A 57,671-nucleotide genomic window follows, 5' to 3' on the forward strand; every position below is an offset into this window, starting at 1 on the left:
TATTGGTTTCTTTTAAATGAGGTTTAACTCCCTCCAAAATATCCTCGCAACTGCGGTAGTGGTACTTTCCAAAACTATTGAATTGCCCTTTCGGTGCTTTTAAATTTGATTGGATATAGTTCAATGCACTATAGATACTTGTTGTTCCCATCTATTTCTCATCCTTTCCAATTGTGACCTTTAAACTTGTTGTATCAACTAATCTAGCTCCAGTAACTTCAATGCCCTCTTGTAATGCTTTCTTGATGGCTGTTTTATCTGCCTCTACCTTAGTTTTGATAAACTCGATAGGTAGTGCATTCATATCTGTTACCTCTGTAGATACACCTTTTCTAAACGTTAGCTTGTGCGGACCATATAACATAGTACTTTTGAGGTTGCCCGTTTTCTCTAATTGTTCTTGTAAATATGATTCCAACCATTGAGCCTTATTGTCATAACCTCGTGCGACCTCATCAAGCCGTTTCTTTTCGGCCTTGACGGTCTCAACGTTATACTTATATTCTTTTACCAATGCACAGATATTCTGCACCTTGATGTCGAACTCACCATCAATGGCCTCTAATGTATCTTGGATCATTTGCCAATCTTCCGAACCCATCTCGACCTGCTCCAACATTGTGGCAACTTCTTTGTAATTTTCTGCTAACTCGTATAACTTCATCCTGTCTGTTCCTCCTAGTGCTTTAATTTAAAGTGTGGTATAATTTAATTGTTCATATTTCTGCTCCTTATTTCGGAGCGGTGACCCTCAGTTTTGAGGGTCTTTTTTTATTCCTCTGTTACATAGTCGATTCTGCAATTTTCGGCATCACAATCATATTTGCGTGTCAATTCCTCGATTGCGTTCTCTTGGATTTCTTCAAGGTTTCGACCTCGTACTGCGATATTAAACGGAATCTTGACATACCCCTCCACTGCGTACCACTGTTTCATATACTCACCCCCTTTCGCTGCTAATCTAATTTGCCTAGAGTCCGAAATGCTATTTTGTCGATTTCCATATCTAATTTCTTATGTACTTTCGCCCTAATCTTTTCTATCGCCTCTTCTGTATCGTCTGCCCTCACCTTGACCAACAAAGGAACGCAGGCAATCACGTTGGCCACATATTTGTGTTTTCCTTTCAATGTTTCACCGCCTTTACTTTTAATGTCATACCTGGATGAATAACCCCATCCTTTAAATTATTGTTTAAAATCATGTGGCGAACTACATCTCGTACATCTACTTCCTCGCCTACGGCGTCTTTAGCAATACCCCATAGGGTGTCACCCTCTTGTACTAACACCGTAGTATCGTAATATTCAATTGGTTCTTCTACTGCCTTAAAATATATGCATGCTAGAACTAGTGGAATCATAGCTACTGCTATTACCCTATCCCATCGGATATGGGTTCTTTTTTTTGCCTTTTTCACTTCATCAACTCCTTTATCTTTTCTAAGTACACCCTTGCGATAGGGCATTGATGTGTTAGGTGATATACTGCCATCGAATGAATGTTGAACTCTTCAATGGCCTTGGCGATTACATCACATGGTGGATATAACTCGCCATATAGATATTTCAGAAACGCTCGCTTACTAATGCATAGCCTTTCAGCGAACTGGTCTTGCGTTAATATTATTCCTCGTAGCGAACTTTCAAATTCACTGCGTGGGTTTCTTGCACTTCCGTTCATTTCTGCCACCTCATTTATTTGATATTATGTTGTTAGTAGGCAAGTTGTTCTATTAGATCACCTGCCTCGACCGTGATAACATTCTGAACTTTGAAGAACTTCGCTTTCAATCGGCGGTTCTCTTCTCGTAATCGATTGTTCTCACGTTTTAAATTTTCAAATTCCCAAGGGGTGAACTCTTCACCACCATCAATGAAAGCTTGTACATTCTTGGCACTGTATACCATAGGTTTTACACCCTTGATTGGTACTAGTACCCCTCTATATTTGTAATTCATCAAAGTACTTTTGGAGCAATGGAGCATGTCCATAACTTCCTCGGCTGTGTATGTACGCTTATCACTCATCATCTTCCTCCTCCCATTCAGCCCACTTTTCTATCTCTTCCTTTTTGGCTAACATATCTTCCTCAGCCACATCCCAAAAGTGCCATGCCACCTCATCAGGGACATCGTCAATATGAAGAATGTCACCAACAAAACTTCCATCAAATGGATAGAAAATTCGGCAAGTACTCCATTTATATCCCCAATCCCAATTATTGATTTGTGTAAATGGATACGCATACACCATCACCAGTTCACCAGTAGGGGAGAACTCTCCCCACCAGTCTTTTTGAAATGCAAACCCTTGTTCTACAGTTCTTTCTTCATACTTGACTAATTTGTTGTTCATATTTCTGCTCCTTATTTCAATGTTTCCCATTCCTCTTGCATTTCTAAATATCTTGAGTCGGGTTCGATTCCATAAAATTTAATATATAACTTTGCCTGCATCATGTTTAACTCAAATCCAGTTTTATAAACCTCATCATGTGTTTTTTTGTATTGCTTTAACCATTTTTCAGCATAATGCATATTGTAATCATATTCTTGTTTTACTTTTTCTAAATCAATCATATTTCTACTCCTTATTCACGAAATCTTGAGTCTCGTTCAAAATCACCCAATTCGTAATATACTTTAGCTCTGACAAAAGCAATCAAGCCTAATTGGTCTGCCAATTTATCACCCATTTTAATCGCCTTTTTTAATTCTTCTAAAACATCCATTGCCTCGACATGCATTTCTCTTAATTCTTCATTTTGTTCTTTTGTAAGATTGGTTAATGCCATGTTATTCCTCCTTATTCATTTCCACATATCTCGGATCAGGCTCGAATTGCCCTACCTCAAAATTCATTTCGGCATCTAGCATTGCTAGTGTATATAAAGATTTATAAAATTCATCTTTTGTTTCCATATAAAATCTAAAACAAGTTTCAGCATTATCTACTGCCGATTTATGTCGCTCTTTTAATACTCTTCGCTGTGCTTTTGTTAGTAGGGGGAGTTTAACCCCCTCCCATTTGCTGTGGTCTCCTACTTTCATATTTCTGCTCCTAATTTTTACGCTCCATGAATCAATCTTCTTGCAGCTTGTGCCATCCCATCTATTGCCTTTTCATAAAATCCATCCCACTCATTTTTACTGTAAACTTCTCTCAACACTTGTAATACAAATGAGATATGAGTGCTTTTACAACTAAATGTTTCAAAATCTTCTGCATTAATCAGTAAATTTAATGTGTTGTAAAACTCTTCTGTGTATATAGCTTTTTTGGTTTCCATGTTTGTCATGTTTCTGCTCCTTATTACATCTCACGATAACGTGGGTCTTCTTCAAAATTTCCTAATTCCCAATATGCTTTAGCTTTTGCCAATTCACATTCAACCAATTCAGAATCTTTGCGACTTCTTGTAATTACATAGCTTTTTAAATATGCTTGTGCATCATCGATTGCCTTAATGTGTAAGGCTTTCAATTGTTCATTTTGTTTTTTTGTTAGATTAATTAATTCCATATTTCTGCTCCTTATTATCAGTCTGCTTTATGTAGATTTTTTGATTAAAAAAATATATCCTGCATGTTCAATTTTGGGTTACTTCTTTTCAAAACTTTATATACTTTATTCATCTCTGCTGGAGTAAACTTCCGTATTCCATTTTCTTTATGGTTATAAGTTTGAATGGATAACCCTAGTTTTTCTGCGAACTCTGTTTGAGTTAGCCCTGCTTGCATTCGCAACTTCGCAAGCCTTTTTAATTTCATTGAATCACTCCTTTCTTTGATTCTACCTTTTGTAGATTTATCTTATGTGCTTATTATAAACTACATTTCGTAGAACGTCAAGCATTATTTCTACAAATTGTAGTTTTATTTTTTATTCTACATTATGGTAAATTATCTATATCAATTATTATTGTATGGAGGTCGCCATGAGTTCATTCGGTGCTAGATTGAAAGCACTCCGATTAAGTAAAGGCTTAACTGGTCTTGAATTAGGAGAAATATTAAATGTATCAAATAAAACAATATCAACTTGGGAGAATAACACTCGTGAGCCCAATCAAGAAATGACTTCTGCAATAGCTAAGTTTTTCAACGTATCCACGGACTACCTAATTAACGGTACTACCTCCCCTGCATTCAAGCCTACTCTGTCCGAACGTGATGAAAGGGACATCCAAAAACGGCTCGAACTGCTTATGAATGATTTGGATTCTGAAACGGGTCTTGCTTTCTACAACGGCGATGGTGAGATGGACGATGAAACTAGGGAATTGCTCCGTGCGTCTTTAGAATCTGCACTGCGGATTACTAAATTGAAAGCGAAAGAAAAATTCACACCTAACAAGTATAAGGGATAATATGGATACTTCTGCATATATCAATGAACGGCTAAACGACCAAATTGCATGGTACAGCAAAAAAAGCTCTATAAACAAGAAATATTTCAATAGGTATAAATGGATAGAATTAAGCATTGGGTGTTGTATCACGATTGCTACCTACTATAGTGGACAATATGACTGTTTGCGTATCCTTACAATATTTCTATCCTCTATTCTCGTTGTGATTGTAGCTTTACATGGATTACATAACTTTCATGAGAATTGGATCGAGTACAGAAAAACAGCTGAACTACTGAAAAATGAAAAATACACCTACTTATATAAAGCAGGTGTATATAAAAATCTATCAGATGAAGATAAGTTTATTCTGTTAGTTGAACGTTGCGAATCGATTATTTCCCATGAAAATATAAATTGGGCTAACATCAATAGCGGTTCTAAATGTAAGCAGTAAGTTCTGTATCTTGTGGAACTTCCTCATACGTTCTATCGAACACATCAGGCTTACATGGGTATTCTTCCCCTCGGATTCCTGTAATAATCCAATCCCCAACACTAGCTTGCATTGGTCCCTCTAATGTTTGAATAACCATTTCCTTATCTGTTTGATACGCCTCAATTACTACTGGCTTTTTAACAAACTTCTTTTTCATATATTCACCTCCGATGAAAGGAATTTACATGATTAATATTTTTATTAGCCATGCATGGAAGTATAGCAAAGATTACTATACTATTAAAATTTGGTTAGATGCATCATATTTAGTATACCACAACTATAGTGTACCAGAACATGACCCACTAGACGCAAACAACACAAAAAAATTGAAAGAACAACTTACAGAACAAATACGTCATGCAAGTGTAGTAATTATCATTGCTGGTATGTACACTAATCACAGTTATTGGATTCAACACGAAATTGATGAAGCTGTAAGAATGGGCAAGAAAATTATTGCCATTAAACCTCGTGGAAATACCAATATGCCTACGAATTTGCAAAATGTAGCCCATGAAATAATTAATTGGAATAGCCAATCGTTGCTGTCAGCTATTTATCGATGTACACAATAACAACTAAAGATGTGCCGAAAATAGCCCATTCTTACGAATTTGTTGACCTCAACAAAATGGGCTTTTTAAAGGGGGCGAAATCGACCCCTTTTAAACCCATCGAAATCGACGGGTTTAGAATCTACACATTAAAACTTTAAGGAAGATGTCGTTTGATTAAAGATACAATAAAAAAGCTAGTCAAGAGATACGGTACTCGTGACCCTATCCGACTAGCTAGAGAGATGGATATTCAAATTTTATATTGTGAGTTAGGTAACATAGGCGGTTATTGCATTTACAGTAACCGCATACGGTGTATTTGCGTCAATTCATCTACACCAGATCACCATGTGCCATTTATAGTCGCCCACGAATTAGGGCATATATTCCTACACCCTAACCGCAATACCCCTTATCTACACCATTACACCCATACCAACGTGGATAGGATAGAACGTGAGGCAAATACATTTGCAGTAGAATTACTAATACCCGATGAGTGTATCAACTTCTGTGAATGTCTCACCAGTACCGCCCTTGCAACTGAATATGGAGTACCGTTAGAGTTTACGGATCTAAAGACTTTCAGCCAGTAGGCTTTTATTTTTTACCACTATAAAGAACATATGTTTCATAAATTCAACTATTGGAATATTTCCAATACATGGTATTTGCATTTACTGCAATACCCACTGAAAGGAGCAATCATGGCTAGTTATTCTATATCAACACGTCAAAAAGATAAAGGGTGGCAGGTTATCGTTAGCTACAAAGACCGCTACGGCAAATGGCGTCAAAAAAGCAAGCAGGGTTTCGCCACCAAACGACAGGCGAAAGACTACGGCGATGTGATTGTGAAAGACATCAAAGAGAATTTACTGCTTACTAATAATGAAGAATTGGCCAATATGACGTTCATTGAGTTTACTCGTTTGTACTTTGACGATGTGAAAGATTCGTTGCGACCTAATACAATACTAGCCTATCAAAACTCAATAAAACATCTGCACAAACTCCATTACATCAAGATGAAAGATATAACACCTCAAATGGTGCGTTCTGTGGCTCGTGAAAGCACATTATCTGATAGCACTAAGCATATTATGTATTCGGACAACTTAAAGCGATGTTTACACACGCAATTACGCAATATAATCTTGTTTCAAAAAATCCTGTGTCTTTAACAATAAAAAAAACTCCAGTGCGTAAAAAACTTAAAATTATTACACCTGCGGAATTATCGTCCTATTATTCCTGCGTGGATCCCACATCCATTTATTGCTTAGCCGTCAAAATTTTACAATATACAGGAATGCGTATAGGTGAACTGCTAGGCTTAACATGGGAAGATATAGATTTCGAACAATCCTCGATTTCCATCAATAAGCAATGGGTGCTATTGTCTCAAAAACGAAATTACGGTTTTGGGGAGCTAAAAACTAAAAATAGTACTAGGATCATTCCAATTCCGAACCAATTATTAGAGTTATTAAAAGAATGTAAAGCTACTGTGACTACAGATAGAATTATACCAATTCGTTCACCATCCACTTTACAAACTCATATCGCCTATTATATTAGCGGTCACAGTCCACATGATTTTAGGCACACATACGCCACCACTTTATTGGCAAATGGTGTTGACATTAAAACAGTAGCCACATTATTAGGTGATACTGTAACTACAATCATAAATACATATATACATTATTCGGATGAAATGAGAGATAATGCTCGCTCAGATATTCAAAGAATTTTCGGCTAATTTTATTTTTTTTGCCGTTTCTCTGACGAATAAAAAAAGAACCGCATAAGAATACGGTTTCTTTCACTATCTGACATTTCACTATATTATACCGTATTTTAGGGGATAATGACAATAATTTAAACCCATAATTGGCTTAATTATCCGTTTCTCATAATAAAAAACCACCTACTTATGCAGGTGGTTTTGATACTTCTCGGTGGGTGTCGCTTACCCCACATCTCAATCCTATTTCTAGTTGTGTAGAGGCCACAAATTTTCTACCTCGAGAAGTTCTTTTAAATATTATATCAAAAGTATCACTATGTAGTAAAGACTTCTACTAATCATATAGAAAGTAAATATTCTACCCTCTATGTTTTAATATCTCTTCAGCAGCCCCCAAGATACCTAGCATGGAGTGTTCAAATACGAGTCCGCCTTGCATAAAGATGGTATACGGTGGTCGCACTGGTCCATCTGCGCTGAGTTCGATGGAGGATCCTTGTACAAAGGTTCCACCTGCCATGATGATTTTATCTTCGTAGCCAGGCATATCTCCTGGGATGGGGTGAACATGGGCATCTACAGGGCTATAGGCTTGCATGCCACGGCAGAAGTATTCCATTTCTTCTGGTCCATGTAGATTGATAGCTTGGATTAAGTCAAAGCGTGGTGCATCGACTTTTGGAAATACTTCATATCCCAATAAGGTTCCCACCGCTGCTGTATAGACCGCCCCTTTTAAAGCTTGTAATACTACATGTGGTGCTAAGAATAGTCCTTGGAAGAATAAGCGATATCCCGGTGCGTAGGATCCCATATGGTCTCCTAAGCCTGGAGCTGTTAACTGATACCCCACTTGTTCCACTAGGTCATCTCGACCTACCACGTAGCCACCGGTAGGCGCAATACCGCCACCAGCATTTTTAATGAGAGAGCCTGCCATAATATCGGCTCCTACTTCTAGAGGCTCTCTAGTTTCTGTAAATTCACCATAACAATTATCCACAAAGGTTATAGTTGCAGGATTTACTTCTTTTACAGCTTTCACAATGATACCAATGTCTTCTACAGATAAAGGTTCTCGTGTGCTATACCCTCTAGACCGTTGGATGACCACTACTCGAGTGTCTTTTGTAACAGCTTGGCGAATGCCCTCTAAATCGTAGGTATTATTCACCAAAGGAACTTCTTTATAGATGAAACCTTGCTCTGTTAATGATCCTGGCACATGGCGTGATGCACCAATGACGGATTGCATCGTATCGTATGGTTGTCCTACGGCATAGACGAACTCTTTCCCTTTCGATCCATTGCCCAAGATGGCTTGCAAGGTTGTGGCTAATGCATGAGTACCGGACACGAAATGAGGACGCACGATGGCACGCTCTCCTTTAAATACGTGAGCAAATACTTCGTCTAGTTTCTCACGCCCCACATCATTGTAACCATAGCCACTGGTGCCATTAAAATGATAATCTGAAAGTTGACACTCTTTAAATGCTTCCAGTACTTTTTTTGTATTATATAACGCCACAGGCTCAAATTTTTTGAACTCTTTTTCAGCTAACTCAAGAGCCTGTTGACGGATTTCTTCTACAGTCATTCTATTCCTTTCTATGTATAGAAAACTCAAAACTAGCTTGAACCAGTTCCATAGCTTCCTCATAAATGCTTTCTTCACTGCGATTCGGAGTGATAGAAATCCACTGAATATATGGCATCCTTTTATACCACGTAATTTGCCGCTTTGCAAATTGTCGTGTATGTTGTTGGACTAATTCAATAGCCCGTTCTTTTGAATATTCCCCGTGAAAGTAAGGAATAATCTCTTTATATCCAATGCCTTTGAACGCCTGCGAATCTGGTTTCACGCCAGATTCCAATAGGTGTTCTACTTCCTCGAATAAGCCATCTCGAACCATATACTCTACTCGAAGGTTAATCCGTTCGTATAGTTCTTCCCTGGACCGTTCTAAGCCGATGACAGGACCATGAAAGACTAATCCTTCTTTTGATGGCGTTAATAAGGCATGTCCCTCACCAGCTAAGACACACTCGATCGCACGGTATAGGCGATGTTTATCTTGGAATGGTAACGTCACCCCTTCTTTTTCAGCCAATTCATTGGCATAGGCTTGTAAACCTTCTAATCCAGAGGTGTCAAAAATATTATCTAATTCAAGGCGTAAACTTTCATTGCGAGGGACATCTAAAAAGTCATATCCTTCTAGTAAGGATTGCACATACAGCCCTGTCCCACCGGATAAGATGGGAATCTTCCCCTTTTTGTTAACAGCATCTATGACAGTGTTAGCTTGTGCATTGAACTCTGCCACACTGTACGAGTCATTAGGCTCATGGGTATCGATGAAATAATGAGGCACTCTGTTCAATTCTTCAAGGGTAGGTTTGGCAGTACCAATGGTCAACCCTTTATAGATTTGGTAAGCATCTCCAGATAGTACGGGAGATTGTAAGGTTTCCGCCATCCGCAAGGTAAGGGCTGTTTTCCCTACTGCGGTAGGACCCAAAATAGTGATTAACTGGTTCATCTTACCTCCTTTCATAGATACCATAAGAAATGGAACTATATTTACCACCCACCATTTCTATGGGCGGAATATCTTTGAATAGACGACTGCCTTTGCGTTCTTTAATGACCAAACGTTTCGATTTCTCTAAAGCAAGTTCTACAATCTCTGGAGTTACTTTAGATTCTAGCAAATGCCCACGCCACTGCAGAAATTGAGGACTTTCATAAACAGGATTTTCAAACATAGGATCCAAATAGATAACATCATACCGATTAGATTCTATCTGTTGTAAATACTCCTGATAACTACAAATGACCAATTGAATACGGCGCAACGCCTCTGTTACACTTGGATTTTTATGCTGAAAGTGTCGAAATCCATAATTGGTGATATACCCCAAGATAGGATGTCCTTCAATAGCCGTATGACGTGTTAACTGTGGACAACCATAGCTGATAACAGCACTATCTGAACCTAATCCAGCGGTACAATCTAAAACAGATGTGACCGTTTCATAACCAATAGCTCGTAGCAGATGGTCTGCATGTCCACGGTCAATTTCTAACAAGCGCAAATGTGCCATAGATAGATGAAATTGATGAGGTATTCCCTCTTTTGTTACAAAAGAAGGACCTTCCTTGGTCACTACCAAGGCACCACTGCAGTGATTTGTATCTAGCAATTCTTCAATGGACTGATGCTTTCGTGGCACATAGGGCATTTGCAGGAGTTGACTTAGCTTCTTAGCCTGTTCAATGAGATATGCATTTGTCTTTGAACTTGTGCTAATAAGATACATATTAACTCCGTAAAAATAATTTTCCTAATTCGTCTGGTGTAAATTTAATGATCGTAGGTCGTCCATGAGGACACACATAGGGCTTTTCCGTGCTGAACAGGTCTTGTAGTAAAGCATCAATTTGTACCAAGTTTAGATTATGCCCTGCTTTAATGGCGCCACGACAGGAAGCATAGGCCAACATTTCATGACGTAATTGTGCCGCACTTGGACTTTGATGATCATGCATGTAGGAAAATACGTATTGTAAAATCTCTGGAACTTTGCTTTCAATAATATCCACAGGATGACCATCAATGCGTAAGGAAGTAGGTCCTCCTTGGTCTACTTGGAATCCTAAGTCTAACAATGTATCTCTTTGCTCTTCCGCCAATGTTAATTCTTCCTCGCTAACATCCATGTGCATAGGCATTAATAATTCCTGCATAGGAATGGACTCGGATGATTTGCATAGTTTGTCATACCGCACACGTTCGTGCGCTGCATGTTGGTCGATAATGTATAAATCATCGCCTTTTTTTGCCAAAATATAGCAAGAGGCTACTTGGCCCATAGGAAGTAATCCATGATTAGCTACTGTTTTACTAGCATTAGTATTATATGAATTACTATGATCAGCATCATAGGAACTATCTATACCAAGAGCATCCCCAGTATTAGAATCACCTGCTAGACCTTGTGTTGCACTTAAATATCTCGATACGGATTCATTTCCAGTATGGTTTATATATGGCTCTACAGAACTTGGTACTAAATTAGGCCGTGATTCACGGATAGCTCTGAACCGATCTTTATCCTCTTGGGTATAACTTTTAGGCACAAAGTTTTCATTCACATCTAGGGTTTCGTTAAAGTTAGCTTGCTCATACACAGTGCGCTGTGGCGCTGTATATCCCTTTTGACGAATCGTATCCACGAGAGCCTCTGTTTTTTCACGCATCACTGTAAATCCTTGGGAACGCCCAGTGAATACTTTATCGTAGTCGATAGCTGTAGCAATGGTTTCTTCTTGCTGGCTAGTCCTGTGATGAGTCGGATGTTCTAAGGCTTGTAAAATACTGTTATACACTGCTTTAAAAACCGGCTTATCGTCAGAGAATTTCACTTCACTTTTTCGTGGATGTACATTGATATCTACGGTCCTTGGAGGTACTACAATTTGTAACACTACCAAGGGATAGCCACCCTTCGGTAATAGGGCATGGTACGCCGTATCGATAGCCTTGTAGATAGCTTTGTCGGAAATAACACGTTGGTTTACGATGGTCGTCTGCCATTGACGGCTACTTTTTAGTACTGTTGGCTTACTGACCACACCTTCCACATAAATACCTTCCGTCTCATAAGCAATGGGAAATACATCTTCACTAACTTTAAATCCATAGAGAGCGGCGATAGTATCCACCATCTTATGATTCCCTGGTGTCATGATGGTAACTCGTGTATCAACAATACATTTGAAAGCAATATGGGTGTGGCTCAGTGCCAGTTTGCCAATCATATCTTGAATCTTATTCGCTTCTGTACGAGTAGATTTTAAAAACTTTCTACGAGCTGGGGTGTTATAAAATAAATCTTTCACCTCAATGGAGGTGCCCACCGATGTGCCACATGGATCGCAATCTACCATATGACCACCTTCGATATAAATCCGTGTGCCCATAGTATCCGTTTCCTGACGGGTCCGTAAGGTAAACTTAGATACAGAGGCAATGCTGGCAATCGCTTCACCACGAAAACCTAAAGAGGCAATATCGTATAAATCGTCGGCACTGCGAATTTTACTAGTAGCGTGACGCAATACGGCTAGCCGTGCATCTACTTCGGACATACCGCACCCATTGTCGGTGATACGCATGTATTCGATGCCACCTTCTGCAATTTCTACTTCAATGGAAGTAGCCCCTGCATCGATAGCATTTTCTACTAACTCTTTGATAACAGAGGCAGGGCGTTCTACCACTTCGCCAGCTGCTATCTGATTAATAGTCGTTTCATCTAGGACATGAATGGTTGGCATTACTTGCCACCTCCTTGTTTCGCCTCTTCCTGTAAACGATATAATTCACTGATAGCCTCTATGGGTGTCATACTCATTATGTCTAGCTTTAATAACTGATCCAGAACAGGTTGTGTAAATAAATCACCACTCCCGAATAGAGGGCCTATAACACTTTGTTTTTCTTTTTTCTTAGGCACTGCTTCCGATACCACTTTTCCATCTTCCAAATGAGATAGAATTGTGTTAGCTCGATCTAGAACAGCCTTAGGAAGACCTGCTAATTTAGCCACATGGATACCATAACTGCGGTCTGCTCCACCTTTTACAATGCGGCGCAAAAATAGCACATCATTGCCTTTATCTTTAACGGCCACCGTATAGTTTTTCAGTTTACTATATTGGTCTTCCAGTTCAATCAATTCGTGATAGTGAGTAGCGAACAAACTTTTACAGTGAATGGTTTCACAAATGTGCTCTACCACGGCACGGGCAATGCTAAGGCCATCAAAGGTAGACGTACCACGGCCTATTTCATCGAGGATGACTAGACTGTTGCACGTTGCATGTTCTAGGATATAGGATACTTCTTTCATTTCCACCATGAAAGTACTTTGGCCTGTGGAAATATCATCGCTGGCACCGACGCGGGTAAAAATTCTGTCCACAGGAGCAATGGTGGCTTCTCTAGCAGGAATAAATGAGCCAATTTGCGCCATAATCATGAGCAAAGCCACTTGACGCATATAGGTAGATTTACCTGCCATGTTAGGACCTGTTATGAGGATAAACTCCTCTTCGGAATGGTTCAACACCACATCATTAGGAATGAACAATTCCTGTTTCAGCAAGGTTTCAATCACTGGATGGCGACCATCTTTGATGGAAATCGCCCCATTTGTAACAATAGTAGGACATACATATTTATTAGTAAAGGCCACTTCCCCTAAGCTCAAAATCACGTCTAACTGTGCAATGCCACGAGCCGTTTCTTGAATCTCTTTAATATGTGCTTTAGCAATCAAACGCAAGTCTTGGTACAAAGAATATTCCAACTTTTGAATCTGTTCTTTTGCATTGAGCATTTTTATTTCAAACTCTTTTAGCTCTGGCGTAATATAGCGCTCTGCATTGGTTAAGGTTTGCTTACGAATGAAATAATCTGGTACGAGACCCACTTGCCCTTGGGATACTTCAAAATAGTATCCGAATACTTTATTGTATCCTGTTTTTAGGCGAATCCCTGTAGCCTGTTTCGCCTCTTCTTCTAAGCGATGTAGCCACTCTTGACTATTGGTAGCCAAAGAACGCAATTCATCTAATTCTGCACTGTATCCATCACGGATAACATGACCATCTTTCAACGCCAACGACGGCTGATCCACGATAGCACGTGTTAATAGGTCACATAGGTCATTATGGGTGTGAATCATACTATGACAGTCTTGAAGAATATTAGAGGTACAATGTTGTATTACCTCTTGAATCATCGGTAAGACCCGCAAAGATTCTCGCAAGGAGGCAAAATCTCTAGGAGATACACTCCCCGTTTCTACACGGCTTAGAATGCGTTCAAAATCATAAACTGATGTCAGTAAAGAACGCAGTTGACTGCGCATGGTTGGATTATCAATAGATTCACCTATGCCCATTTGACGGCGCACGATGCGATGGATATCCATTAAAGGATGTTCAATCCACTGTTTCAACATGCGAGCCCCCATAGGGGTTAATGTTTTATCTAGTACATCTAGGAGCGTACCTTTTTTAGATCCATCTCGAACATTTCTTGTAATCTCCAAATGGCGCAAACAAGATGTGTCCAATATCATGCGGTCTCCAACAGATAGTTGGTGCACATAATTAATGTGAGACGTATCTGTTTTAATAATATCTTGTAAATAGAGAATGACATAACCTAAGGCTTCTAATACATCTTCTTCTAGCAAGCCAGCATCAGAAAAATGTTCACGACCTTTTAGACGAATACTATCCATAGTTTCTGCAGGCGTGAACGGAGATAAGGCTATGCCTGACATTTGACGTGTCAAAAAATCTTGGATACTAGTAGGTAATTCACTACTATCAGCTAGGATAAGCTCTTTTGGTTGGTACATAGTGAAAGCATCAAATAAAGAACTTTCACTAGAACTATCCATACGTTCCCAAATCACTTCACCAGTAGTGATATCTGTGAACAACACAATGCGCTGCCCCCCTGTTTCATAGGTCAAGGCTAAGAAATTATTTTCCCCATCTTTTGTACCGTTTTCACTGAGTACTGTACCTGGTGTGATAACCCGGATCACATCACGTTTTACGATTCCCTTTGCCTCTTTAGGATCTTCTACTTGTTCACAAATGGCTACTTTGTAGCCTTTACTGATGAGTTTTTCAATATAGGATTCTGCAGAATGGAAAGGAACGCCACACATAGGAGCTTTATCTTCTTCACCCGCATTGCGACCTGTTAAGGTAATATTCAATTCTCGTGATGCGGTGATAGCATCGTCGTAAAAAAGCTCATAAAAGTCACCTAACCGAAAAAATAATAGTTCCTTTTCATAGCGAGCTTTAATACTAAAATACTGCTCCATCATAGGCGTTTGTTTCTTGCCCATCCTGCTAACTCCTTTCTATAGTACAGTGCCGTATAATACCCACGTTTGCCCTTTATCGATACGTACATCGATGGTATCCCCAATTTTTAGAGATTCTTGTTTAGGGAATAGGACCATTTTATTGCCCGATGTACGACCAAACCACATGTTTTCATCGGTACGACTAGGTCCTTCTACAATAATATCGTACACCTTACCTTCCATGGCTTGGTTCAACTCGAGGGAAATCTCGTTTTGCACGTCCATTAAGGCTTGTAAACGAACACGTTTCACTTCCTCAGGCACTTGTTCTTCAAACTCCGCTGCTGGTGTACCAGAGCGTTTGGAATAAATGAAAGTAAATGCCATATCATAGCGTACGTCTTTCAATAATTGCAATGTTTGTTGGAAATCTTCCTCTGTTTCTCCAGGGAAACCCACAATAATATCTGTAGTGATAGTAACTCCATCGATTTTTTTACGGCAATATTGCAACAAATCTTTATATTGTTCCACAGAATAATGACGATTCATGCGTTTCAAAATATTGTCAGATCCAGACTGCACTGGTAAATGCAACTGCGTCACAATATTAGAAGAACGACCTAAGGCATCTACCATGCCTTTCGTCATATCTTGGGGATGGCTTGTCATATAACGAATACGCTCAATACCTGGTATGCCATCTAAGGCATCTACTAAAGTACCAAAGTCTGTACCATCTTTAAAATCCAAACCATAGGAGTTTACATTTTGTCCCAACAAAGTGACTTCTTTAAAGCCCTTTTCACCTAGTTCACGCACATCCTTCACAATGGCCTCTACAGGACGGCTAATTTCACGGCCCCGCACATGAGGTACGATACAGTAGGTACAGAACTTATTACAACCATTCATAATTGGTACCCACGCAAAGAAAGTACCATTTGGTTTCGCCGCCAGTTCTGGTAATACAGTGTTATCCATTTCTACATTGACTTGGCGTTTTTTCGTACGTTGCACTTCTTTTACCATTTCATTGATATGTTGGATATTATGCGTACCCAATACAATATCAATATGAGGTGCTCGTTTGAACATATCCGCTTGGTTTTTTTGTGCCATACAGCCAGTGATGGCAATGATTAAGTTTTTATTCTTTTCTTTCAAATGCTTTAACTCGCCAATACGGCCATAAATTTTATTTTCCGCTGTTTCACGAACGCAACAAGTATTTAAAATAATCAAATCCGATGAATCTACATCTTCTGTAGGTACATATCCAACAGACTCTAATTGATGTGCCAATCGTTCTGAATCACTTTCATTCATTTGGCAACCATATGTATAAATATAGTATGACTTCATATTACTCCTTATGCTTGTATTTTACTTTTGATGGCTCAATGGTGCCACCTACCTTAATGGCAAGCCTTTCGATAGACATGCCTGTAATATATTCAATTTCTTGACGTATCGTTTTTTGCAAGGTATCCATGATTTCCTTTACCACGAATCCTAGCATAACGGTAACGTCAATTTGTAAGATTAAACCATTAGTGACTTCTTTACTTTTCTTAATGTCCATACTGCGTACATCTGTCACACCTGGAGATTTTTCAATGCTATTCCTGATGAGTGCTTGAATCACTGCATCTTCAAAAACTAGTTTTCCATAATAGCTAAAAGCTGGACGGATAACAGATTTTTCCCATCCTTCATCTTGTTTCGAAGATAATCTAGTTCTTCGCCAGAAAGATTTAATAGGGTCAATTAAAAAGCCTTTAAAATGAGGCTTCAATTCAACAGTTGGAACGGGAATAATATGCTTTCCTTCCTTTAATCTAGCGTGTTGTGCTTTTTCAATATCTTTCGGGGTGGCTACATCTTCAATATGGATATAATAGGACGGCCCAGGGATGCCGAGGGCTTTTGTAATTTTTCCAATCATATTTTCCGACGTACCTAATATCATAAGGCGTTCTGGTTGAATTTCATCTAGCGCTTTTCTTACGCTTTCTACCTGTTTTTTATCCTGAAAGATAGCACGTCGAACTGCTTTAATGCGATTTTCTTCTTTTTTTGCAGAAAAACCACCTACAATGCGATTATTATGAATTAAAATTCCATCATCAATGATACAAGATGCGTGATGTTCATGTGCCACCACCAATGCTCTATGACTTTTACCTGTTCCGCTAGGGCCAATAAATGCGATTACATCCATACTACACCTCTATGCGCCTTGTAAGGCTTTCATAAAATTAGCTACCCACTCATGTTGTATTTCGTATTCTCCAAGACCGATACTTTCAGGGAAACGATCTTGAATGCCATGAAAGTCGGATCCACCAGATATTAACAATCCTCGAGTCTCTGCAATCTTGCGATATTTAGTACTATCCTTGGTGGAATGACTAGAATGATACACCTCGATACCATCAAATGGTAGGTCTAGTAACTCATTCACATAGGTATCATTCTCTACTAGTTTCGGGTGTGCAAGTACAGCTATACCACCAGCACGATGAATCAAATCAATGGCTTGTTGAGGCTCATACTTTTCTTTTGGTACAAAGCAAGGACCTTTTGGGTTTAACATCGTATCAAAGGCTTCTCCTACGGTTTCCACATACCCATGAGCAATAAGTAATTGCGCAATATGAGGGCGTCCAAAGGACACTGCATCAGTGAATGTATTTACTAATTCCTCGTAGGAAATATCATAGCCTGCGTCCGCACATTTATCTACCATTTTATGAATTCTAGAGCGTCGCACTTCTTTAAAATGAGAAATATAATCCTGTAGTTCTGGATGATCTAAGGAAAACTGATATCCCAACACATGAACTTCTTTTTCATGGTAATAGGTACTAAACTCGCAACCATGAAAGATTTGAATCCCTGTTCTATCATTTGCCGTTAATTGCGCATAGGCTCCTACTTCATCGTGATCTGTAATAGAAATAGCTTGTAAATGTTTTTCCTTTGCTAATGCCACCAAATCTCTTGGCATATATGTACCATCTGATACATTCGTATGCATGTGGAAATCGACTAACATAGACTTTCCTTTCTTAACGATTTTGTTCTTTCATACGGCGCTGAATATCACGTTTTGCATCACGTTCCGCCATATCTTGTCGTTTATCATAATTTTTCTTACCTGTTACAAGGCCAATAGTGACTTTAACATATCCATGACTATAGTGAAAGTTCAAGGGAATCAAAGAATAACCTTTTTCTTTTACTTGCCCTAATAATTTATGAATCTCCCGTTTATGCATAAGCAATTTACGTGTCCGTTCTGGCTCATGATTAAATTGATTGCCTTGCTCGTATTTACTGATATGCACTTGGTATAGGAAAAGTTCCCCATTTTCAATGCGACAAAAACTGTCTTTTAAATTGATGCGCCCAGCTCGAATGGATTTCACTTCCGTTCCCGTAAGGGCAATCCCTGCTTCATAGGTTTCATGAATGTGAAAGTCATGCCTAGCTTTGCGATTATCTACAATTAATGCATTGTTATCTTTCGCCATTACCGTTTCCTCTGTTTCTTTCCTTTTTTATGATTACTTTTTTTGTGTATCGTTTCATAAAATGCTGTTTTCTTTTTTGTATCCAACTTGCGTAGCATTCGCTCTACCGCTTTCGTGGTACCTGTCGTTTCTATTATATCATGAGTTTGTCTATCTCGACTTTTTCGTTTCTCTTCTTTTTGCTTCCTATAGGATTTTCTATTTCCCCGTTTTGGTTTTGAATGTGACTCTTCACGACTTTGTCCTCGCCGTAAGTATCCATCAATGGATTCCACTTCACCAATGACAAAATCGATTTGGCGAAGCTCTGTATCAGCTTTAATTAATGTTACTGTCACCGGTGTACCTAAGTGATATTCCTTTCCACTTCGTCTACCATAGGCCATATAATGTGGCTCGTCAAAGACATAATGGTCATCATCCATTAAATTATACGGTACTAAACCATCTACCCCATTATTAAGTTCAATAAATAAACCAAAGGCAGTAATTGAACTTACATGTCCCTCGAAACTTTCACCAACATATTGTGCCATATACTGAACCTTTTTCATATCCAAAGTTTCTCGTTCTGCTTCTGTAGCGATTTGTTCACGCTCTGAGCAATGACTGGCACTATGTGTTAAATAGGACTCATCAGCAATCGGCGCGAGTCGTTTTGGTTTGCCTTCTAAGACATAGCGCAATAGTCGATGAATCATCAAATCTGGATAGCGACGGATAGGTGATGTAAAATGGGTATACGTAGAAGAGGCTAGACCAAAGTGTCCCATATTCTCCGAACTGTATTTTGCTTGTTGCATAGAACGAAGTACCATGATTTGTACTACAGGTTCAATCTCTGTACTAGCCACAGATTGTAATAATTCCTCAATATGCTTAGGCTCAACCTTGGTCGGCAGTTTTACAGGATACCCTGCATGGTGTAATACCGTAATAAGTTGTTCTAACTTCGTATCTTTTGGTTCTTCATGAATACGATACACAGAGGTATCTAACCGTTCACTAAGAAATGTAGCTACCGTTTCATTGGCTAATAACATACATTGTTCGATTAATTTTTCCGCAATGGTTCTATCTTTTCGTACGATTCTTTGCGGTATGCCCGTAGTATCTAAAAGAACTTTATATTCTGGGATTTCAAAACTTATGGCCCCTGCTTGTTGACGCATTTTCATTAATTGGTATGCCAATGTTTTTAGGGTCCTCACCATTGCCATGAGTGGTGCCAAATCATCAGGAATGATATTCTCTTCTAAGGCTAAGTAGATTTCCTTATAGCTACAACGACGAGTGATATGAATAATGGATGGCTTTATGGAATAGCGCAACACTTTACCTTGAGGACTTACTTCCATAATACAGGACATGGCATAGCGATCTTCCTTGGCTTGTAAGGAACAAATACCGTTTGATAGTTCCACTGGTAACATAGGGATGACACGATCCACCAAATACACACTAGTGCCACGGCGGTATGCCTCTTGGTCAATGATTGATCCAGCTGGCACGTAGTGGCTGACGTCTGCAATATGAACCCCCAATTCAATATTGCCATTATCCAATACTTTCGCATGCACAGCATCATCTAAATCCTTTGCATCTTCTCCATCGATGGTGATCATTTCTTGGTGTCGTAAATCTAAACGGTCTGCATCATCAGTAACTGTGAAAGAAATCTTCCGGGCCTCTTCTTGCACATCTTTTGGAAACTCTTTTGGCAAATTAAAGGTAGCCATCACTGACAAGACATCTAAATCTGGGGTAGAACTATCCCCTACAATTTCTACAATTTTTCCTTCTGCTTTACGATTTTCTTCTGGCCAAGCCGTTATTTCAACCACTACAGTGGCCCCGCTTCTAGCATCTAAAGTAGCTTCTAAAGGAATATAAATATCATCCCCTAATCGTTCATTATGGGGTGTCACAAAACCACTTTTCGTAAGTCGTTCAAATATACCCACTACACGAGTTGTATTTCGAGTCACAACACGACGAATAATGCCTTCTGGATTTCGTTCATTAGTGCCTTTTCGTTTAATACTATATTCTACTTCATCATCATGCATAGCTGTACCTGCACAACCATTGGGAATGAATACATCTGGCAAATTACCTTCCGAAGGCATAACAAATCCAAAGCCTTTTTTACTTGCCTTATAAATTCCTATTAGGTGAGGGTCCTCTGTTTTTTGATAGGTTCCATATTCACCGTCTTTAATACGAATGCATCCTTCTTCTTCTAGCTTATGTAACATAGAAAAATAAGCTTGAATCTCCTCATCTTTATAACCCAAGATGAAAGGCACATCTTCTATATGATAAGACTCTGGCCAAATATCTCTAAAAAATCCTAAAATTTCTTCTCTCATAGTACCTCAATATATCTATAAAAAAAACCTACCATAGGGTAGGATTTTTTATGTATTAATAAGAACTTAACACTAAATCTAAAGCTAAACTAACTAATACGAATAAAGTAGCAAGAACCACCGTGCAACGTGATAAGAATCCATCTACACCACGCTCTTTACCTCCGAACACGGAATCTGCTGCGCCAGAAACAGCACCGCCCATACCAGCACTTTTACCAGTTTGTGCTACTACTACCACAATTAAAAGAATAGAAATAATAATTTCAACAACCATTAAAAAATCTCTCATGAACCTCTTCCTTTCTGTATTAACGGTTATGACCGAAGTAAACTTCCATTTTTTTCTTAACTCGTTGCAATGCATTATCGATGGATTTTACTGAACGATGATGTTCTTCTGCCATCTCCTGATACGACTTGGCATCCATATATCCACGTAATACATCCCACTCCAGAGGACTAAGAACAGCCTCCATCACTTCCTTTATCAGAGCATATTGCTCTCTATTGATGACTACTTCTTGAGGATCAAGATTCTTTTCTGTTTCTAACACTTCAATTAGCGTTCGTTCTGAGTCATCATAGGCTGGCTTATTTAAAGAGACATATGAGTTCAAAGGAATATGTTTTTGGCGACTCGCCCCTTTGATGGCAGAAATGATTTGACGTGTAATACATAATTCAGCAAATGCTTTAAAGCTAACCTCATGGTCTTTGTTAAAATCGCGCGTTGCTTTATATAAACCAATCATACCTTCTTGTATAATATCTTCTTTATCAGCACCCATTAAAAAATAGGACCTAGCTTTAGATCGAACAAAATTTTTATATCGTTGTACAATATAATCAGTAGCATAATGATTGTTTTCACGTTGATAGATAGTAACAATTTCTTCATCCGTTAGTGAGGAAAAACGTTCAAACTCAGCTACTGTTTCTGTTTCATATGACATAGGATTCCTCCTGTGACTCTGTACTAGGAATGATATTTAATAGTATACACTATCTCTTTAAAAAAGTACATATTTACATTTGACTTTCACAAGATATATCTATATAATTATAAGACAATAACATATGGGGACGTAAAGGTTTCGACAGGTATGGGTGTATCTTAGAAAGCGAGCTGGTGTCTCACTCGACCATAAATCAGTGAACCTTAAATTAAACGCAGAAGAAAATTTTGCATTAGCTGCATAAGCTACGTCACACCTTCTCTCGCCCGTGGAGAGGGATGTGGCGTCAAACTACGGGCTAGCTAGTTCTATCTGCTCAATTAGAGCTAGTTAAACCTCATGAGCTAGGATAGCTTAGGTTGTTGGTGTCCAAACACTATCCGAAATTTAAAACATCAACTGCGCTCGGAGAGGTCTAGGGGGCAACATGTTTGGACAGGGGTTCGACTCCCCTCGTCTCCACCACAATACCAAATGAAATAACCGCTTATTCATAAGTGTTCGTAAGTGTTCACGAATCCGATGAATAAGCGGTTTTTTAGTGTTCTATACTATTTTCAATGTTCGTAAGTGTTCGTATAGTTTAGGTAATTTTGCCCATTTTTTGCCCATTCAAAATTCACAAAGTGCGTGACGGGGTTTGATGTGAGAATACAGCTTTATTAAGCCATTTCTAGTGAGAATAGGTTGATTTATATATAATTTTTATTTAAAAATGGGCAATTTTTTCTAAAAAAATGGGCAAGAGGCCTTATAAATGCGATAACCATGCGTCTTCCGAGATTCAATGGTTGTGTCCACAGCTACTTGTGTAGTTATTACATCTAATAGTTTCAAGTACAGTACTCCTTCTACTATTTAATTACCTGTAAATGGTCAATACAAAGGCTATTCCATTAATAATAAAAGACAATCTAAAAAAATATACCTTAGAGGGCTATTGCTATCCCCCAAAATATATTATAGAACCAAAAAAGCTGTTCTACGCATATACGCATAGAGCAGCTCTTTTTAGATTATACTATAATCATAAATTATATGGAAAATCCATCTTTTAATAGACGCAGTAATCCTTGTACAGAAGTCGTCACTTCATCGATTTTCACTGTGCTTATGGATCCATCTTTACGAACACGTAATTCCACTTCACCAGATTCGATGGTATTTTTACTTACCGTAATACGTACAGGATAGCCAATCAAATCTGCATCTTTAAATTTAACACCTGCACGGTCCTTACGATCATCCAATAGTACATCAACACCAGCTTGTTTCATCTCTTTATACAAGCGTTCGCTCACTTCCATCAAAGCATCATCTTTCGCATTAATTGGAACGATAACAACCTCGAATGGAGCGATCGCTACTGGCCAAATAATACCATTTTCATCATAACTTTGTTCAATAGCAGCTGCCAATGTACGTCCTACACCAATACCATAGCAACCCATTTGGAATGGAGTTGGACGGCCACCTTGGTTCAATACTGTGGCATTCATAGATTCAGAGTACTTCGTACCCAATTTGAATACTTGACCTACTTCGATACCTTTATCGATGCGAAGTTGACCACCGCATTTAGGGCATGAATCATCGAGAGTAATCAAACGGATTGGTGCCACAATGATATCATCCATATTGAAATCACGGTTAGGATTGATATTGATATAATGCGCATCTGTTGTATTAGCACCGCCACATACATTATGTAAGTTCATCACAGTTTCATCCACTACAATGGCAAACTCTTCTGATTGTGAAAGTCCCACTGGGCTAATGAATCCAGCTGTTAATCCTATACGTGCTAAGTCTTCTGGGGTTGCCATTTCTGGCTCAATGCCACCTTCTACAGCTCGTTGTACAGCGATTTCATTCACTTCATGGTCACCACGAACAATGGCAAGAATAACTTTACCTTCAATGTTGTAGACTACTGCTTTAATTGTTTTTTCCAATGGCAATTGTAACATATCGGCTACCGCTTGAATTGACTTAGCATCTGGTGTAGATACTGTTTCCAATGCTTTAGATTCTTCTGTATCCACTTCCAATGCTTTTGGTTGGCCAATTTCAATATTTGCAGCATAATCACATTTTGTGCAGTGGATAACATCTGCTTCGCCGGATTCCGCCAAAGCCATGAACTCAAAGCTACCGGAACCACCAATAGCACCATTATCTGCTTCTACTGGTTTACATGTTAAGCCACAACGTTTGAAAATTTTACTATATGCCTCATACATATCCCAAAAAGACTTGCTCATACCTTCTTCATCGATGTCAAAGGAATAGGCATCTTTCATGATAAACTCACGGCTACGCATCAATCCATAGCGTGGACGACGTTCATCGCGATATTTATTTTGAATTTGATATAAACTTAAAGGTAATTGACGATAGGAATTGACTTCTCCTCGAACTAGATTAGTTACCATTTCTTCATGAGTTGGTCCTAAGCAATATTCACGGCCATGACGATCAGAAATGCGCATCATTTCTGCGCCATACGCAGCCCAACGACCAGATTCTTCCCATAGTTCACTAGGTTGTAAGATTGGCATCATGATTTCTTGGCTATTGATAGCTTCCATTTCTTCACGAATAATTTCATTAATTTTATGAATACTACGCCAAGCCAATGGTAAATAAGTATATAATCCACCTGCTACTTTACGAACAAAACCTGCACGCAACATTAACTGTTGGCTGATTACATCAGCATCGGAAGGCATTTCACGTAATGTCGGTGCATATAAGCGACTTGCTAACATAACATACTCCTTTATATTCTATATGATTCATACTCTTAATTATCTTCTAACGTTAAAAGATATTGATCGATTTCAGCAAATAAGGTATCTACCAACTCTTGTTCTGGTACAGTTTTTAATACTTTTCCTTTACGGAAAATAATACCTTGTCCTTTACCTCCTGCAATACCAAAATCAGCTTCTCGTGCTTCTCCAGGTCCATTTACTACACATCCCATAACAGCTACACGGATTGGGGCTTTTATAGCCTTCAATCGTTCTTCAACAATGTCTGCCATATTGAATAAATTGACTTGACATCTGCCACAGGTAGGACAAGAAATCATAGTCGCTCCAAAGGTACGAAGTTCCAAGGAGCTTAAAATAGTTTTTGCCACTTCGACCTCATGGATTGGATCGCCCGTTAAGGACACACGAATTGTATCACCAATACCATCTGCTAAGAGTGTTCCAATACCGATAGAAGATTTAATCGTTCCTTGTTTGATAGTGCCTGCTTCCGTTACGCCTAAATGCAATGGATATGGTATTTTACTAGATAATTTACGGTATGCTTCAATCATTAAAGGTACATCTGTAGCTTTAATAGAAACTTTCATTTGGTCATATTCTAAAGATTCTAAAATACGAATATGTTCTAATGCGGTTTCCACCATACCATCTGCTGTAGGATGCCCACCATGAGCATCTAATACATGCTGTGGTAAAGAACCAGCATTTACACCAATACGAATAGGAATCAATTTAGGCTTCGCTTTTTCCACAACTTTTATAACATTATCGATACTACCAATATTTCCTGGATTAATGCGAAGCCCATCAATCCCACTGTCAATAGCTTGCAGTGCTAACCGATAGTCAAAATGGATATCCGCAATTAATGGAATCATCGCACGCTCTTTGATATCTTTAATTGCTTTTGCTGCAGCCATATCAGGAACAGCTAAACGAACCAATTCACAACCAGCAGTAGCTAGGCGATTGATTTCCTCAATAGATTGTTCTACTTTCACAGGATTTGTAGTAATCATAGATTGGATACTGACAGGTGCGTTATCACCAATATGAACGGTACCCACTTGAATACCTTTTGTCGGTTTACGTTCTATCATAGGATACCTCTAAAATAATCGTAGAATATCTTGGAATGTAGAATATACAAACACTAATAATAATAGGCCTACACCAGTCATTTGGATGTATTGTAATGCCTTCTCTGGTAGTTTACGGCCCGTAATTCCTTCTAGAATTAATAACACCAAGTGGCCACCATCTAAGACGGGAATTGGCAATAGGTTGATAACTCCAAGGTTTAAGCTCAATAATGCAGTAAATAGTAGCAAACTGATAAAACCATGTTGTGCTACTTGCCCTGCCATTTGTGCGACACCGATAGGACCCGCTACATCGCCTTTACTATGCCCTGTTACAATATTCCACAATCCTTGTACCATATCAGCAAGGGTAGATCCAGTGTGGGATACAGCATGGACCGCAGATTCGCCAATACTATACTCTTTTACTTCCAATACTGGATTGATTCCGATAACAGCTCTATCACCAGATTCACGAGGAATCACTGTCGTAGATATAGTCTCACCATTTCTATCTAAGGTAACTGACACTACATGATTGCTATGACCTTTTAGAGACTCTGTAATATCTTTCCATTCTTTAATGGATTGACCATTAATGGATACAATTTTGTCTCCCTTTTGGATACCAGCCGTAGCCGCTGGATTTCCTGCTAATATATCTCCAATAATCGGTTCCTGAGATGGTATTGTGGTTCCATGGAACGCGAATACAAAAAAGTATATCACAATAGCCAATAAAAAGTTAAATGTAGCACCTGCAGCGATAACGATAAATCGTTGCCATACAGGTTTACTATTAAAACCACGTTCGCCAGCATCTTCCGATGGATCCATACCAGCAATTTTGTTGAATCCACCTAGTGGTAATAAACGCAAGGAGTATAGTGTTTCTCCTTTTTGCTTTTGAACGACATTAGGGCCAATACCGATAGCAAATTCATCAACACGCATGCCACAGGCTTTCGCAGTTAGAAAGTGCCCCAATTCGTGAATCATAACTATAACGCCGAATACGAAGACAGCTCCTAAAATTGTAATTAACATGCACTTCTCCTTTGTATTTCTTTGGTAGCTTCTTGTCTAGCCCAAGTATCCATAGCAAGTACTTCTTCTATGGAAGTAGGCACGCCATTTATCATCCGCCCGAGAACGGTAGAAACTACTTCATATATATGTCCATAGGTAATTTGTTCATCCAGTAAGGCATACACGGCCATTTCATTGGCTGCATTAAATACAGCAGGTGCATAACCGCCTTCTTTTCCCACTGTGAAAGCTAGTCGTAAGGCAGGAAAATCATCCCACCGAGGTGCCATGAACTGAAGATCTAAACCTTTGGTAAAATCTAAATGCTCCATTTGTAATGGATATCGTTTCGGATAGGTCATCGCATATTGGATAGGCTCACGCATATCTGGATTCCCTAACTGTGCCAAAATAGCACCATCTTTCATTTGAATCATAGAGTGTACAATACTTTGTGGATGTACCACTACATCAATATGATTGTAATCAAAGTCAAAAAGCCAATGGGCTTCAATAACCTCTAGGCCTTTATTAAATAAAGTAGCGGAATCAATAGTAATTTTGTTTCCCATATTCCATGTTGGGTGCGCTAAACAATCTTTTGCTGTTGCCCCATATAAATCGTCTGACTTCCAGTGACGTAAGGCACCACCTGAAGCTGTAACGATTAATTTTTCTACATTACTTCTATCTTGCCCTTCCAAACATTGAAAGATAGCACTATGTTCACTATCAATTGGCAAAATTGAAACACTATTGTCTTGGGCAGCTTTTGTAATTAAAGACCCACAAGCCACTAAAGTTTCTTTATTAGCAAGGCCAATCGTTTTTTGTGCACGAATCGCAGCCATGGTAGGTTCAATGCCTGCAGCACCAACTACGGCAGTGACTACCATCATAGCTTCTGGCAAAGTTGCCGCTATAGATAAGGCTTCTTTACCACCAATAATTTCTGTGGAGCCATCATAGCGTTCTCGTAATTGTATATATGCCTTTTCATCTACAACACCAGCCATAATTGGCTTAAATTCGGCAATTTGTTGCTCTAGTAAATCAATATTTCCATGTGTTACTAACGCTACTGCTTGGAATTGATCTGGATGTTGACGAATCACATCTAAAGTTTGTGTTCCTATAGACCCCGTGGAGCCTAAGATACTTATAGCTTTCATAAAGGTCTCCCTACAATTAAATCATTACAGCATAAGAATATATGCCAATACTAATGGTGCAGCAAACAATAGACTATCAAAACGATCTAATACGCCACCGTGACCAGGTAATAATGTGCCAGAATCTTTTTTATTTGCCTCACGTTTTAATTTTGATTCAAATAAATCTCCTAGCGGTGCTAATATCCCAACAATGACACCTATGCCAACGCCAAAATTCAGCGGTAATCCTAAGGAAAGAGATCCAATCCACCCTGTTAAAATACAGCCGATGAAACCTCCAATAAAACCTTCCAACGTTTTATTAGGACTAATAGTTGGTACGATGTTTCGTTTTCCAAAAGAACGGCCTACAAAATAAGCAAATGTATCACTAGCCCAAATAGCTATCAACAGAAGCCAAATGACAGCCGTACCGAATCCTTCTTGTCCCGCATAATAGCTGGTATTTTCATAGATTCTATTATCACGCAACACCATCAATGCAATAAAGCCACTGGTAACATATAACAAACTACTAATAGTAGATTGCACTGTTGGAAGAGTTCTTTTCCCGTTGCAGAATGTGTATTCAATGACCATAACTAACATCACCAAAATTCCTAAGAATAAAGCTAATGGGTAGCTACCAAATACCAAGGAACCGCATACAAGGGCAATATATATCAGACCCCACTGTGGTAATAGACGCCGTTTCATATGACGAAATAAGCTAACACATTCTACCCAACCGATGACAGCTAATACGGACATCACAAGATTAAAAAACAGGCCCCCATAGGTGATGGCAACCGCCAGCAAGACAACACCAATCAAAGCTGTGATGAGACGGGTTTTTAACATATTATTTCTCCTCTTTTAAACCACCAAATCTACGCTCACGTTGCTGGTATGCCAAGATGGCTTCTTCCAACACTTGTGACGTAAAATCTGGCCAATGTAAAGGGGTAAACCAGAACTCTGCATAAGCAATTTGCCATAACAAGAAATTACTAATTCGTGCATCATTACTTGGTCGAATCAGTAAATCCACACGGTCAAATTCTTTTGTATCTAAGTAGGAAGAAATCAATGTTTCTGTAATATCTTCCTCATTGATAACGCCCTTTGCCACATCTTGGACAATCTGTTTTGTAGCTCTTGTAAGTTCGTCACGTCCCCCATAGTTGATTGCTAATTGCAGTGTGATTCCCTTATTATCTTGTGTTAATTCCTCAGATTCTTTGATGATTCCTTGTAACTCTTCAGATAACTTGGTTATATCTCCCACAAAACGAATGCGCACACCTTCCGCATGCATACGTTTTACATTTGAAAGTAAATACTCTTTAATAAGACCCATTAACAGGCTGACTTCTTCTTCTGGTCGTTTCCAGTTTTCAGTGGAAAAACCATAGACAGTCAATGCTTTCACACCAAATCCTTGGGCTGCTTTCACAATATCCTTTAATACTTCCGCACCTGCGCGATGACCCATACTCCGTGGCATGCCTTTACGCTTTGCCCATCTACCGTTACCGTCCATGATAATGGCAATATGTTCTGGAATATTCGTTGGATCTATAGTCGGTCTCTCTTGATGTTTACTTTTCTTCCATAAGTTTTTTAGCATACTGTACCTCATTCGACTGCGCCACATGACTGGCTACCATAGGATGAAAGAGAACTATCTCCCATGCGCCTTCTTTTACTATGACACGGCCTACATAACATTCTTCGGAAGAAATAGAAAAGAACCGATTATAGTTCTTTTCTATTTTTGTAGTAAAAGGGATAGAGGCAGCCTGCAAAAGAGACTGTGCAAGCTGCCATGGAAATCCCAAAATAGATGTATGTTCCATTAGACAGACATAACATCCTTTTCTTTTATATCGCGAAGTTCATCAATTAATTTAATTTTTTTGTCAGTCAATTTTTGAACTTGTTCTTGTCCATCTTTTGACACATCTTCAGTGATTGTTTTCGCTTTTTCTTCTTTTTTGATTGCATCATTAGCATCACGACGAATGTTACGGACTGCAACTTTAGCGTCTTCTGCTTTCTTGCTTACTACTTTTACTAATTCTTTACGGCGTTCTTCTGTCAATTGAGGGATAGCCAAACGAATAGCCTCACCATCGTTATTAGGGTTTAATCCTAAATCAGATGTTAAAATAGCTTTTTCAATAGCACCAATCATAGTTTTATCCCATGGAGCAATTAAAATCATGCGAGGATCTGGAGCAGATACGTTTGCCACTTGATTAACAGGTGTTGGTGCACCATAGTAATCTACCATAACGGAATCCAACAAAGATGTATGTGCACGACCTGTGCGTACATTAGCAAATTCATGTTTTAAGGATTCAATTGTTTTGTCCATGCGCGCTTCTTCGCGGCTAATAATTTCTTTAATTTCCATAGTGTTCACCTTTTATTTTACGATAGTACCGATGGCTTCTCCCTTAGCAGCACGTGTGATGTTACCAGGAATATCCATGCTAAATACAACGATAGGAATATGATTATCTTTACATAATGTAGTTGATGTAGCATCCATTACTTTCAATTCTTTGCTGATTACATCCATGTATGTTAATTCATCGAATTTTACAGCATTTGGATTTGTTTTAGGGTCGGAATCGTATACACCATCAGCAAATTTTTTCGCCATTAAAATAGCATCTGCTTCGATTTCAGCAGCACGCAAAGCAGCTGTTGTATCTGTAGAGAAGTATGGATTACCCGTACCTGCTGCAAAGATAACAATACGACCTTTTTCTAAGTGACGAATAGCACGACGACGAATATATGGTTCTGCTACTTCTTGCATTTCAATCGCTGTTTGAACACGAGTTGCTACGCCTGCATTTTCAAGAGCATCTTGTAATGCGATAGCATTCATCACTGTTGCAATCATACCCATATAATCAGCAGATGCACGATCCATACCTTTAGCACTACCGGATAGACCACGCCAAATATTTCCACCACCTACAACGATAGCAATTTCAATACCACTTTCTTTGGAAAGTGATGCAATCTCTTGTGCCAATGGTTCTACCACTTGTGGGTTAATGCCAAATCCTTGATCACCTGCTAAGGCCTCACCGCTAAGTTTTAATACGATACGTTTAAATTTACGTTCACTCATGTCCTTCTCCTTATGACGTTTCTAACAAATAATTCAAAAATAAGAGAACACTTGCGGTGTTCTCTTATCTCCGTACTTATTTACCTACAGTAGCCATAACTTCTGCAACGAAATCGTCTTGTTTCTTTTCGATACCTTCGCCTAAAGCATAGCGAACATAACGACGTACGTTAATGTTTTCACCGATTTTAGCGATTGCTTCATTGATCATAGCTTGTACAGTTTTTTCACCGTCTTTAATGAAAACTTGTTCTAATAGGCAGTTTTCTTTATAGAATTTTTCAACGCGGCCAGTTACCATTTTTTCAAGAACTGCTTCTGGTTTTGGTTTACGGCCAGCTTTAACGTCTTCTTCAGCTTCTACTTTAGCTTGTTCCATCAATACAGCTTTTTCGTGTTCGATTATATTAGCTGGAACATCTTCACGTTTTAAGTATGTTGGGTTAGCTGCTGCAATTTGCATTGCTACATCTTTACAAAGAGCTTGGAAATCATCAGTTTTAGCAACGAAGTCTGTTTCACAGTTTACTTCTACTAATACGCCGATACGTCCACCACCATGAATGTAAGATGCTACTACACCTTCAGCTGCAATACGACCAGCTTTTTTAGCTGCCGCTGCTAAGCCTTTTTCGCGAAGGAAGTCAACTGCTTTTTGGATATCGCCATCAACTTCTACCAATGCTTTTTTAGCATCCATCATACCTGCGCCAGTCATGTCGCGTAATTCTTTTACTAAAGCTGCTGTAATTTGAGCCATGATTTTTCCTCCTATAAATAATTAAGGTAAGACCTTAGCCTTACCTTAATTTTACATCGTTATTACTTATTTATCAATTAAGACTATGTCTGTATATATTGTTAAATAATCTTACAGATTCTTAAGCTTCTTCGGAAGCAGTTTCTGTACCGAAAGCGTCTTGTTCACCTTGACGACCTTCTAAAATAGCGTCAGCCATTTTACCAGCTAATAATTTAACTGCGCGAATAGCGTCATCATTTGCTGGGATAGGGAAATCAACTTCGTCTGGATCACAGTTAGTGTCCACAGTAGCTACTACAGGAATACCTAATTTTTTAGCTTCTGCGATAGCGATTTTTTCTTTTTTAGGGTCAATTACGAAAAGTGCACCTGGCATTTCTGGCATATCTTTAATACCGCCAAGATATTTTTCTAATTTTTCCCATTCATGACGAAGACGAATTACTTCTTTTTTAGGAAGAACTTCGAATGTTCCATCTTCAGCCATTTTTTCTAATTGTTTTAAGCGTTTAATACGAGCTTCGATAGTTTTGAAGTTAGTCAACATACCGCCCAACCAACGTTCGTTAACGAAGTACATATTCGCACGAAGAGCTTCTTCTTTTACAGCTTCTTGAGCTTGTTTTTTAGTACCTACGAAAAGGATTGTTTTACCTTCTTGAGCTACTTCACGTAAGAAATCATACGCTTCTTCTACTTTTTTTACAGTTTTTTGAAGGTCAATGATATAAATACCATTACGTTCAGTGAAGATGAATTTAGCCATTTTAGGATTCCATCTTCTTGTTTGATGTCCAAAGTGAACACCAGCTTCTAATAATTGTTTAAGTGATACTACTGCCATGTTGGCACCTCCTGTTAAAAAACCTCCGCAACTCTCATCCCTCAGCAAACGCGAAATTGCGCACAGAACTGATAGTCTAGTTGCGTGTGTATTCATACTTGGTTAGTATAGCACAAAATGTGGGGTGAAAGCAAGGGGAAATCATGCATTATATCTATGTTCCCTAGTAGCTATTAATTACTTATGAGAGCCCGGCTGTCGATGTACTATTAGTAATCCCAACCGAATAAGTGGAAGAGTTTATCTTTAATTTGTTCTTCTTCGGAATTAGGGACATAGTTACCAAGATATACACCTTCTATATTAGAAATAGTAAAATGCCCAGCATATCCTTTCCAAATTAAATTCCCATGGATATCATAATAGGATGGGTCAATTGAAAACTCTCTCCTTGAATAATCCAATGTTTTATTAACTCCATATGCTAATGGTAAATATTCCACTGTTACCACATCTGGACTAACGTCTCCCTCGCTACCTAACCACTGTGATCCAATAGGGGTAAATTCACGTTTAAATACACCATATACTACTCGATTTTGAGCTTCTCCATCAGCACGCACTTTTGTTCTATCTACATATGTTTTATAGTATTTATTTTCGGAAAGTAAAATCCAGCGTTCTCCTGCTTGAGGTAATTGTAACTTTCCATCAGATTGTTTTGTCACCTGCGTATCACCATCAGGAACGCCCAAAGCATTATCTAATTTCTTTAACGTTTTACTTAACCAACTAGCTTCTACTGTAGCAGTACCTGCATTGAATGCAAAAACGCTAGCTAATACAAGAGCGATTGCTGTTCTTTTCCTCATAGCACACCTCACATAAATAACTAAAATACATATATGTTATTACTATCATACATCATAATATCTGGACTAATCAACTATTTGACATGATATTTCCTATGTATTTTTTACTTTTATATCTAAATAATGATAATTGTATAAAACGTATAATAGTAGTTTATCCATAATATATTTTGATCGGTTAGATTTATCCATTCACATACTCTATATAACAAAACAACCAACTCCAAAAAAGAGTTGGCTGTTTCATCTCTTATTTATAATATATCTATTTTCTCTCCTTCTAAGGCTTTGTTGATGCTCCGCACAGCGCAGAATTTTCCGCACATACTGCAAGCTTCTTTATGTCCTTCTTCTGGGGCACGACTTTCACGGATGCGACGTGCTTTTTCAGGGTCTAGTGCTACTTCATATTGTGCTTCCCAATCAAGTTTTTGGCGCGCCTCTGCCATGCGGTCATCGCGATCTCGTGCATTCGGAATCCCTTTTGCAATGTCTGCGGCATGCGCAGCAATTTTGAAAGCCATGATGCCTTCTTTCACATCATTTTCGTCAGGTAAGGCTAAGTGTTCTGCTGGTGTTACATAGCAAAGGAAGGCTGCCCCATGCATGGCTGCTACGGCACCACCGATGGCTGCTGTAATATGGTCATAGCCTGGTGCAATATCTGTTACCAATGGTCCTAATACATAGAACGGGGCCTCATCGCAGATCGTTTGTTGCACTTCCATGTTGGCTTGTACTTGATTCAATGGTACATGACCAGGACCTTCCACCAACACTTGTACACCACGTTCACGAGCTCGTTTTGTTAACTCTCCAAGTCGAACAAGTTCTTCGATTTGACAGATATCTGTAGCATCTGCCAAGCAACCAGGCCGGCATGCATCGCCAAGAGAAATGGTCATGTCATATTCTGCACAAATGTCCAAGATTTCATCATAGTATTCATAGAACGGATTCTCTTGACCAGTCATGGACATCCAAGCAAAGACTAAACTACCGCCACGACTAACAATGTTTAATTTCCGTTTGTGATGTTTAATTTGCTCTATTGTATGTTGTGTAATCCCACAATGTAATGTGACAAAATCTACCCCATCTTCTGCATGGAGACGGATCGTAGAAATAAAGTCTTCAGCTGTCAATTCTCCTAAATCTTTTTGGTGATGTATAACGCTATCATAGATAGGCACGGTGCCAATCATAACGGGACATTCTTTTGTCAACAAACGGCGGAATACTTTTGTATCACCATGTGTAGACAAGTCCATAATAGATTCAGCTCCCAATGCCACTGCATGATGGACTTTTTTCATTTCTTCTTCATAGTCTGTACAGTCTTTGGATGTACCTAAGTTCACATTGATTTTTGTGCGTAACTTTTGACCAATTCCTTCCGGTTGTAAAGCCGTATGATGTTTGTTGCATGGAATTGTTACATGTCCTTTTGCCACTAACTCTCGTAATACTTCAACATCCATGTTTTCTTTTTCTGCTACCACTTTCATCGCGTCGGTAACAATGCCTTTTTGGGCTGCTTGCATTTGTGTGTAAAACATAAAAAGCTCCTTTCATTACAAAGGAGCCTATTTGGGGTGCTCTATACACAAAAAGGTATCGACATTACATCGATACCCACATATGTCAGCGTGCTTCCTACGCGGGCATGATCCCGATCAGGTCAAAAGGTCAGGTACTTCATAGTCCTTTCTCAGCCTATTACATAGGCTCCCTTGCAAATCTAAAATATTTACTTACTTATAGTATATCATGCAATGATGGATTTTTATAGAAAATTATTCTTCCTCATCCATGATGGCATTATGGTACACATAACGCACATATTGCTATAAACCTTTGGTATTAAGCCATTCTTGTAAAAAAGGTTGTGCAACGGTTGTGCAACCGTTCCCAAAAACAGTTTTTATTGATAACATTATAAATTATTTTTTATACGTTACCGAAACATTTTATAGGCTAGTCCACCTAATAAAAGCACCTCAATAAATCGGTGCTTTTGACTATTTTTCTTGTACTTCTTTATTTCTTCCTTCTGCTCTTCTAAGTATAGATTGGCTTTCTCCAATGAGATTTGCTGCTCTGTCAATTTCTGCTCTTGTAGATTTAATTTCTCCTTGGATGCTCTCAACTGCTCCCTCTGTTCTTCTAGTAGCTGCTTCGCTTCTAGTAATGCTACTTTCGATTCGTTCGTTGATAACTTCGCTACGTTCAACTGCATCTCTAACCTCTCGATTGAGTTTGCTTGCTTCTTGTTGATTGTATTGAGCTCGTCTAAGTTCTTGCTGAGCATCTTGTATTCGCTTTGTGTTAATGTCACTCCCTGTTCCGCAAATGTATAGCAGGGCACAGATAATAGTACCAAAGCCAATAGCAAGCATAATCGTGTGTTTTTTAATCCATGAAAGAATAGTTCCATACATTTCAACCTCCTAATATTGCTCCCATTCCGCATCATAACCTCGGACATCAATGTGTACAAATTGTAGTCCATAATATCTGCCAACACCATCTGCACCACACTCTTTTGCAATATCTGCTAATTCATCAACACTAATATCGTCCACTGTAATGTCAGCAGCTGTTCCTAATACATGTTGAGAGTTAGGCACTCCACCTACCTCACGATTGTGGTCTTCACAACGGTATCCACTTTCGATATATACTGGTCGTCCTACACGTTCTCGGATTTTATCCAATACATCTACTAAACGTTTGTCAATAATATGATCCAACACATTTTTCCCATCTACTACATTATGTCGATGACATTTGCAGGCAAACTCATAATCCTCAAAATAATTTCCAATTTTCATATATGTCTCCTTATAACTTAAATTTGAACTTACTTTCAATCATGTCTCTGATGGTATCTAAAAACTTTCCCATCATTACATTTCCACCATCACGCATATTTTCTAGTACACTCAAAAATTCTGCTGAGGCTAAATATAACCAAACTAAATTAACTACAAAGGCTTCTTTCCCTGCCATAAAATCAAAGCACCAACCTATGGCTGTAGCAAATACATATGTCATTACCTTTGTCACAAAGGGTTTTCTCATATGTTTAGATGAAATTAATCCCTTTTCAAACGCAGGAATGATTGCTATATACTTATCCCAAGCAGATATACTTTCTTTGTCTGCTCCCGCTTCTACTAACATCTGATAGGCAATCGCTCCCCATCTAGTCAGCAAATCAAATAAAACTAATAAAATAAACACGCCCAGTACTTGAACGTGCTTTAAATTCATTAGCCATATAGCGGCACTACCTATAAGGGATAGTCCCACCTTTATAATCCACGACTCTACTAGAATATCTCGTAGAGATTCTAAAAATCCCATATCGAATACCATTTTACCTTTTAATACACCTAAACAATAAAACTTATCAGATCTGGTTTATCTCTAGCTCTGTTCATAATCACTCCTACCATCTCTCTTGAACAATATTATTCCTCTTTTTTGTCTTCCATATTCATTAAATCGTTGTGAATGCATCCCTCAGTAGGGCAAGTACCGTCTTGATTGAGTGTAGCATAACACCATTCGCAAAAATGCATCACTGGAATATCTGAGTGTACTTCGTAATTATCCATTTACTTTACCTCCTTAATCTTTGTAATCATTTCTTGTGTGAGTTTTTTATATTGCTCTTGTAAATCTGCTACACTAGCACCGCTCAATGTACGTCTTGCTAGTGTTTGTTCTAACGTTTCAAAACGTTTGTCATAGTAGGCTTTAATCTCTGCTATACGTTCTGCTTTTGTAGGTGCTACTGGTTCGGGTACATAATCAATAAAGTTACCGTTGATGTAGCATTTACTGTTATAAAATTCATTTTGTATATCTTGATTACCTACTAGATATGTATGGTTCGGATATTGCATTTTAGCAAAGTTTAATACTGATTCTTCTGTGTCTCCATGTAATCCTACTAAGTAGGTAGTTACTCGGAGACCTTTTTCATTTAAGACAAAAATATATTTATTCTCCATATAAACCTCCTTTAAACACCTATCGCCAAATATATAACAATACGCCGTGAATTTTGTGTCCCAATGACTTCAGAAATTGTGACTGATGTTATATCTAGCTTTTTTGTTTGAACACTTGCTAGCCACTTATCGGAACGTGGATTAATGTGGCTATAAAATATTCCAAAGCATTTTTTTCTAAATGCAATTGGGAATGTTGCTGTATATTGTGCTTCTCCCGTTGAATGTGTTATTTTTATATATCCAAATTGTATGATGACTGTATTTTCCCCTTGCCCAATTAAGATATATCCTTCATCATCTCCGGTATATTTTACTTGTACATTTAATGTTTGCCCTGTGCTTCCACCTACATCACTTAATAATTCTTTTACCACTGCCAATGTCGGAGCAAGGCTTGTATTTGTATCTGCCTTATTAGTTGTTAAGAATTTTAAAACGGTTGTCACATCACCTTTTGTAATATTTAAACCTTCGTTATGTTTCGTAATATCTGTAACGGTTGCGTCATAATCCCCATGATAATGCCATGCACCCCATGCGTTATAGAATGTTCTATAGCAAATATTACAAGGCTTGTTATTCGCACCATAAGAGTAGAATACTTGTGTAATCTTGTTAGTATCACTTTTAATAACTTGGACTACACCATAGTAATAAACACGTGTAGTGCTCGGTGCATTTCTCCACCCCCACATGCTTGCTGTTGCTTCATACATTCCAGTATCTGTGAGATTATTCCAATCGTTGATACCAGTAGGCATAGGCTTCATACTCATGTATTTGTTAAGATTATGTGCAGTGGAGTCTATATTATGTTCACTAATTTTAGTGGCAATAGAATTATTTATATCACTTACCTTTCTCTTCTCTTCTTCAATAGATGTTTGTAATGGAGAAATTAACTCACGCCCAATATCGTTTTTAATAGTTCCTTTTAAGGGTGCAATCAATTCACGATTTATATCATTTTTTATATTCGTTTGAATCGTTTGTAGCTCACCTTTTGTCACCCAGTTAGTTGTTTTGCTTTGTAGATCTGTTTGTGTTACACAATTTCCAATTTTACTTTGAAATTCTTCTTTTGTTACCCAATTATTAATTTTACTTTGTAGATCTTCTTGCGTTACCCAGTTACCAGTTTTGGCGGCTCCAGCTTTGTTGGCCCATTCCTTGGCTTTCTGCACCTCTGATGTAGCACTAGACACATATCCTTGCATATCTCTTACAATAGTGGCAGCATAACTTTTATATTCCTGTAATAGCTGATTCACAGTATCTCTCATTGATTCAGCTTCTCTATTCTTATCCAGAATCGATTGTTGCATGCTTTGAATCCCATTAGATATACCCTTTACTTCTTCTATAGCTTGTTCTAAATTGTGTGCATGACCTTCTGCAGCACTTGCCTTTTCAATAACACTTGCTTTTAATTGATTAATCTCTTCTTTAGTAGCTATAGTAGAGGATTGTATATTACGTAATTCTGCTATGGAGTTTTCCATAGTTCCGACATAACCCTTTATTTCTCGTGCTTTAGTTTCTACAGCTCCTACACCTTGTAAGATATCACTATTTTTAAGTCGCTTTGTAATGTCACTTTCTACTTGTTCTAAGCTTTGTAACACTGTCTGCTCTGTAGATCGTATTTCTTGCTTTGCTCTCTCCTTTAGTGTTTCAGTATCTCTTTCTAAACGACTAAGTTTTTCTTTAATTTCCCCATGCATCGTCAGTGATTCTCTATGAATCCCATCTATTTGCTCTTTAATTCTATCAATATTAGCTTTAGTAGATGTGACTTCACTTGTAATACGTTCCACTCCATCAAATGGATTCTCTACAAGTTCAATTGCATTTCTTTCACGGTTGATACGTAAATAGGCATTTCCTATTTGTGTCGGAATCACAGTATCAAACTGTTCTGATAACACTTGTAGTGGAATACCTTTATGATGACTACCTAATTCCTGTATCATACGAACAATCTTATCTAATTGCCCTTGTAATGCTGTATAAATTGGTTCATTAGGCAACTGTAATGTATTATTCCGTGGAGTTTCCCTAGTAAGCAATACACTTTCATTCCTTGCCAGTGGAGTACCATTCTTTGGATATGTATATTGCTTAGTAGTAGAATTAAACTCAAAATTTGTAGAAATTCGTTTTGTTTTCCCATTACTAATTACGTAACCTACAATGTCCTCTTTCCTTGTGAACGAGTACGGGTATGCAAAGGTCTTATTCTGACCATCCCCTTCGTACATGATACTTACTCTTTCATCATTAACCATATGTGTCTCCTTTCTACTGTACCTTTGAATATAAAAGGAGCTACCCACGATAGATAGCTCCTAATTACTATTTTCTTTTTTCCTCACGACTTCGAAGATTCTTATCAAATGCAATGGCAGTGATTAAATCCCTTAGTGTAGCTTCTGTATTAGAAAATGACCATTTTGCCAGTGTCCAAAAACCATCGGTAAAGGTATCACTAAACCCTGTGAGTCGATTGCTCACCTGGCTTGTTGACCGCATCACATCAATCCAAGATTTTTTACTGCTTTTCACATTTCTATACAACTCTAATAATTTTGGCATTAGACTAAGTGCAACAGTTTCATTTCCTTTGCTCATACTCGGTTTTCCCATAGCCATATCCATAGCCAAGGAAACTCCATCTCGTAGTATCGGTAATCCTACAAACGATCCTGTAACCACTGACGATAACATTTTTTTCAAAAGACTTTCTACATCATCGTCATCACCAGACCAGGTAGACCGTAACAAAGCCTCTGACATATTCTGTAATACTACCCAGAATAAGATGTGGTTAAAGAGTTTCATATAGTCTTGTTTGTCCACAGCTGCATAACCACCTTCTACCAATGCATTTAAAACTGTATTGGCATACGTATAAAACGGTGTAAAAAGAGCTACTAGGCTATTTTTCTTTCGTTGTAACTCTACAGAGTCTTTCGTATCCCCTGAACCAAACACTCTACGAACCTGTCTATCCGCAGCTGAAATAGCTTCCGCTTCAATATATTCTTGATCCAGTCCCTTAGGCAATAACTCTGCTACTTTCTGTTCATACGCAAATTTCCATAACGGCATAGACAGCATTAAATCTGTTTCCGTGATAAATACATATCCATACCGACTAATCGTATCTCGTACCTCTTTTGTCATGTGCTTGGTTTCAGATATTCTTCGTCCAATGTCACTATTAGGAAAGAATGTCATACCTTTACCGCCAATACCCAAACCTTCATGTAAATCATGATCTAGTGTATGTATGCGCTCACGTAAAAAGATACTTCGTTCCATAACGAATTTTCGGTTTGATACATACCTATCAGATAAAGGGTATCCCATAAACTCTGTAATGGCTCGGACTGTATTTAGTAAGCCAATTTCTTTGGTCATCGGAATTACATTCAGTATATTAAGTAAAGCTGTACTTGTCCTATAGGACATAATAGCCATAGAGGTGTTTCGTCTTAAATCTTGTAATACTCTATCTAATCTTGAAGATTTACTAATCTCACTCTGCCAGTTATCTCGTACCCAGGTCTTCAACATTTGTAATGTTTCTACACCTGTAGTGCGAACAATATAGTCACTGAGTGCCCGATTATTTAATAAACGATTCACATCCGTAGCTGCTTCACGCATACTAATATGGTTAATTGCTTCATCAATAGCACGTGGAATCACATCAAAGGATAGTAGCAACTTTTTCCCCTTCACTAACTGTACACGACCTTTGGTAGCACTCATGCCCATACCCCATACAGCGCTAGATGACATTTGTGATTTTATAATATCTTCTACTTCGTAATCTTTAGCAGCACCATCTACAGTCGGATCATATACGATAGGATAATATTGTCCACGAATCTTGCGTCCATTAATAGTGAAAGTCACTCCTCTTTCTTTGTGCATAGGTGAACCATATAATCGCTCTTGAACAGCGCTACGTTCCGCATAATAAGAATTGATAAGTTCCCATGTTTTCTCCACAAAATCCCAATCTTTATCATCCAAGAACTCACTAAAAGCTTTGTCTATTAGAACTTCTGCTTCTTCCTGGTCACTTAACCCTACCGTTTCAATAACACGTTGCCGATTATTTTTTGTCCCCCAGTTTAAAGCCAAGGCTAATACCTGCTCTTTCGTCATACTATACACGGTGCCAATGTTATACATACGTTCTGTTCTAATATGAAATAGCTCTTTTTTCTCGTACACCTTCATCACTTGTTGTAAATTACGAGTGGCCTCTTCTAACATTTCCTTACCTTTTACAGTGGCTCTATTAATTGGTTCATAGATATAACGATTCCATACACCAGCCTTATCATCATCGTACCGACGAAGTATAGTTTCTACTTTTACTAGGCTTAACATATACCCTGAGAATGTATCTTGTAACCGTCCAAAGAATCCTTGTTGATTGGCTTGGGTTAGTAAATCCTTAGTATTTGATTGTAATCGCTTACTGCCTTCAATGATGAGTTCTGCTCCTGCATCTTCAAAAGAGATACTTTCGCCTTGTTCATTTAGGATACTTACACCTTCATACTGTTGTGCCCCTTGTGTGTAAACTGCTTTTAGTAATTGCCCCATATCTAGTAATTGGTCAAACGTTAACTGTTTCCATGATTTTGGCTTTTCTAATAGCTCCATAATCCATGGGTCTAACGTCATCTTGGTTTCCGCTTTATCCTGGAACTCTGCATCAGGATCTAGCAACAATAGTACGTCTCCAATAGTAAACCCTTTAGATGGTTCTATGCCATCACGATTGACTAAGTTTAATTGATACATCATATGTTGAATAAAGTATCTAGCAGAAGAGTGAATCCGTTTCGGTGATTTCGGTCGTGAAATGCTTTGGTACTTTTTCTTTAAATCCCTTTCTAATGTTTCCACCTCACGTAAATTATCATAGGCTGCACGTGCCATAGCTTGATAATATAACTGCTGTTGCTTATGATGAAAGGCTTCATCCATTTGCCCTTTTGAAATAGCAATATCTGCCTTTCTTGCAGAGCTAGCACTTTTATTTTGGTACGTTTTAAATGAAGTAGCCTGTGGGATTGTCATAGTTCGCAAGGCATTATGGGCTTTCTCCATCATATCTTCTGTACTCCATAAGGATAACCCTCGCAAAGCTCGCATATTACTAATCCCTGTTTGTAATTCTTCTTGCAGTTTTTTTATTTCTTCACTCTGCTGTGCTGAATCTTTTTCTTGTAATTTCCGAACTTTCTTTTGTACTTTATCATCCTCTATAGCAGATGCTACACGTTCAATAGATGATGGATCATTCACATCGATATCTCCTAAAGCGCTAATAAGCTCAAAATGTTTTGCTACTGCTTTATTTGTATCTTTCCGAATAGCTTCCGCTTCATAGGTAGTAATTCGTTGCATTCCCTCTGTGGTAAGCAAATACTCTTCTGCCATCCTTTTAACCGCTTCATAATCATGTGTAAATCTCTCTACTTCATCACGCTTAGATTGTATCTCCTTGGCCACCACTTCCTTCATAGATCCTATACCATCGTTAACTTCCCCGTCTATAAGATCCTGCTTGCTATGGTAAGGTGTCCCTTCTAATCCAGCTACACCAAATGCATCAAAACGTACTCTTGCTTGATACACTGGATATTGTTCTACTAATTGTCGCTGCAACATTTCTTCTAGTTCTGGAATAGATGCTTCAAACTCTTCTAGTTTTGTATCGGACAATTCTTTCATATACGTAGTAAGCACTTTTTCTTTTGCTTTTTCTCGAATGCGATCGAGTTTTTCTTGCCATTCTACTTGCTTTTCTTCTGTGAAAGATTGATATAGCCCCGTTCTTTCAAAGCTATCTAATCCCTGCTGTGTGATATAGGAATTGATATCCTCTTCCGTTGCAAGCATACGTGCCATGACATCTTGCACCTCTTTAGGTGGTAATCCTCCTAGAAGTGTTACACTTTTATATAAAGCACTGAGCCATTCTTTAAAACGACGGAATATACGTTCCAATACTTTGGTTGGTGCTTTTCCTTCACGAACATAGGCCTCAAATCCTGTAGCAAACTTCTCATGTGCAGCCGTATTATTAGCGCCTTCTGTATCTGACCAGCCACTCCACTCTTTAATGGTATTCCAATCTTCTACCACTTGTTTAGGAGCACCATCCATTGTAGCAAGCATACGCAAGTCTTCTAAAAAGAGATGACCACTTTCATGAATAAAGGTAGAAAAATTAGCGGCATCGAATAATTGTATGAGCCTTTTACTACCAAGTTCTTCTGGATACACTGTGGTTAATCCTCTGTATTTCGAACTTTCCTCAGCTTGATAATATCTATCTTGTTGCGCTGCACGTGCCTTATCTAAATCTTCACTAGTCAACACTTTTTCATTGCTTTTTTGTAAATGTTGTTCTATAATAAGGACTATATTAGACCAATCTAACGAGATTGGGGCGTATCTTGCCCCGTTGTCCGATAGATTGGTCTTTTTTTGTTCATAATCTTCAAAATTTCCCTTGCTATTTTCTGTATCCTGTTGTACACTTGAGTCATAAATAGACCAACTTGTCCTGGTTGGGGCCCCATATTGCCCCGTTGCCCGATAAGTTGGTCTTTTTTTATCATAATATAATAGAGCATTCTTTCTTAAATTTGTTATATACCAATCAATAGATTCTCTACCAAAAATAGATTTGATTCTATGAACTTTATTCTTATTTTTATAGGTGTCAAAGATTAATGGAATTTGAATACTATTCCCTTTTTTATCTTCTAATGCAACTACAATAACAACTTGATTATCAATGTATTCTCGTTTTTCTCCATCATAGTTTCTAAAAATTGCCACAGGATTAGCAATGGCTCTAGGTAAATCTTTTAACACTTCCGTATCAATAGAATCTGCATGCTTCCCTTTTAACACCTTCGCTAATACAGAAGGTGTTATTTCTATATCATGCGCTGAAAAGCCTAACATTTGTAACACAATCGGTGTACTCATGAGCCTAACGTCTCTGTTTGGTATATTCCCATCCTTATAGCGATCCATTACGGAATTCCAGGCAATACTATCCTGCTCTAGTTTTACTTCCCATTCAGGTCGGCTATCCTTAAGAGCACCCATAGTATCATCTGTCTTTTGTGCATAGTAGTTAGGATTACCGTCCTCATCAATATAGTTATTATCCTCATAATCCTTGACATCTTTCAGCATATCTCGTATAGTTAATGTATTAAAAAGAGAGCTCGCTCCATTTATCTTGCCATCGTGCAAGTGAGGGGTGCTCTCTTTTTTTGTTGGTATAATCGAATATAAGTCTATCTTAGTAGGATTAAGTGTAATTTCATTTTGTTGTTCTTCCCCAACAATTTTCATGGTATATACATAATTACCAACTCTCATAGGTACATAAAAATAATGATAGTTTTCTACCTTTCCTTTTTCTGTGTTTTTATCCTTTTTTTGATTCTTAACAGATTCTATTAGAATACTGCTTTTTACGAGTTCATCAAGTGTAAGTAAACTTATATCAAATGCTTTTTTCATTTGATTTCCTTTAATTTGATTCCACAATAAATGGCGACGTTTGAGACTATTAGGGATCCCTAATACAGCTTTATTATCTGCACTTAATTTTCCCTCTTTAAACGTATTCTTTAGTTGCTCTATGATACTCTTTTTATCGAGGTTCAAATTATTCTTATTAAAGAGTGGAGTAACGTCGATAATTCTAATTGGAGTGTCTACATCCACATCCTTATTCATAGGTTGTGCGTATCCACTTCCTGCTACTTCTTTAGCATTAGCTTCTATTTGAACACGTTCCATGTAATCTTTGGCTGTAAAGTGACCGTATCCAGCTTTCTTCATAATATTGGCCATGACATCTGCATGCATTGCCATCACTAAGGCACCCTCTTTTGCTTGACTAGCAACAGCAGGGTTGCCTTTTTTTAATTCTCCTACTAAGTCTTTATAGATTTGGTATCCTTCGTCAGATAAGTTAGAGCGAACATGGACATCACTATCTGCAATTTGGAACAAAGTATCTTTGATACTATCCATAGCCTCTAAATCTTGTAGTGCCTCTTCCATTTCGTTATATCGACTCATAGCCGTTTTCATAGCACTATCACTCATAACATCAGCATACTCTTGGGATAGTTGTTTCTTACCATGCTCAAAGGCAATCCGTCTACGGTCCTTATAGCTAGGTGCTCGATGGTGCATAGCTACATGGTCATCATACCACGGAGGTTTAGGACCTTCTTTATCATACTCCAATGCCTTATGCTCATCGTGATAGGTCTCTCGATAGGTTTCTTCCATTTGGTTATACATATCATTAAAAACCTGTTTGATATGGTACGGATCACTTGATACAACCATTTCAGCTAGGGTTTTTTCTCTATCACTATGATTTGAGAACTCCTTCATGATATCTTCCTTTACGGCTTCCATCTTTTTAGCATGCTCTCCTGCAAAATGTTCTTGATAGGCTTTTGCCCCTTTGACCGCTTGCTCTATACTTGCTACAGACATGCCACCTTCGGTATAAAAAGTAGCCTTTTCCAACGCTTTAACAGTATCCTCTGTTATTTCTGTATTAAGCTGTGCAAATTGACTAATAGGCACGGGTAAAGCTGCTTCATGTTCAATAGCTTTTGTAGCTTCCTCACGTGTCACAATGCCAGAATTAATTAAACTTTGAATCGCTTCTTGCCCCTGTTGGGTGTCTACTAATTCATGAGCATTAATATATACCGTACCAATACCTTGCTTATCTGCTGTGGCTTGAATAGTTTTAGCAAATAACTCAGGGTTCTTTTGTGCCAATGGGTTTACTTGACTTTCTTTAATTAGCGCACTAACTACTTGATTACCTCTCTGATTGATATCAGACTGTACGACCATATCTTGTTGCTCAGGACTCAACCTATGAAAGGCTCTAAACTGATGTATAGTGTGTGCTGTACCTCCTAGCCCACCTAGTACACCAAGACCAACAACGGCTGGCATTGCATCTATCATGGCATTAATAGACCCTATACCGATATCTGCTAAACTATAATGCACATCTCCTTGTTTGCCCCACAGATTAGTCTGTACCTTATCATTGATATCCTGTAAGCCTTCTTCTAGTAACTCACTACCACTAGATTTTAATCCAGCTTTGAAAGATTCTTTAGCTGTAGAGATAGCTCCCTCTTTCATAATGGCAGTTTTACTTTGGTTTTCTATCATCTTAGTCAATACAGATACACCAGGCTTAACTGCTTTGATTGCTTTTACAGCCAATCCTAGTCCTACCATTTCAATCGCTGCATCAGGAAGAGAAAATGCCGATGCACGAATCTTAGCTTCCTCATTACTATAAATTCGATTACCATTAGCATCTTTTTTATCGATTAAATCTAAATATTTCTGACCAAATGACATTTTTTGAATTTCACTACCCAGTCCCAAAGTAACCCCAGTACCAAATCCACTAATAGCCCCTGGAATAGCTCCCGCTCCACCAGCCATAACACCTGCTTTAGCTCCTAATATAGCACCTGCTGTCCCCTCTATCATGGCAGCAGACGCAATTTGTCGCCCCATAATTACACCTTGTTGCGCTGTAGCACCTGTAATGGATTCTATCCAATTACTTCCTTCTGTTCTATATTGACTAAGGTTGTTTTGCAAACGCTCGATCTCATGATTAATTTCTACAATCTTATTAGGATCTGTCTCGTAAGCCAAATCTCTACCTTGTTTGGCTAGTAATAATTGGTCATTACCACTCCATATGCCTTGTTGGATAGAATCCCATATGCCTCGTGTTTGACGAACATTTTCTGTATTCTTTAATAGCTCTATGGCTTCTGCTTCACTGCTGTATTGAATATTAGAAAATTCTGGATACTCAGTTTTAAACGCTTCCATATCTTGTAATGTGTTTTTTCTAATACTCATCTCCCGAGCTCTTTCAATGACATCATGTCCACCATTAATAAGCACATTCGGTGAGATGTCCAATGTTTTACCTATCTCTATGGCATCTTGTGACCAGTCCGCATCATTATAGGCTATCTTTCTATATGCCTTAGATAAGGTGCTATTAGAGTTTTCAAACAAACTATCTAGACGATCCCCGAAAGACATATTTCTTTCTTTTTCATCATCTACGTGTCCAAAATCTTTTACATATTTGGGGTTATCATATGTTTTGAAACCACCTTTTCTGACATCTTCAGATGTTATACGTTGGTTGTTTGCCATTATTCGTCTCCCTCGTAGCTACTCGACTCTCCACTGTCACCATGTTCTCGTTTCCATGTATCAACATCAATAGATCTAATAATTTCTCCATCTTTTAATATGTTTACATAATATCCACCATCATCACCTTTACCTAATTCATGATCATCACCATTATAGGCTCTTACTTGAGTTCTACTAATATTGACATGAACATCTGGCGCCCAGTTTCTTACATATGTATATTCTTTTTTTCGTACAGCCTCTACTAAAAAGCTGATCATTTCCGAGTCTGATGGATAATCTCCGTGTTCAGAATAATATTGTGTTCTATATGCAGCTCCTTCTTCAGAAGCCCCTATCCATAAAGCATTCATATCTTTTTTTGAATATCCTAGCCTATCTTGAACTACGGACTTATATTGTCCTACGGCTGCACTAAATCTTCCTGTCCCTTTCGAACGATCTTCTAATGAAGAATACACTTTATTATAAAAAGTATTGCTAAAAGATAGCCCTGAGTTTTTCATTAAATTCATCACGTATTCAGAACTTTCACCTCTATCTATTGCCTCCATTATCATAGCTTCATTAGCTGGTCCAGCACTTAATGCAGCTGCATCTCTTCTTTTTTGTTCGTTACTATAGCCTTCTATAGTACTTATCAATGCAACTTTAACATCAGGTGAATCATTAGTTTGTGACTCAAGCGCATTCGCTATCTCACCTGGTGAGTTACCATTTTTTTCCATTTCATGCGCCATTAATCTTAACTCTTTAACCTTTTTACGTACCGCTTCTTCATGTTCTCGTTTTATTTTAGCTTGTATTTGTGTAAACCTTTGCTCTGCTTTTGCTAGAAAATCCGCTTTTTCACCATCTGTCATGGTGTGACTATTTGTAATTCTAGATAGTGTAGATTTTACATAATTTCGAATTGATGTGCCTCCACCATTATCCTCTTTATCCCAAGAGTAGTGATTTCCATTGCCATCGATGGCATCTGGTTCTCCATTCACCCATCGTATGGCATTCTGTTCTCCTGCGAACCATGCCACCAACGCGCCTTCAGCACCATATTTATTAAAATATCCACCTAATACATGACGTACCACTTTCATATAAGCATCTTGGTCTGTAATTGCTTTATCTCCAACTCCTGCCTGTTTTGACCATTCTGGCCAATTCTCTGGCATAATTTGAAATAAGCCATATGCACCAGAACTCTTATTAACTGCTGTGGGATCTCCTCCACTTTCTTGACCTTGTACCGCATTTAAAAATGAATCTAAACTCATATTACCTGTTCTCAATGGGTTTTCTTTTTCAAGCATATACAAAGCTGCTTTTTTAGCATCATTACCATTTTTTGCAAGAACGTCCCTTAACTTAACTTCATCTTCTAATACAGCATTCACCTTAAACTCTTTCGCTGCTTCTTCAAACTTTTTATACTTTTCTGGCATCATTCCCACATCTTTTGCTACATCAATAATTCCATCGATTGCTTGATTATTCTTTTCAGTGCCCGCTACATGTAATACGCCTTGTAACAGCTCTTCCGTAGCTTTATCTTTTCTAGCACGAACAGCTTCTTCACCTTCATAACCATATATCTCATCAATCTTTTTATAAACGTTATCTAATTGGCTTTTAACAATATCCATCTTGGTATATCCTAACTGTGCCACTTTTGCTGAACTAGTAATAAAGTTTGCTACAGATACATCTCTATACTTATCACCTTGTTCACGCTCATGACTCTCCATTTTTGTATTATTCTGTAACCACGATTGGTCTGCATGTTGTAAAAAGCCTTGCTGTGAACGTTTAAACTGTAACTTTGAAGATATGTCCTCACGTATTTTTGCTTCTTCTTGGCGAAATCTCTCTGCGGAATTAGATGCATCTTGTAATGTCGTATAGGCAAGTCCTGTTTTGTCGTTGTACATAAGGTCAGCAATGCGGTTGTTATAATCGGTTTCCGCATTCATTTGTTGCAGTTTCATTTCAGTATCTATCTTTTTTAACTGCACATTATAAAGGTCGTTCACCCCTTTTTGAAAGGCTTGTAGACCACTAGCGATTTGTCCACCATAAGCTTCTATACTTCCGCTTCCTTGCAGTCCACCACTAGGACCTGTATTCGGTTTAACTTGCTCATTATATGATTCTAATCTCATAGTTATCTCCACCAATTCTTAACGCTTGAGATATGTTCTAAGTAGTTAGGCTTAACTGCTCCCATACCTACCGCCTTATTACTTATAATTCCTTTCGGTGTAGTAAAGTTACTAAACATACTATCAGCAGATGTAAAACCATAAGGATTTGCATTGCCACTTGCCCCTGGGCTAAATGTTCTTGTAGGACTCACATAGGAAGTGCTTGTTGGGCTCTCTATCTTTCCATAATCGCTTAAATACGATTGTACTGAGGCAGCAGTACTTAATAAGGTGCCTAGCATTTTCATTCTTCCGGCTTGCTTAGCACTTTGTATGCCAGCATAAGCATTAGCTGCCTGATTTTTATAATTCCATGTTTGCAATGCTTGTGAGTCCACATCGTTTCTTTGGTTCTGCAAAAGTTGTAAACTATCTGCTACATACGAATCATGGCTACTATCCATCACATCCTTTACAGATCCCGTAGACATGAGACTAGATGCACCCGCTTCATTTCTATTTTGACCTAATGCTAATCGCATTTTCTCCGTTAGTTTCTTTTGTTCACGTCCTGCATTATCAGCAATTTGCTCTGCTTTTCGTTCACTCATCTTTGTATTGTATTCTGCTAGTTTAGCTTGATTTTCGTACATAGCTACTTGTGCTTTAGTTTCTGCCTTAGCCCCCATCATGCCACTAATCGCTTGTATCCCTAGCATAGCCAAAGGATGCATGCACATACTATTCACTTCCTTTCTTTGGCAATGTAAACAATAGAAATCCCTCTGGTAAATTGACTCCTTCTATAAATGTAGCGCCTAACCATCGTAACCAACGTATAGATGCTTTATTATCCTTGGATATACAATTCCATAAGGATCCTTGCTGTTGCCATTCATTAATAATTCGTTTACTTTCCTCTAAGAAATAGCGTTGGCAATATTTACTTTCCTGTAATCTTTGACTCCCTAGAAACCATATGCAGTATCCTAACCCTGTGTGGTATTCATCTCCTATTCCATAGGCCCATATAGGCGACTCTACTCCAGCTATACATTCGTATTCTATCCACCATTGCGCACTGCATGCTGTGGATAATAAAAGGCCATGAGTAGCATTATCTGCTCCCATAGCCATGCATTCTATAACATCAATTGTTCGTAGACGTTTCGCTAACTCTACCAAGTCTCCTAAGAGTCGCTTATCATTCGCCTTACCACTGCGTTTTATTATTGTACCTTGCAAGTGTACCTCCTCCGATAGAAACATCTCGTACAACAGATAATAGGTTAAATGGAAATGGATCATCGTGTAATATACATACAGTTGCATCTGTAGCAAAGCCTTTTCCTTGTGTTGGAATATTAATGTTTACATCCCCCGTATACATCGTGCTACCATTTTGTATAAGACTGGCATCACCGATTAAATCCATTCCTCTATTAAAAGTAACGCCTACTTTCCCACCTCGGCTATTTCGAAGTCGTAATATCATACTATTATTTCGTACTGTCCGAGATTGGAGTGTTCCGTCTTTCATGTCCATATACACCTGTGGTAATACAATTTTACATTCGATCGGAATACCGATAACAATATCTTTGGCTACGTAAGGCAGTGTTACTGTTCCATCTTGACCTATTTGCACCTGGTGTACATCAGAATGGTTAAGTAATAGAACTACATCCATTCCTTTGAGATGTTCTACACGTATACTAGTTTGAGTATTATTTGTGATGGTAACTGAGCAATCTAACGTAGTATAACTAGATACGTCTTTACTATCTACTGGACTATCTAATCGTTCAATGTATCGTTTTTCTTGCCCCGATACAGTCCGCTTCACTACTGTATATACACTATCTTCATTACCATTTGCTACAGAACAAATCGTTTCAAATACTCCACCTTTTGTTTCATGGTGAGCCCAGCCAGTGACATCTTGCTCTTTAATGATCGTTAAAGCAATTAGCTTACCATCGTCACGTACATAATACAAAATGCTATCTGGTTGTTGGGCAAACGTACTATCTAACAAACTATGTTGATTTACTAAATGTTTGGCCAATAATGTTAAATCAATCCCATTATAGTTATCCGATTCATAAGTATATCCCATATCACGTACCGATGAAGACCTTTTTTGCACATAAATTAGACGATTCCCTATATATTGTGGGTCACAGTTTGATGCTCCATGTTGAGTCTGTGAACGTGGTACTACCTTTGATGGTTTAATGGCTTCTGAACCACTGATAATCCATTCGTTACCATCTGTTAGTACAATTAAGTCTTGTGCTGATATCATATGTACAATATTAAATGCAGCACGACTTATAAGTCCTAATGTAATAGCACTATCATCTGTTACATTTCCATCTGCTTTTTCCACTTCAAAATTAGGATAATCACCTGTACGACTAAACCACAACTTATAGGGATTTGATTTCGAGCCGCCTAATACTAGCCTATCTTGGAAAAATGTGCTCATTCTAGGATAGCCTACTGATTTCCCCCATGATGAAAGCTGCCATTCTGATGTTTCTGTTTCTTTTCCTATAGGTTTTAATACTTTTGCCTCAACTTCTGTAGGTGAAATGAATCGACTAATAACTACCATACCATATTGATCATATGGCTTTATTGTAAAATCAATGACCACATCACCACCATCAACTTCACTTTGTATACGTAATTGAGTACCTCTATTAAAACTCCCTGTTTCAGTAACATTATAATCTCTATCCGAGCTATATTGACGATAGTTTTCCCACTCTGTAGTCTCCGTACTATCCTTTTTTTGTATTGTAATAGTTCCTCTCCAGGTTCCATGGGTTACTATTTTCCACTCTTTATCTGTGTCATCTGCATAGGCCCCTATATCCATAGATTCATATCCAGTCTCTTCATATCCCGCTTCCTCATCATATCGATCACTAATATACTCTGCTCTCCCTGTCATTTTTTTAATTTCGGCTGGCATGCGATGTTTAAGCTTGATAACTTGTCCCACCATGCCTTCTTTAAACATCCCCTTAGTAGATATGACCTTATTACTAGAACGTATATATTTTAGTTTATGAGTTCTATCCGTATTGATATCCTCAAATGGTGGTGCTACCAAATCAAATATCTTAAACTCCCATTGATTACCAATTCTTTGCAAGATATGGATAGGATGCAACCCACTACAAATAAAGAATGTATCTGCTGACTGATTAAAATCTAACTCATTCAATATCGATTCTTCATAAGGTGTTATTAACTCTATACCTGTATATCTATCGTTTTTCCATATACGAATGTACAAGTGTCCCACTTCTAAAAAGATAGGCTCAGGATATACAAAGCGTACAAGCCTTACTTTTCGATTTGGATACTTTGCTTCTCCTATAAATCTTGTTCCATTCCGTTTGCAAATACTACCGTAAGGACGTATGATGCAGTTTTTTGCCATCAGTACAGCACTTCTATATTTATCTAAATCACTTCGGTTTTCTATCTCAGGTGATATTTCTCCTGTTGTAAAAGAGTGCTGTACTACATACATATTGCCTGTACTCATGTTGCTCTCCTTGACTCGATATATCCTACTGGCAGTTCTAAATCAAATTGACGTTCAGATGCAACTATGTTCTTAGCTTCTAGTAAGGCCCCTTGATAAATTTGGAACTGCGATCTATACATTTCCATATTACCAACAAGAGATTGTGCTAAACTTGCTGCCAAGAATCGTGTAAGTGCTTCAACAAAGATAGGTGGAAATATATCGGGATCATTTACATCAAATATATAATCTACATAGGCTTTTGTCATATTAGTTCCAATCGCCTTTGTACTGCTATCTAGGTTAAACACTTCGTAATTAGGTATATCTTTTACACTGTAACTCGTATACAGTCCATTCCGTATTTCAGTATCTTGTATAATTCGATAAATTCGTAAAGCGTGCTCTGGATATAAATATGTGTGTCTATATCCACCTGTATAAGTTTCTACCTGTATGTTTGCTAATGGCTCCACACGTCTTGCAAATCCCCACACATATTGAGACAAAACTAATCTTCTAGCATGATGATAGTATTGATTGCAGATACGTGCTGTTTCATTGTCATCATCTAAACTCGTAATTAGGCCCTCTCCTATATGTGAAAGAGCCATATTACAGAGGTCTGTTTCCGTCATATTGTACCTCTTTCTATATATGAAAAGGACTACCCGAAGGTAGCCCTGTAGTTCATCTTATCGTAAATCAATATCTGGTGTTAAGGCAGCAAATAATACATTGGAATTGATACTTGCACTAGCTGTTACCTTTAATTGTACATACCGCTTCAATCCGTATGGCAATAAGACCGTTAATTTAGATCCCTTTTTGGCATCTAATTTATACGTTCCTAATACAGTTGGACTGGTAATCGTTACATTCAGTGGTTGTTGACCTGCTACACGTTTCTTCAACAATGTAGACGTTGCAGAATCACTCGTTTGTAATTCCACCGTCAATTGACCAGATGTGCCCTTTAAATTATTCATTGCCAAATATAACTGATTGTAGGCATCACCTGCTTTAACAGTATCTACTACATCAGAGTAAATGGTAGTTCCAGTTGAGTTATAACTTTCTTCACCAGGGAAAAATGTGTTTTCAAAATCTGTAATCATTGTAATACCTCCTTGACCTATACATTGGCGATTGGGTCTTCATCTGTACGAAGTACATCACAAGATTTTACTTCAATACCTGCTACATAAATTTTTGGCATTTCACCCATAACCTCTTGACGTGTTACATGAATATTGTTTTTATCCGTTAATGCTATTTCTAATGCTGTTTTAATCTCCTGTGGTACATATGCCACTGGTTTAATACGTCCACTATCTAAATTACGAAGACGACCCTTCGCATAAATAAAGGATTCAATAAATTTTTGACGTTGAGATGCTGTAGCACTAGCCAATTGACTAACATCAATATTACGGATAGCCGCTACACGGCGTGGGTCTGCTACCGTAAGCCCTACATCCCAACTAAATAACGTTTCTACTACTCGGAATTTATTTCCTTCAAAATCAACCGCATCAGTTTCACCTAAATCTTTTTTAGTTAATCCTGCTTTAGATCCTCTAGGATAAATCCCCATGACACCATCATCACCATGACATACAATCCAAACGGAGCCACACTTACCAGCTACAGTACCACCCATATTAACATTTTGGTATCCATAGTGTGTCTTATCTGTAGATAACACATTATATCGTTTAGCTAACCCATTAAACTCGCCCACATTGATATCTGTATCGCCGTAGAACAACATACTTGCCACGGTTTGACCAAAGCCTTCAATGTGTGCTGCATCTTCTGTTTGTCGAAAACGCATTGGGTCATTAGATAACATAAGCAACTTTACATCTACACTAGAACGGTCTTCAAGCATTGCGGCCGTATCTGTTACTTGTCTAGTGCTAGATTTGGTGTTTGGCACACCACGGTTAATCGCACGTACGTGAGGGTTTGGCAATGCTGTGCGTTGTGTTGTTAAGTTACCAGTAGGTAAGTTACCCTCTTTGAAACGTAAATCTTGCATGATAGGATTAGCTTGGTTTAACACCTCAATAATACTATCAATTCCATCTTTTGAACCTTTATACCGTTTATGTAAATCCATTAACGTTAATGCTTCTGTACCAAATGTTGGCATAATTCATCACTCCTTTATTTATTCTTATATGCATCAAAATTAGTATTGTCATAAAACTCTGCTCCAGATCCGCTGCCATATCCACTTAAACGGCCTGCATCTTCTGCTACTAGATCGCCAATCGTAGCAAATGCCTTTACTAGGGCTACATTATTCCCAATGCCATTCACCATGAGCACCTCTCGCAGATTGGGAATATCTTTTTCTAGGTATTCAATACCCGCTCCTGCTTTAGCAATGGTGGTATCAAAATTGGAACCTAATTCCTTTACAGTTTCTTCTTTCCAACTTTCTGCTTGTGCCTCTTGTAATCCATCAATATGATTCAGCAAGGCATCTCCCATAGTTTGTAGATAGCCCATACCAAACTTAGCGATTTGCTCCGCACCTTCTTGAGATACACCAATGTTACGAAGAATTTCACCAAAGGCCTCCGCATTCTGCTCATCAATACTTTCCCCTTCACCTAATAAACTGGTAAAGTCATATCTATCAGGTGCTCCTGTAGTTTGTTCTGTCGTATTAGCAGTGTCCGCAGAATGTGTTGAGGTATCCGTTGTACTATTTGTGTTATCATGAGTATCTTGTACCTCTGTATTTGGTTCTTGTGTCACTGTATTTGTGGATTCATTATCCATTTGACTCTCCCACCTTTCTTGTTATCAATTCATTAATACGCTCTTGATGTTGAATGTATTCTAGCTCCGCTAATTGCTTTTGCTCTATACCTTTTACACCAAGTAATGTAGCAATATTCTTTACTATATCTATGCCTACAGACCGTCTTCCTTCATTAAAGAATGATTGGGAATTGCCTGTAAAAGTAGTCTGCATGATACAGCATGTATCTAGTAACCGCATGAGAAACCAACGCCCCTCTTCGGTACCCAATACAGCTTCTAACCCCTTGCGATCCCGATTCTGAATTTCCATCTGTCGAATCTCTCGAATGAGTTCATCTTTCTTCTTGACACCATACTCTATCATTCTTCACCACCTAATCCTGGCATACCTAGCCAATTTCCTACTACTGATTGATTAGTATTCGCTGCTTCCGCCATATCCTTTGTCGCTTTCGCTAGATTAGGGGCTTGTTCCAACATCTGTTGTTGTTGCATTTGTTCTTGTTGTGCCATCATAGCTTGCTGTTCTGCCTCTATCTTAGCTTGTGTCTCTTCATCGCTAAAAGACATCGCAGCAGGTGCACCTAAATACTTAAAGTATTCATTAACAAGTCCTATTGGGTTAATTTTTGCTTTCACCTCTGGATATACTTGCATCATGTTCATGGCAAAACCAAATGCTTGTTCGATAGTAGTTAATCCTGCCAATTTTTGCGCTTGTGCTAATGGAGACGTAAAGTCTACTTTAATTTCCTTATCTGATAACGTTTCCCTTAGTTCTTCTGGTATTGGTGGGAATATTTTCGCATCTGATAGAATAGCGTAGGTGCGTTCAATTACATTATTTAAAAACTCGTATTGTAATCTTTCAACTACAGGACCTAGTTGTTGTAACTTTTCCTGTGTTCGCTCCATGACCTCTCGTGCCGTCATTTGACCGCTATCTAGCTGTTCTAACATCAAGAATAGGTCTGCATTATAACATCGCTTAATATTCTCACGTGTTTCCATGACAATTTCACCCAATGGTCCCAATTGCATGTTTACATCAAACAAGGGCTTTACCACATCATTAGGGTTATCTGTGGTTGTAATTCCCCCTGGAATCAGGTTCACATTATACGCTAGCGAAGAGGATACTTGCATTGGCGGTTTTACCATTAACTCTACCGCTCGCAATCTATCACTCATCAGAGTTTGTAACATCTTTACATCATCATTGGCATACCACCCAGCACCAACAGCATAGGTTTCATTTCCTACTACTTGATATCTTGCTACACATACAGGAAAGGTGTTGAATCCACCTACTT

61 protein-coding genes, 1 other RNA gene and 1 riboswitch (2 of these 63 only partly in view) are annotated in these 57,671 nt (G+C 38.3%); of the genes, 7 read left to right on the top strand and 55 right to left on the bottom strand.

Features of this window, described 5'->3' with window-relative positions; genetic code table 11:
* The 12 genes from EO111_RS02620 to EO111_RS02670 all read right to left on the bottom strand — a co-directional run.
* Nucleotides 1–151 carry the start of an ERF family protein gene (locus EO111_RS02620; protein ID WP_127010547.1) on the bottom strand. Its footprint begins 491 nt before the window's first position, so only the first 151 of its 642 coding nucleotides appear in the window; it begins with the start codon at nucleotides 149–151; its stop codon lies off the left edge, out of view.
* Nucleotides 152–664: a siphovirus Gp157 family protein gene (locus EO111_RS02625; RefSeq protein WP_127010549.1), complete on the bottom strand. Its 513-nt coding sequence runs from the start codon at nucleotides 662–664 to the stop codon at nucleotides 152–154.
* A 107-nt stretch (nucleotides 665–771) separates the two neighbouring features.
* Nucleotides 772–936, bottom strand: coding sequence for a hypothetical protein (locus EO111_RS08295; RefSeq protein ID WP_164727591.1), 165 nt, complete (start codon nucleotides 934–936; stop codon nucleotides 772–774).
* Between the two features lie 190 nt (nucleotides 937–1,126).
* Nucleotides 1,127–1,420, bottom strand: coding sequence for a LysM domain-containing protein (locus EO111_RS02630; RefSeq protein ID WP_164727592.1), 294 nt, complete (start codon nucleotides 1,418–1,420; stop codon nucleotides 1,127–1,129).
* Nucleotides 1,421–1,715: 295 nt separating this feature from the next.
* Nucleotides 1,716–2,030 carry a helix-turn-helix domain-containing protein gene (locus EO111_RS02635; protein WP_127010553.1) on the bottom strand — a complete coding sequence of 105 codons (315 nt, stop codon included), beginning with the start codon at nucleotides 2,028–2,030 and terminating at the stop codon, nucleotides 1,716–1,718.
* The gene (locus tag EO111_RS02640) at nucleotides 2,023–2,358 is read right to left on the bottom strand and encodes a hypothetical protein (protein WP_127010555.1); all 336 of its coding nucleotides are present in this window, start codon (nucleotides 2,356–2,358) and stop codon (nucleotides 2,023–2,025) included. Before EO111_RS02640 ends, EO111_RS02635 begins: the two co-directional genes overlap by 8 nt.
* Nucleotides 2,359–2,369: 11 nt before the next feature.
* Nucleotides 2,370–2,582 carry a hypothetical protein gene (locus EO111_RS02645; protein WP_127010556.1) on the bottom strand — a complete coding sequence of 71 codons (213 nt, stop codon included), beginning with the start codon at nucleotides 2,580–2,582 and terminating at the stop codon, nucleotides 2,370–2,372.
* Nucleotides 2,583–2,593: 11 nt separating this feature from the next.
* Nucleotides 2,594–2,797 (bottom strand): hypothetical protein, encoded by a 204-nt coding sequence (locus tag EO111_RS02650; RefSeq protein WP_127010558.1) that lies wholly within the window; start codon nucleotides 2,795–2,797, stop codon nucleotides 2,594–2,596.
* Between the two features lies 1 nt (nucleotide 2,798).
* Nucleotides 2,799–3,053 (bottom strand): hypothetical protein, encoded by a 255-nt coding sequence (locus EO111_RS02655; protein WP_127010560.1) that lies wholly within the window; start codon nucleotides 3,051–3,053, stop codon nucleotides 2,799–2,801.
* 17 nt (nucleotides 3,054–3,070) lie between these two features.
* Nucleotides 3,071–3,301 (bottom strand): hypothetical protein, encoded by a 231-nt coding sequence (locus EO111_RS02660; protein ID WP_127010562.1) that lies wholly within the window; start codon nucleotides 3,299–3,301, stop codon nucleotides 3,071–3,073.
* A gap of 14 nt (nucleotides 3,302–3,315) precedes the next feature.
* On the bottom strand, nucleotides 3,316–3,525 hold the full coding sequence (locus EO111_RS02665; RefSeq protein WP_127010564.1) for a hypothetical protein: 210 nt from the start codon (nucleotides 3,523–3,525) through the stop codon (nucleotides 3,316–3,318).
* Nucleotides 3,526–3,569: 44 nt separating this feature from the next.
* Nucleotides 3,570–3,773: a helix-turn-helix transcriptional regulator gene (locus tag EO111_RS02670; protein WP_127010566.1), complete on the bottom strand. Its 204-nt coding sequence runs from the start codon at nucleotides 3,771–3,773 to the stop codon at nucleotides 3,570–3,572.
* Between the two features lie 167 nt (nucleotides 3,774–3,940).
* Between EO111_RS02670 and EO111_RS02675 the strand changes: the two genes are divergently transcribed.
* Together EO111_RS02675 and EO111_RS02680 are read left to right on the top strand one after the other, a co-directional pair.
* The gene (locus EO111_RS02675; RefSeq protein WP_164727593.1) at nucleotides 3,941–4,372 is read left to right on the top strand and encodes a helix-turn-helix domain-containing protein; all 432 of its coding nucleotides are present in this window, start codon (nucleotides 3,941–3,943) and stop codon (nucleotides 4,370–4,372) included.
* Nucleotide 4,373: 1 nt separating this feature from the next.
* Nucleotides 4,374–4,811, top strand: coding sequence for a DUF4231 domain-containing protein (locus EO111_RS02680; RefSeq protein WP_127010569.1), 438 nt, complete (start codon nucleotides 4,374–4,376; stop codon nucleotides 4,809–4,811).
* On the opposite strand, the gene EO111_RS02685 is transcribed toward EO111_RS02680, so the two are convergent.
* On the bottom strand, nucleotides 4,795–5,010 hold the full coding sequence (locus EO111_RS02685; RefSeq protein ID WP_127010571.1) for a hypothetical protein: 216 nt from the start codon (nucleotides 5,008–5,010) through the stop codon (nucleotides 4,795–4,797). The genes EO111_RS02680 and EO111_RS02685 overlap by 17 nt on opposite strands.
* Before the next feature lie 28 nt (nucleotides 5,011–5,038).
* Between EO111_RS02685 and EO111_RS02690 the strand changes: the two genes are divergently transcribed.
* The 4 genes from EO111_RS02690 to EO111_RS02705 all read left to right on the top strand — a co-directional run bounded on the left by EO111_RS02690 (nucleotide 5,039) and on the right by EO111_RS02705 (nucleotide 7,178).
* Nucleotides 5,039–5,431: a TIR domain-containing protein gene (locus EO111_RS02690; RefSeq protein WP_206168933.1), complete on the top strand. Its 393-nt coding sequence runs from the start codon at nucleotides 5,039–5,041 to the stop codon at nucleotides 5,429–5,431.
* Nucleotides 5,432–5,655: 224 nt separating this feature from the next.
* Nucleotides 5,656–6,009: an ImmA/IrrE family metallo-endopeptidase gene (locus tag EO111_RS08445; protein ID WP_371413121.1), complete on the top strand. Its 354-nt coding sequence runs from the start codon at nucleotides 5,656–5,658 to the stop codon at nucleotides 6,007–6,009.
* Between the two features lie 111 nt (nucleotides 6,010–6,120).
* Nucleotides 6,121–6,597, top strand: coding sequence for an Arm DNA-binding domain-containing protein (locus EO111_RS02700; protein WP_164727594.1), 477 nt, complete (start codon nucleotides 6,121–6,123; stop codon nucleotides 6,595–6,597).
* Nucleotides 6,588–7,178 (top strand): site-specific integrase, encoded by a 591-nt coding sequence (locus tag EO111_RS02705; RefSeq protein ID WP_164727595.1) that lies wholly within the window; start codon nucleotides 6,588–6,590, stop codon nucleotides 7,176–7,178. The genes EO111_RS02700 and EO111_RS02705 overlap by 10 nt, the downstream gene beginning before the upstream one ends.
* A 346-nt stretch (nucleotides 7,179–7,524) precedes the next feature.
* On the opposite strand, the gene EO111_RS02710 is transcribed toward EO111_RS02705, so the two are convergent.
* The 12 genes from EO111_RS02710 to sigH are packed head-to-tail and all read right to left on the bottom strand — an operon-like array spanning nucleotide 7,525 to nucleotide 21,944.
* Nucleotides 7,525–8,766 carry a methionine gamma-lyase family protein gene (locus EO111_RS02710; RefSeq protein ID WP_126940326.1) on the bottom strand — a complete coding sequence of 414 codons (1,242 nt, stop codon included), beginning with the start codon at nucleotides 8,764–8,766 and terminating at the stop codon, nucleotides 7,525–7,527.
* A 1-nt stretch (nucleotide 8,767) separates the two neighbouring features.
* Nucleotides 8,768–9,715, bottom strand: a complete 948-nt coding sequence (gene miaA / locus EO111_RS02715) for a tRNA (adenosine(37)-N6)-dimethylallyltransferase MiaA (protein ID WP_126940327.1) — start codon at nucleotides 9,713–9,715, stop codon at nucleotides 8,768–8,770.
* 1 nt (nucleotide 9,716) lies between these two features.
* The gene (locus tag EO111_RS02720; RefSeq protein WP_126940328.1) at nucleotides 9,717–10,496 is read right to left on the bottom strand and encodes a class I SAM-dependent methyltransferase; all 780 of its coding nucleotides are present in this window, start codon (nucleotides 10,494–10,496) and stop codon (nucleotides 9,717–9,719) included.
* Nucleotide 10,497: 1 nt separating this feature from the next.
* A complete protein-coding gene (mutL, locus tag EO111_RS02725; protein WP_126940329.1) occupies nucleotides 10,498–12,516 on the bottom strand; it encodes a DNA mismatch repair endonuclease MutL in 2,019 nt (672 codons plus the stop codon).
* Entirely contained in the window at nucleotides 12,516–15,116 is a 2,601-nt protein-coding gene (mutS, locus tag EO111_RS02730) for a DNA mismatch repair protein MutS (protein ID WP_126940330.1), read from the bottom strand. Before mutS ends, mutL begins: the two co-directional genes overlap by 1 nt.
* Nucleotides 15,117–15,131: 15 nt before the next feature.
* A complete protein-coding gene (gene miaB / locus EO111_RS02735; RefSeq protein WP_126940331.1) occupies nucleotides 15,132–16,442 on the bottom strand; it encodes a tRNA (N6-isopentenyl adenosine(37)-C2)-methylthiotransferase MiaB in 1,311 nt (436 codons plus the stop codon).
* 1 nt (nucleotide 16,443) lies between these two features.
* Nucleotides 16,444–17,301 (bottom strand): hypothetical protein, encoded by an 858-nt coding sequence (locus EO111_RS02740; protein ID WP_009352777.1) that lies wholly within the window; start codon nucleotides 17,299–17,301, stop codon nucleotides 16,444–16,446.
* Between the two features lie 9 nt (nucleotides 17,302–17,310).
* Entirely contained in the window at nucleotides 17,311–18,138 is an 828-nt protein-coding gene (locus tag EO111_RS02745; RefSeq protein WP_127010580.1) for a PHP domain-containing protein, read from the bottom strand.
* 13 nt (nucleotides 18,139–18,151) lie between these two features.
* The gene (gene smpB / locus EO111_RS02750; RefSeq protein ID WP_126939072.1) at nucleotides 18,152–18,616 is read right to left on the bottom strand and encodes an SsrA-binding protein SmpB; all 465 of its coding nucleotides are present in this window, start codon (nucleotides 18,614–18,616) and stop codon (nucleotides 18,152–18,154) included.
* The gene (gene rnr, locus EO111_RS02755) at nucleotides 18,616–20,988 is read right to left on the bottom strand and encodes a ribonuclease R (protein ID WP_127010582.1); all 2,373 of its coding nucleotides are present in this window, start codon (nucleotides 20,986–20,988) and stop codon (nucleotides 18,616–18,618) included. Before rnr ends, smpB begins: the two co-directional genes overlap by 1 nt.
* Nucleotides 20,989–21,043: 55 nt before the next feature.
* Nucleotides 21,044–21,280, bottom strand: coding sequence for a preprotein translocase subunit SecG (gene secG, locus EO111_RS02760; RefSeq protein ID WP_127010584.1), 237 nt, complete (start codon nucleotides 21,278–21,280; stop codon nucleotides 21,044–21,046).
* A 19-nt stretch (nucleotides 21,281–21,299) separates the two neighbouring features.
* Nucleotides 21,300–21,944, bottom strand: a complete 645-nt coding sequence (gene sigH, locus EO111_RS02765) for an RNA polymerase sporulation sigma factor SigH (protein WP_127010586.1) — start codon at nucleotides 21,942–21,944, stop codon at nucleotides 21,300–21,302.
* 126 nt (nucleotides 21,945–22,070) lie between these two features.
* Here sigH and ssrA point away from each other — a divergent pair.
* Nucleotides 22,071–22,412, top strand: a transfer-messenger RNA (tmRNA) gene (gene ssrA / locus EO111_RS02770).
* A 569-nt stretch (nucleotides 22,413–22,981) separates the two neighbouring features.
* On the opposite strand, the gene EO111_RS02775 is transcribed toward ssrA, so the two are convergent.
* The 30 genes from EO111_RS02775 to EO111_RS02915 form a co-directional block, all read right to left on the bottom strand.
* Nucleotides 22,982–24,718 carry a proline--tRNA ligase gene (locus EO111_RS02775; protein ID WP_127010588.1) on the bottom strand — a complete coding sequence of 579 codons (1,737 nt, stop codon included), beginning with the start codon at nucleotides 24,716–24,718 and terminating at the stop codon, nucleotides 22,982–22,984.
* A 35-nt stretch (nucleotides 24,719–24,753) separates the two neighbouring features.
* The gene (gene ispG, locus EO111_RS02780; protein WP_127010590.1) at nucleotides 24,754–25,830 is read right to left on the bottom strand and encodes a flavodoxin-dependent (E)-4-hydroxy-3-methylbut-2-enyl-diphosphate synthase; all 1,077 of its coding nucleotides are present in this window, start codon (nucleotides 25,828–25,830) and stop codon (nucleotides 24,754–24,756) included.
* A 9-nt stretch (nucleotides 25,831–25,839) separates the two neighbouring features.
* Nucleotides 25,840–26,859, bottom strand: coding sequence for an RIP metalloprotease RseP (gene rseP, locus EO111_RS02785; protein ID WP_127010593.1), 1,020 nt, complete (start codon nucleotides 26,857–26,859; stop codon nucleotides 25,840–25,842).
* Entirely contained in the window at nucleotides 26,853–28,013 is a 1,161-nt protein-coding gene (locus EO111_RS02790) for a 1-deoxy-D-xylulose-5-phosphate reductoisomerase (RefSeq protein WP_127010595.1), read from the bottom strand. Before EO111_RS02790 ends, rseP begins: the two co-directional genes overlap by 7 nt.
* Nucleotides 28,014–28,037: 24 nt before the next feature.
* The gene (locus EO111_RS02795; RefSeq protein ID WP_127010597.1) at nucleotides 28,038–28,856 is read right to left on the bottom strand and encodes a phosphatidate cytidylyltransferase; all 819 of its coding nucleotides are present in this window, start codon (nucleotides 28,854–28,856) and stop codon (nucleotides 28,038–28,040) included.
* Between the two features lies 1 nt (nucleotide 28,857).
* Nucleotides 28,858–29,625, bottom strand: coding sequence for an isoprenyl transferase (locus EO111_RS02800; RefSeq protein ID WP_127010599.1), 768 nt, complete (start codon nucleotides 29,623–29,625; stop codon nucleotides 28,858–28,860).
* On the bottom strand, nucleotides 29,597–29,854 hold the full coding sequence (locus EO111_RS02805) for a hypothetical protein (RefSeq protein WP_009352768.1): 258 nt from the start codon (nucleotides 29,852–29,854) through the stop codon (nucleotides 29,597–29,599). The genes EO111_RS02800 and EO111_RS02805 overlap by 29 nt, the downstream gene beginning before the upstream one ends.
* Nucleotides 29,854–30,414, bottom strand: coding sequence for a ribosome recycling factor (frr, locus tag EO111_RS02810; RefSeq protein ID WP_009352764.1), 561 nt, complete (start codon nucleotides 30,412–30,414; stop codon nucleotides 29,854–29,856). Before frr ends, EO111_RS02805 begins: the two co-directional genes overlap by 1 nt.
* A 12-nt stretch (nucleotides 30,415–30,426) precedes the next feature.
* Entirely contained in the window at nucleotides 30,427–31,146 is a 720-nt protein-coding gene (gene pyrH, locus EO111_RS02815) for a UMP kinase (protein ID WP_127010600.1), read from the bottom strand.
* A gap of 76 nt (nucleotides 31,147–31,222) precedes the next feature.
* Nucleotides 31,223–31,906: a translation elongation factor Ts gene (gene tsf, locus EO111_RS02820; protein WP_127010602.1), complete on the bottom strand. Its 684-nt coding sequence runs from the start codon at nucleotides 31,904–31,906 to the stop codon at nucleotides 31,223–31,225.
* A 121-nt stretch (nucleotides 31,907–32,027) separates the two neighbouring features.
* The gene (rpsB, locus tag EO111_RS02825; protein ID WP_062402636.1) at nucleotides 32,028–32,753 is read right to left on the bottom strand and encodes a 30S ribosomal protein S2; all 726 of its coding nucleotides are present in this window, start codon (nucleotides 32,751–32,753) and stop codon (nucleotides 32,028–32,030) included.
* 209 nt (nucleotides 32,754–32,962) lie between these two features.
* Nucleotides 32,963–33,565 (bottom strand): hypothetical protein, encoded by a 603-nt coding sequence (locus EO111_RS02830; RefSeq protein ID WP_127010604.1) that lies wholly within the window; start codon nucleotides 33,563–33,565, stop codon nucleotides 32,963–32,965.
* Nucleotides 33,566–33,819: 254 nt separating this feature from the next.
* Nucleotides 33,820–35,124 (bottom strand): phosphomethylpyrimidine synthase ThiC, encoded by a 1,305-nt coding sequence (thiC, locus tag EO111_RS02835; protein ID WP_127010606.1) that lies wholly within the window; start codon nucleotides 35,122–35,124, stop codon nucleotides 33,820–33,822.
* Nucleotides 35,125–35,201: 77 nt separating this feature from the next.
* Nucleotides 35,202–35,310, bottom strand: a riboswitch (TPP riboswitch).
* Nucleotides 35,311–35,586: 276 nt separating this feature from the next.
* Nucleotides 35,587–36,006, bottom strand: coding sequence for a hypothetical protein (locus EO111_RS02840; RefSeq protein ID WP_127010608.1), 420 nt, complete (start codon nucleotides 36,004–36,006; stop codon nucleotides 35,587–35,589).
* A gap of 9 nt (nucleotides 36,007–36,015) precedes the next feature.
* Nucleotides 36,016–36,399, bottom strand: a complete 384-nt coding sequence (locus tag EO111_RS02845) for a D-Ala-D-Ala carboxypeptidase family metallohydrolase (protein WP_127010610.1) — start codon at nucleotides 36,397–36,399, stop codon at nucleotides 36,016–36,018.
* A 10-nt stretch (nucleotides 36,400–36,409) separates the two neighbouring features.
* Entirely contained in the window at nucleotides 36,410–36,934 is a 525-nt protein-coding gene (locus EO111_RS02850; RefSeq protein WP_127010612.1) for a phage holin family protein, read from the bottom strand.
* A 107-nt stretch (nucleotides 36,935–37,041) separates the two neighbouring features.
* Nucleotides 37,042–37,188 carry a hypothetical protein gene (locus EO111_RS08300; RefSeq protein ID WP_164723729.1) on the bottom strand — a complete coding sequence of 49 codons (147 nt, stop codon included), beginning with the start codon at nucleotides 37,186–37,188 and terminating at the stop codon, nucleotides 37,042–37,044.
* Nucleotides 37,189–37,587, bottom strand: coding sequence for a hypothetical protein (locus tag EO111_RS02855; RefSeq protein WP_127010614.1), 399 nt, complete (start codon nucleotides 37,585–37,587; stop codon nucleotides 37,189–37,191).
* Nucleotides 37,588–37,598: 11 nt separating this feature from the next.
* The gene (locus EO111_RS02860) at nucleotides 37,599–39,878 is read right to left on the bottom strand and encodes a pyocin knob domain-containing protein (protein ID WP_127010616.1); all 2,280 of its coding nucleotides are present in this window, start codon (nucleotides 39,876–39,878) and stop codon (nucleotides 37,599–37,601) included.
* A 67-nt stretch (nucleotides 39,879–39,945) separates the two neighbouring features.
* Nucleotides 39,946–47,886 carry a hypothetical protein gene (locus EO111_RS02865; RefSeq protein ID WP_127010618.1) on the bottom strand — a complete coding sequence of 2,647 codons (7,941 nt, stop codon included), beginning with the start codon at nucleotides 47,884–47,886 and terminating at the stop codon, nucleotides 39,946–39,948.
* Nucleotides 47,886–50,048, bottom strand: coding sequence for a lytic transglycosylase domain-containing protein (locus EO111_RS02870; protein WP_127010620.1), 2,163 nt, complete (start codon nucleotides 50,046–50,048; stop codon nucleotides 47,886–47,888). Before EO111_RS02870 ends, EO111_RS02865 begins: the two co-directional genes overlap by 1 nt.
* 2 nt (nucleotides 50,049–50,050) lie before the next feature.
* Complete coding sequence (locus EO111_RS02875) at nucleotides 50,051–50,770, bottom strand: hypothetical protein (RefSeq protein ID WP_164727596.1); 720 nt, start codon at nucleotides 50,768–50,770, stop codon at nucleotides 50,051–50,053.
* Nucleotide 50,771: 1 nt separating this feature from the next.
* Nucleotides 50,772–51,275 (bottom strand): phage protein Gp13 family protein, encoded by a 504-nt coding sequence (locus EO111_RS02880; protein ID WP_164727597.1) that lies wholly within the window; start codon nucleotides 51,273–51,275, stop codon nucleotides 50,772–50,774.
* Nucleotides 51,244–53,595 carry a hypothetical protein gene (locus EO111_RS02885; RefSeq protein WP_127010626.1) on the bottom strand — a complete coding sequence of 784 codons (2,352 nt, stop codon included), beginning with the start codon at nucleotides 53,593–53,595 and terminating at the stop codon, nucleotides 51,244–51,246. Before EO111_RS02885 ends, EO111_RS02880 begins: the two co-directional genes overlap by 32 nt.
* The gene (locus EO111_RS02890) at nucleotides 53,592–54,215 is read right to left on the bottom strand and encodes a hypothetical protein (RefSeq protein ID WP_127010628.1); all 624 of its coding nucleotides are present in this window, start codon (nucleotides 54,213–54,215) and stop codon (nucleotides 53,592–53,594) included. Before EO111_RS02890 ends, EO111_RS02885 begins: the two co-directional genes overlap by 4 nt.
* Nucleotides 54,216–54,272: 57 nt before the next feature.
* Nucleotides 54,273–54,695: a hypothetical protein gene (locus EO111_RS02895; RefSeq protein WP_127010630.1), complete on the bottom strand. Its 423-nt coding sequence runs from the start codon at nucleotides 54,693–54,695 to the stop codon at nucleotides 54,273–54,275.
* 17 nt (nucleotides 54,696–54,712) lie between these two features.
* Nucleotides 54,713–55,735 carry a major capsid protein gene (locus tag EO111_RS02900; protein WP_127010632.1) on the bottom strand — a complete coding sequence of 341 codons (1,023 nt, stop codon included), beginning with the start codon at nucleotides 55,733–55,735 and terminating at the stop codon, nucleotides 54,713–54,715.
* A 14-nt stretch (nucleotides 55,736–55,749) separates the two neighbouring features.
* Nucleotides 55,750–56,373 carry a hypothetical protein gene (locus EO111_RS02905; protein WP_127010634.1) on the bottom strand — a complete coding sequence of 208 codons (624 nt, stop codon included), beginning with the start codon at nucleotides 56,371–56,373 and terminating at the stop codon, nucleotides 55,750–55,752.
* On the bottom strand, nucleotides 56,366–56,722 hold the full coding sequence (locus EO111_RS02910; protein ID WP_127010636.1) for a hypothetical protein: 357 nt from the start codon (nucleotides 56,720–56,722) through the stop codon (nucleotides 56,366–56,368). The genes EO111_RS02905 and EO111_RS02910 overlap by 8 nt, the downstream gene beginning before the upstream one ends.
* Nucleotides 56,719–57,671, bottom strand: the 3' portion of a protein-coding gene (locus tag EO111_RS02915; RefSeq protein WP_127010638.1) for a portal protein. Its footprint extends 775 nt past the window's final position; only the last 953 of its 1,728 coding nucleotides appear in the window; its start codon lies beyond the right edge, outside the window — the gene reads right to left on this strand; the stop codon is at nucleotides 56,719–56,721. Before EO111_RS02915 ends, EO111_RS02910 begins: the two co-directional genes overlap by 4 nt.

Source organism: Veillonella sp. CHU594 (genome assembly GCF_003992265.1).
In the GTDB taxonomy this organism is placed as follows: Bacteria; Bacillota; Negativicutes; order Veillonellales; family Veillonellaceae; genus F0422.

Coding starts and splice junctions, on each gene's coding strand:
- EO111_RS02830 (WP_127010604.1), bottom strand. CDS start 33,565: ATGAGGAAAAGAACAGCAATCGCTCTTGTATTAGCTAGCGTTTTTGCA.
- EO111_RS02790 (WP_127010595.1), bottom strand. CDS start 28,013: ATGAAAGCTATAAGTATCTTAGGCTCCACGGGGTCTATAGGAACACAA.
- thiC (WP_127010606.1), bottom strand. CDS start 35,124: ATGTTTTACACACAAATGCAAGCAGCCCAAAAAGGCATTGTTACCGAC.
- EO111_RS02670 (WP_127010566.1), bottom strand. CDS start 3,773: ATGAAATTAAAAAGGCTTGCGAAGTTGCGAATGCAAGCAGGGCTAACT.
- EO111_RS02805 (WP_009352768.1), bottom strand. CDS start 29,854: ATGGAACATACATCTATTTTGGGATTTCCATGGCAGCTTGCACAGTCT.
- EO111_RS02800 (WP_127010599.1), bottom strand. CDS start 29,625: ATGCTAAAAAACTTATGGAAGAAAAGTAAACATCAAGAGAGACCGACT.
- EO111_RS02870 (WP_127010620.1), bottom strand. CDS start 50,048: ATGAGATTAGAATCATATAATGAGCAAGTTAAACCGAATACAGGTCCT.
- EO111_RS02845 (WP_127010610.1), bottom strand. CDS start 36,399: ATGAAAATTGGAAATTATTTTGAGGATTATGAGTTTGCCTGCAAATGT.
- EO111_RS02860 (WP_127010616.1), bottom strand. CDS start 39,878: ATGGTTAATGATGAAAGAGTAAGTATCATGTACGAAGGGGATGGTCAG.
- rpsB (WP_062402636.1), bottom strand. CDS start 32,753: ATGGCAGTAGTATCACTTAAACAATTATTAGAAGCTGGTGTTCACTTT.
- EO111_RS08295 (WP_164727591.1), bottom strand. CDS start 936: ATGAAACAGTGGTACGCAGTGGAGGGGTATGTCAAGATTCCGTTTAAT.
- secG (WP_127010584.1), bottom strand. CDS start 21,280: ATGAGAGATTTTTTAATGGTTGTTGAAATTATTATTTCTATTCTTTTA.
- EO111_RS02655 (WP_127010560.1), bottom strand. CDS start 3,053: ATGAAAGTAGGAGACCACAGCAAATGGGAGGGGGTTAAACTCCCCCTA.
- EO111_RS02740 (WP_009352777.1), bottom strand. CDS start 17,301: ATGGATGTAATCGCATTTATTGGCCCTAGCGGAACAGGTAAAAGTCAT.
- smpB (WP_126939072.1), bottom strand. CDS start 18,616: ATGGCGAAAGATAACAATGCATTAATTGTAGATAATCGCAAAGCTAGG.
- EO111_RS02910 (WP_127010636.1), bottom strand. CDS start 56,722: ATGATAGAGTATGGTGTCAAGAAGAAAGATGAACTCATTCGAGAGATT.
- EO111_RS02665 (WP_127010564.1), bottom strand. CDS start 3,525: ATGGAATTAATTAATCTAACAAAAAAACAAAATGAACAATTGAAAGCC.
- EO111_RS02690 (WP_206168933.1), top strand. CDS start 5,039: ATGATTAATATTTTTATTAGCCATGCATGGAAGTATAGCAAAGATTAC.
- miaB (WP_126940331.1), bottom strand. CDS start 16,442: ATGAAGTCATACTATATTTATACATATGGTTGCCAAATGAATGAAAGT.
- mutL (WP_126940329.1), bottom strand. CDS start 12,516: ATGCCAACCATTCATGTCCTAGATGAAACGACTATTAATCAGATAGCA.
- EO111_RS02675 (WP_164727593.1), top strand. CDS start 3,941: ATGAGTTCATTCGGTGCTAGATTGAAAGCACTCCGATTAAGTAAAGGC.
- EO111_RS02650 (WP_127010558.1), bottom strand. CDS start 2,797: ATGGCATTAACCAATCTTACAAAAGAACAAAATGAAGAATTAAGAGAA.
- EO111_RS02890 (WP_127010628.1), bottom strand. CDS start 54,215: ATGACGGAAACAGACCTCTGTAATATGGCTCTTTCACATATAGGAGAG.
- EO111_RS02680 (WP_127010569.1), top strand. CDS start 4,374: ATGGATACTTCTGCATATATCAATGAACGGCTAAACGACCAAATTGCA.
- EO111_RS02875 (WP_164727596.1), bottom strand. CDS start 50,770: ATGTGCATGCATCCTTTGGCTATGCTAGGGATACAAGCGATTAGTGGC.
- EO111_RS08300 (WP_164723729.1), bottom strand. CDS start 37,188: ATGGATAATTACGAAGTACACTCAGATATTCCAGTGATGCATTTTTGC.
- sigH (WP_127010586.1), bottom strand. CDS start 21,944: ATGTCATATGAAACAGAAACAGTAGCTGAGTTTGAACGTTTTTCCTCA.
- EO111_RS02900 (WP_127010632.1), bottom strand. CDS start 55,735: ATGCCAACATTTGGTACAGAAGCATTAACGTTAATGGATTTACATAAA.
- EO111_RS02865 (WP_127010618.1), bottom strand. CDS start 47,886: ATGGCAAACAACCAACGTATAACATCTGAAGATGTCAGAAAAGGTGGT.
- miaA (WP_126940327.1), bottom strand. CDS start 9,715: ATGAACCAGTTAATCACTATTTTGGGTCCTACCGCAGTAGGGAAAACA.
- EO111_RS02700 (WP_164727594.1), top strand. CDS start 6,121: ATGGCTAGTTATTCTATATCAACACGTCAAAAAGATAAAGGGTGGCAG.
- pyrH (WP_127010600.1), bottom strand. CDS start 31,146: ATGAGTGAACGTAAATTTAAACGTATCGTATTAAAACTTAGCGGTGAG.
- rseP (WP_127010593.1), bottom strand. CDS start 26,859: ATGTTAATTACAATTTTAGGAGCTGTCTTCGTATTCGGCGTTATAGTT.
- EO111_RS02635 (WP_127010553.1), bottom strand. CDS start 2,030: ATGAGTGATAAGCGTACATACACAGCCGAGGAAGTTATGGACATGCTC.
- EO111_RS02640 (WP_127010555.1), bottom strand. CDS start 2,358: ATGAACAACAAATTAGTCAAGTATGAAGAAAGAACTGTAGAACAAGGG.
- EO111_RS02625 (WP_127010549.1), bottom strand. CDS start 664: ATGAAGTTATACGAGTTAGCAGAAAATTACAAAGAAGTTGCCACAATG.
- EO111_RS08445 (WP_371413121.1), top strand. CDS start 5,656: ATGGATATTCAAATTTTATATTGTGAGTTAGGTAACATAGGCGGTTAT.
- EO111_RS02850 (WP_127010612.1), bottom strand. CDS start 36,934: ATGGGATTTTTAGAATCTCTACGAGATATTCTAGTAGAGTCGTGGATT.
- ispG (WP_127010590.1), bottom strand. CDS start 25,830: ATGATAGAACGTAAACCGACAAAAGGTATTCAAGTGGGTACCGTTCAT.
- EO111_RS02645 (WP_127010556.1), bottom strand. CDS start 2,582: ATGATTGATTTAGAAAAAGTAAAACAAGAATATGATTACAATATGCAT.
- EO111_RS02685 (WP_127010571.1), bottom strand. CDS start 5,010: ATGAAAAAGAAGTTTGTTAAAAAGCCAGTAGTAATTGAGGCGTATCAA.
- EO111_RS02660 (WP_127010562.1), bottom strand. CDS start 3,301: ATGACAAACATGGAAACCAAAAAAGCTATATACACAGAAGAGTTTTAC.
- EO111_RS02895 (WP_127010630.1), bottom strand. CDS start 54,695: ATGATTACAGATTTTGAAAACACATTTTTCCCTGGTGAAGAAAGTTAT.
- EO111_RS02885 (WP_127010626.1), bottom strand. CDS start 53,595: ATGAGTACAGGCAATATGTATGTAGTACAGCACTCTTTTACAACAGGA.
- rnr (WP_127010582.1), bottom strand. CDS start 20,988: ATGAGAGAAGAAATTTTAGGATTTTTTAGAGATATTTGGCCAGAGTCT.
- EO111_RS02840 (WP_127010608.1), bottom strand. CDS start 36,006: ATGTATGGAACTATTCTTTCATGGATTAAAAAACACACGATTATGCTT.
- EO111_RS02795 (WP_127010597.1), bottom strand. CDS start 28,856: ATGTTAAAAACCCGTCTCATCACAGCTTTGATTGGTGTTGTCTTGCTG.
- mutS (WP_126940330.1), bottom strand. CDS start 15,116: ATGGGCAAGAAACAAACGCCTATGATGGAGCAGTATTTTAGTATTAAA.
- frr (WP_009352764.1), bottom strand. CDS start 30,414: ATGGAAATTAAAGAAATTATTAGCCGCGAAGAAGCGCGCATGGACAAA.
- EO111_RS02710 (WP_126940326.1), bottom strand. CDS start 8,766: ATGACTGTAGAAGAAATCCGTCAACAGGCTCTTGAGTTAGCTGAAAAA.
- EO111_RS02720 (WP_126940328.1), bottom strand. CDS start 10,496: ATGTATCTTATTAGCACAAGTTCAAAGACAAATGCATATCTCATTGAA.
- EO111_RS02775 (WP_127010588.1), bottom strand. CDS start 24,718: ATGTTAGCAAGTCGCTTATATGCACCGACATTACGTGAAATGCCTTCC.
- EO111_RS02905 (WP_127010634.1), bottom strand. CDS start 56,373: ATGGATAATGAATCCACAAATACAGTGACACAAGAACCAAATACAGAG.
- tsf (WP_127010602.1), bottom strand. CDS start 31,906: ATGGCTCAAATTACAGCAGCTTTAGTAAAAGAATTACGCGACATGACT.
- EO111_RS02745 (WP_127010580.1), bottom strand. CDS start 18,138: ATGTTAGTCGATTTCCACATGCATACGAATGTATCAGATGGTACATAT.
- EO111_RS02855 (WP_127010614.1), bottom strand. CDS start 37,587: ATGGAGAATAAATATATTTTTGTCTTAAATGAAAAAGGTCTCCGAGTA.